We start from the raw sequence: 44,256 nt of genomic DNA on the forward strand, positions 1-44,256 counted from the left end.
CGCGCGAGCCACGCGCGCGCCGATTTGAACGCGGTCGCTTCGCGGCTTCGGCTCGAGGTGCTCGAGGATCGTGTCGAGCGGACCCGGGAAAAGCTCGCCACGCTGTGGAAAATGGCCGAGCTGGTCCATCCCGACCGGCCGCTGTCGAAAGGCTTCGCTCGAGTCACCAGCCGCGCTGGCAAAACCCTGACGCGCGCCTCCGACGCGCTCGCCGAGCGGCTTGTGACCCTGCACTTCGGCGACGGCAAGGTCGACGCACTCGCCGGCGGGGAAGCGCGACAACCCGCTCCGAAACGGGTTGAGCGCGGCCCGTCGCGCGCCTATCTCCCGCCCCAACCCGGCCTGTTCGACGAGCCGGAGGAGTAAGCCGAATGCTGATGAGGGGCGCCGGGAACATGGCCCGGCTGCAGTATCTGCCGAGCACCTTCCGAGTGTTGTCGGACGGCGACCATGTCGTCTGTGCGGTGACCGGCGCCGCGATCCCGCTGCACGAGCTGCGCTACTGGAGCGTCGAGCGGCAGGAGGCCTATGCCGACGCGGCGGCCAGCCTCAGGGCCGAGCAGCGTGCCGGCCCGTCTTCGCGGTAGCCGACTGGCCTAGCCGATCCGCTTGGCCTTGAATCCCGCCTGGCCGTTGACGCTGATCCGGAACACGCCAAGAAGACCGCGGCGAACGACGACCTTGTGCCCGCGCGCGGGTCGAATGCCGAGCGGCGCGTCGTCGGTTTGAGTCCAGGTCGACCCGTCCGCCAGGCGGATCGTCCAGCCGCCGTCGGCATTGTTGGCGACCGCCGTGATGGTGCTCTGGATTTCCTTGACCTCATTCTCATCGCCACCGAACAGCCCGCCGAAGCTCGGCACCGAAAAGCCGAACAGCGAGCGCCTCGCCGCGGTCGCTCGTTCGCGGTCGATGACGACCAGGTCCCTGCGCGCCATGGCCTGGTTGAGGGTTGCGGTCTCGCGATCGAAGCACGCCAGACGTTGCGCCGCATCGGCCACTCCCCGGCAGCCGAGCAGCCGCTGGATCTGCGCTGGAGTCTTTGTCGAGTCCGCCCTGCGCTGCGCCGCTGCCGGCGTCGCCAGCAATGCCGCCGCCGCTGCCGCGAGGATGATTTTCCGTTTCATTTGAAGCGTCTCCCTTGGCCACATTCCTATCGCCGACGGCCCCGCGAGGACAAGTGCACCCTGTTGCAAAATTGAGACAACCGCCCGACAACTTCACGAGCCGACGATCCCGAACATTGCAAGCATCTCGCTGCTTCACCTATCAGGTAGGCAGTAACGGCAATTGGAATTGTCGCGGCACTGCGGCTGTGTCCCAGGCATGGCCCATCTAGGGGAAGAAATTTTATGAAGCTCGATTTCCGCCAGCGCCTGCTCGCAACGACTCTCCTCGTTGGCGCCAGCATGGCTGCCACGCCCGCGTTCGGCCAGGAGGTCCCGCCGCCCGCACCTTGCGACCCCGGTTCGCCCAACTGCCCACCCGAGACGACCGCTCCGCTCGAGGGCACGACCATGGCGACGCAGACCCCGTCGGCCGAGGGCGAGAATGTCGAAACGACCCAGGACATCATCGTCACCGGTTCGCGCATTCCGCAGCCGAACCTGACGGCGGCCAGCCCGGTGACCGTGGTCACCTCGCAGGAAGTCAAGCTTCAGGGCACGACCCGCACCGAGGATCTGATCAACTCGCTGCCGCAGTCGTTCGCCGGCCAGGGCTCGAACATCTCCAACGGCGCCAGCGGCACCGCGACGGTCAACCTCCGAGGTCTCGGCACTTCGCGGACCCTGGTGCTGATCAACGGCCGCCGCCAGCATCCGGGCAGTCCCCAGGACCCGGCGGCCGATCTTAACTTCATTCCCGCCGCGCTCATCAAGCGTGTCGACGTGCTGACCGGCGGCGCTTCGTCGGTGTACGGCGCCGACGCGGTCGCCGGCGTCGTCAACTTCATCATGGACACCGAGTTCCGCGGCCTTCGAATTGATGGCCAGGCCAGCGCGTTCATGCACCAGAATGACGGCAATGATGACATCCTCGCGGCCAACGACGCTCGCGGTTTCCGCTATCCGACTGGCCAGAGCGTCAACGGCGGGGCCCAGGACATCTCGCTCTCGTTCGGCACCGGGTTCGACGACAACCGCGGCCACATCCTGGCCTACGCGACCTACCGCAACCAGAGCCCGGTGCTGCAGTCGACGCGCGACTACTCATTCTGCGCCTTGAACGGCCTTACCGAGTCGCAAATCACAACCACGGGCCGCCGGTTCGGCTGTTCCGGGTCGGCGACTTCGGCGACCGGCAGCTTCTTTAGGATCCAAACCGGCGGCGCTTTCCAGGTGCAGGGCAACCAGTTCGTGCCCGGCATCACGCCGTTCAACTTCAATCCCTACAACTATTTCCAGCGACCGGACGAGCGATACACGCTCGGCGGGTTCGCGGAATATGAGATCAGCGACGTCGCCAAGCCGTACCTGGAAGCGATGTTCATGAACGACAGGACGGACGCCGTGATCGCGCCGTCGGGCAACTTCTTCGCGACCAACACCATCAATTGCGACAACCCGCTGCTGTCGGCACAGCAGCTCTCGGTGATCTGCCAGACGGAAAACTTGGTCGGCTTCGATCCCGGCCGTGCCGACAACCCTGCCACTCCCGTGAATGAGTTCCGTCCGCCTAGCCCGCCCACGGTCTTCACCGACCCGCTCGGCAACACCTTCACCCGGGCAGCCGTCTATACCGCTCGCCGTAACGTCGAAGGCGGCGGTCGACAGGACGACCTCGAGCACACCAGCTACCGAGTGGTCACCGGCCTTCGCGGCGATCTCGACCCGGGCCTCGCGTACAACGTTTACGGCCTGTTCGGTAAAACCAATATGGCCGAGACCTACCGCAACGATTTCTCGATCCGGCGCATCGGCCTTGCGCAGGATGTTGTGACCGATCCGGCCACCGGCCAGCCGGTCTGCCGTTCGGTGCTGATCGCCCGGGCGGATCCCTCGAACCCTGCCGGCGACCCGAACTGCGTCCCGTACAACATCTTTACGACCGGCGGAGTCACTCCGGAAGCGCTTGACTTTCTCCAGACGCCAGGACTTGCGCGCGGCGACGTCCAGTTGAAAACGGCCCAGATCGACTTCACCGTCCTCGGCGGCGAATATGGACTGCAGTCGCCGTGGTCCGATCGCGGCATCAGCGCCAACGTCGGCGGAGGTTATTCCAAGCATTCGCTTCGCTTCGAGACCGACCTTGCTTTCTCGACCGGCGACCTCGCGGGTCAGGGCGGGCCGACCATTGGGGTGAACGGTGACTTTGATGTCCGCGAGCTGTTCGGCGAGATCGAGCTGCCGATCGTCAGCAACAGCTTCATCGAGGAGTTCACGGTCCGCGCCGGCTACCGCAAATCCTGGTATCATGTCGACGACAACCGCTTCTCGACCGACACCTACAAGCTCGAGGCCGAGCTGGCGCCAATCCGGGATGTGCGCCTGCGCGGCAGCTATAACCGCGCGGTTCGGGCTCCCAACGTGATCGAGTTGTTCTCAGCGCAGTCGATCGGCCTTGGCGGCACGGCCGACCCCTGCGCGGGCGACTTCAATCCGGCGACGCCAGCCACCGCACCGACCGCGACGCTGGCGCAGTGCCAACTGACCGGTGTCACCGCTGCCCAATTTGGTAACATCACGGAGAACCCGGCCAACCAGTACCAGTCGCTGTTCGGCGGCAACCCTGACCTCGAGCCGGAAGTGGCGGACTCCTATACGTTCGGCCTGGTGCTTCAGCCGCGCTGGATTCCCGGGTTGGCGTTCACGGTCGACTATTTCGACATCAAGCTTGAAAACGCCATCGGAGTGATCGGTTTCGACACGATCATAACCCAGTGCATCAACACCGGAGACCCGTTCTTCTGCTCGCGGATCAATCGTAATCCGGGCAACGCCTCGCTGTTCATCGGCAATGGGTTTATCACCGACATCAACACCAATACCGGTGGCCTGCAAACCAAGGGCTTCGACTTCCAGGCCTCCTATGCAAGGCAGATCGGGCGGATGGGCAATCTCAACGCCAGCTTCGTCGGCACCTTGCTGCAGGATCTCGACGTCAACCCGACGGCTGACATTGTCTACGACTGCGCAAGCTATTTCGGCACCCAGTGCGGCACTCCCAATCCCAAGTGGCGGCACAAGTTCCGGCTTGGCTTCACGCTTCCCAACGGCATTGGCTTGTCGGGTCAGTGGAGATACTTCTCGGCAGTCCGGAACGATGCTCTTAGCGAAGACGAAACGCTGAGCGCAGGGGCGCCACACCCGGCCAACAACAAGCTGAACAAGCGAAGTTACTTCGACCTTGCGATGCAGGCCCGGATCACCGACCGGTACAATTTCCGGGTCGGCGCCAACAACATCTTCGACAGGGATCCGCCGGTGGCTGGCCAGCAAGTGGTGCCCGCCGGCTTCGGCAACGGCAACACCTTCCCGCAGGTCTACGACGCCCTCGGTCGGTACCTGTTCGCCGGCTTCACCGTCGACTTCTAAGTCGAAGGTCGAACAAGCAAGCGGCGGGCCTCGAAAGAGGTCCGCCGTTTTCTTTTGCGCCACGAGCGGGCAATAACCATCCATGGCCAAGACTGCGCCGACGCTCGAAGACATGGCCGATCAGGCGGCTGCCGCGGGCGATCCGTCGGCCGCGGCTCGCTTGCTCGAGCAGGCCATCGGCGAAAAAGCCGATAATCCTCGGTTGTGGACGAAGCTGTCGGCGATGCGTCGCGCAACCGGCGACACGGCGGGTGCGCTCGAGGCGATCGACCGCGTGCTCGCGCTGAACCCGCTCGACTTCTCCGGGCTGCTCGCGCGCGCCGTGTTGCTCGACCGCGCCGGCGACCCTCGCGCCGGCGAAGCATTCAGCCGCGCGGTCGCGCAAGCCCCAGACGGCGATGAGATCCCCGAAGCGATGGCCGCTGCGCTCGCCCATGCCCGCCTCAAGAGCGAACAGCATCAGTCGCGGACCGAGGAGCGGCTGCTGACCGCGGTGCCGCGCGGCCTTGGCCCCGCCGAGCGGCGCCGGATAGAACGATTCATTTCCAACAGCGCCCGCCGGACCCGGCATTTTCATCAGGAGCCGACGCACTTCCATTATCCGGGCTTGCCGGAACTGGACTTCCACGATGCCGAAGGATTCCCGGCGCTCGCAAAGCTCGAGGGCAGCATTGGAGCCATCCGCGCCGAATTCGATGCTCTGATCGCCGCCGAGGCGGCCGAGATGGTGCCTTATGTCCAATATTCCGAGCAAGTGCCATTGAGGCAGTGGAAGGCGCTCAACTTCAGCCGCGACTGGACCGCGATCCATCTGCTTCAGAACGGCCGCCGGGTCGAAGCAAACGCGCGGCACTGCCCGCGAACGCTCGAGGCGCTTTCAGCCTTGCCGCAGCCGCACGTGCCGGGGGCCTGTCCCAACGCGATGTTCTCGCTGCTCGCGCCACACACGCGCATTCCGCCGCACACCGGGGTCGCCAACACGCGCCTGGTTTGTCACCTCGCACTGATCGTGCCACCGGCATGCGGCTTCCGGGTCGGCGACACGACGGTGCAATGGAAAGAGGGTGAGGCGTTCGTGTTCGACGACACGATCGAGCACGAGGCGTGGAACGACAGCGATCAGCTGCGTGTGGTGCTGATCGCCGATTTGTGGCCGCCGGCGCTGGGCGAGGCCGAGCGCGAGGCGGTCGCGGCGGTCATTGCGGCGGCCGGCGTCAGCTTCGGCGGCGGGATGTAGCCATGTCTAGCACGCTCAAGCCCGCGCCCAATCCCGAGCAGGTGGTCAACGACACCATCGCGGCGCTCAAGACACCGCGTTCGGCCGCAATGCTGCCGGACATCGAGCGCGCGCTTCGCCAGGCACCGAAGGATGCGCGGCTGTGGCACCTCAAGGGCCTGATCCACCGCTCGCAGGACCGGCGCGAGCTGGCGATCCCGGCGCTGCAACGCGCTGCCGAGCTCGCTCCTAACGTGCCGCTGATCGCCCACGGGCTTGCCCGGACTCTCAGCGAAGCCGGGCTGCCGAGCGTCGACGCCTATGCCCGCGCGCTTCAGCTCTCTCCCGGCAATACGACGCTTCTCGCCGGGCTGGTGTCCGCACTGATCGCGGAGCGGCGGATCGCGGACGCCATCGCAGGATTGGAACGAGGGCTGGAGCGCTCGCCGCAATGGACCGAAGGCCACGAGCTGCTTTCCAACCTGCGCTGGCTCGAGGGGGAGCGGGATGGCTTTGCCCGAAGCTTCGACGAGGCGTTGCAGCTGCATCCCGGCGATCTTGCCCTCCGCCGCCAGCAAATCGTGACTTTGCTCCACGCGGAGCTTTACGACGACGTTCTCAGCCGGATCGCCGAGGGACGGCGCACGCTCGGCGACAACATATTGTTCGACGTCAACGAAGCGATCGTCTGGTCCGAAACCGGCGATCCGGAGCGGGCCGGCTCGCTCTTCGAGCGGGTCAAGGATGTTGCCGACGGATCGGCGCAGATCCGGCGGGTTCGGCATCTGCTCCGCTATGGCCGGCCACGCGATGCCGTGGCGGTTATGGAGCCATGGCTCAAGAGCGCCGAGGCGTTCGGCTTTTGGCCCTATGCGGCCACCGCCTGGCGGATGACCGGCGATCCGCGCAGCGAGTGGCTCGAAGGCGACGAGCGCTTCGTCGGCATCTACGACATTGCCGACCGGTTGCCGCCGCTCGACAGGCTCGCCGACACGCTCCGCGCTCTGCACACGACCAAGGGACAGCCGCTGGTGCAATCGGTCCGCGGCGGCACGCAGACCGACGGCCACCTGTTCCAGCTGATCGACCCGACCATCGTCGCTCTGCGCGAGGCGATTCGCGAGACCGTTCGCGAGCATGTTGCGCGCTTGCCCGCCCGCGACCCCGGCCACCCGCTGCTCGCTTCGCCGCGCGAGCCGGTCGCTTTTTCCGGCGCCTGGTCGGTCCGCCTTCAGGCGGGCGGCTTTCATTCCAACCATGTCCATCCGATGGGCTGGATCAGCTCGGCCTTGTATATCGTGCTTCCGCCCGACCTTGGCGAAGGCGAGGCCGGTTGGCTGGCGCTCGGCGAGCCGCGGACCTCCTCCTTTCCGATCGACCTGCCGCCGACCCGGCTCATCGAGCCCAAGCCCGGCCGACTCGCGCTGTTCCCATCGTGGATGTGGCACGGCACCCGCCCGTTCGGTGCCGGCGAGCGTCTGACCGTCGCCTTCGATGTCGCCGTCCCGCAATCAGCCCAACGAACTCCAAGGCCCTGACGAGAATTGCCTGGGATGGTCGAGTCGACTATAAAGGGCTGGATTATCCGGCCCTCGAGCCCTGCGCTGGCATTTATCTTGGAGTTCGTAACATGCTGAAGTCACTGACCATCGCGGCGCTCGTGATCACCGCAGGGTCGCCCGCGCTCGCCCAGACAGCATCCTCGAACGCGGCTCCAGCCACCGCAAAAGCCAAGGACCCGAATCGCAAGATCTGCGAAAAGATCGAAAAAATCGGCTCGCGCCTGAACATCGTCCGGGTCTGTATGACTGCCGCGCAGTGGGAAGAGCAGAAGCGCGAGAATCGCGAGCACTTCGAACGCGTGCAGAGGGTCGTCAACCAGTCGCCTTCCAACTAACGGCTTGCCCAACTGAATGATTTCAGGGTGGCGGCTCGGCTGCCGACGGCCATACTTTACGAAATTCCGAGGAGTTCAAATGCTTAAGCCGCTCGCGATCTTCGTCCTGCTGATGGCCTCGGCTCCGGCGCTCGCCGCGCCGCCGGCATCGTCGGAGGCCAAGGCCAAGGACCCGAAGCGCAAGATCTGCCAACCGGTCGAGGAGACCGGCTCGAGGCTCAGCTCGAAGCGGATCTGCATGACCGCCGAGCAGTGGGCGGCGCAGAACCGCGGTACGCGCGACAGCGCCAAGCGCTCCGAGAAGCCGTCGGCCAACGCCGGCGGCAATTAATCGCCTTCGAGAGCCTCGATGAGCGGCCGCAAGTGCCGCTGATAGTTCCGCCAGCGCCCTGACGATCGCGTGTAGAGCGGCTGGCGCACCTGCCAGACGCTGGCCGTTTTCACCACCCGGTCGCCTGAGTGGAAGTCGAGGCACTCGTCCTCCCATTCCAGGCCGCAGAACGCGAGCAGCCGCTCGACCACCGCCCGCGGCTCAAGGACCAGCGCGTCGTAATCGAGGTCGTGGATGTCATCGCCGTAGAGCGCCTTCCAGTGCGCCATCAGCCGCCGGTACTCGCCATGCCAGTGAGCCGCGTGTTTGAGGTCGAGCGCGTAAGCCATCGTCGGGTCGAGGTGGAGGAAATAAAGCGACAGCAGATTGTCGAGCGGGTCGCGCCGGGTGTGGACGATCTTCGCTTCGGGGAACATCGCCTTGATCAAGCCGATGTGGAGAAAATTGTCGGGGCGTTTGTCGGTGAAGATTGATCCCGGTTCATCGACCGGCACAGCAGCGAGATAGGCGCGGCGCAGTTGCTCGAAGACCGCCGGATCCGATGACAGGAGCGCGTCGGGGTAGGGCCGGATGCGGTCGACCAGCGCCGGAACCAGGTCGAGCTCGCCGCCGGCCGTCACCCGGCTGTGCCCGGCAAGGATTTGCTCGACCAGGGTCGAGCCCGAGCGGAACAGGCCGCAGATGAACAGAGGCGCCCGGCCGGCGCTCGATGGGCGCGGCTGCGCGGGTTCCGGAAAGGCGGCGATCAGCCGGTCGACCAGCTGCTCCTGGGCTCGCGGGTCATAGCCGCGGAACTGTGGGCCGTAGCTGGCGGCGCTGGCGCGATTGGCGGCCGAATAAGCCTCGAAAGCCGAGTCGTGATCGCCCGCCTGGTCGAGCAGCCGGCCGAGAGCGAAACCCAAATCGGCCTTCTCCGCAGGCGCCCTTTGCGGGCTCGCGGCCGCCGCCCGCACTCGCTCGATCAACGGATCATCGGGGCCATCGGGATCGCTGACCTGGGCGAGCCGGGCGAGCGCCAGCGCATTCTCCGGCTGCAGCTCCAGCGCCCGCTGATAGGCGTCGCGAGCCGCCGCTTTGTCGCCGCGGTCCTCGTGCAGATTGCCGAGGTTGAGCAGCCCCGGGACATAGGCCGGGTTGAGCGCCAATGCGGCCTCGAGCTCGCCAAGCGCGTCCCGGGGCCGTCCCAGATGATCCGAAAGGATCACCGCCCGGTTGAGATGCACCTCTTCGGGGTCGTCGACACCGCGATCGAGCGCCTGGCGGTACGAGTCGAGCGCCTCGTCGAACCGCCGCGCCTGCTTTTGCAGCCAGCCCAGATTGTACCAGCTTCCCGGCAGGTCGGGATTGGCGGCCAGCAGCCGTTGGTAGGCGGCGATCGCCTCGCCGACACGGCCCGCCTCGCGCAGCGCGGAGGCTTCCTTCAACAGCGATCGCCATGGGGTCTCGGTCATCGAGCGCTTGTATCGCGGCGCTTGCGCGTCCTGTCGAGCAGCCGCGCCTAGGCCGCTTCGCGCCGTTCGCCGGTGATCGTCAGAACCAGCGCTCCGTCGCCTTCCTCGACCCCCACCGTCGACCCGTCCGGGATCTCGCCCGACAGGATCTTGTCGGCCAGCGCGTCCTGCAAATGCTTTTGAACCGCGCGCTTCAGCGGCCGGGCGCCATAGACCGGGTCGTAGCCGACCCGGCCGAGCCAGGCGCGGGCGCCGTCGGTCAGCTCGAGCTTGATCTTGCGGTCGTCGAGCAGCTGCTGGAGCCGGCCCACCTGGATGTCGACGATCGGCCCCATATGGCCGGCCGACAGCCGGTGGAACAGGATGATCTCGTCGAGCCGGTTGAGGAACTCGGGCCGGAAATGGGCGCGGACCACCTCCATCACCTGCGGCTCGACCTTCGACACCTCCTCGTCCTCGGTCAAAGCGGCGAGATACTGGCTGCCGAGGTTCGAGGTCAGGATGATGATCGTGTTGGTGAAATCGACGGTGCGGCCCTGGCCATCGGTCAGTCGCCCGTCGTCCAGCACCTGCAGCAGCACGTTGAAAACGTCGCCATGGGCTTTCTCGACCTCGTCGAACAGCACCACCTGGTACGGCCGGCGGCGGACAGCCTCGGTCAGGACTCCGCCTTCCTCATAGCCGACATAGCCCGGCGGAGCGCCGATCAGCCGGGCAACCGCGTGCTTTTCCATGAACTCCGACATGTCGATCCGGACCATTGCCCCGGAATCGTCGAACAGGAACTCGGCCAGCGCCTTGGTCAGCTCGGTCTTGCCAACCCCGGTCGGGCCGAGGAACAGGAACGAGCCCAGCGGCCGGTTCGGGTCCTGCAGGCCGGCGCGGGCGCGGCGCACGGCGGACGCCACCGCCTTGACCGCATGTTCCTGCCCGATCACCCGGGCGCTGATCGCGCTCTCCATCTGGAGCAGCTTCTCGCGCTCGCCCTCCATCATCCGCTCGACCGGGATGCCGGTCCACCGGCTGACGACCGCGGCGATGTCCTGGTCGGTGACCTCCTCGCGGAGCATGACCCCGTGAGTCGCCGCCTGGGCCTCGGCCAATTGCTTCTCGAGCTCGGGAATGCGCCCGTACTGAAGCTCTCCGGCCTTGGCGAGATCGCCGTTTCGCTGCGCCTGCTCGAGCTCGAGCCGAGCCTGGTCGAGCTGCTCCTTCAACTTGGCCTCGGCGCTGATCTTGTCCTTCTCCGCCTGCCAGCGCTGGGTGATCTCGGCCGACTGCTGCTCGAGGTTGGCGAGCTCTTCCTCGAGTTTCCCGAGGCGCTCCTTGCTCGCCTTGTCGCTTTCCTTCTTCAGCGCCTCGCGCTCGATCTTCAGCTGGATGATCCGCCGGTCGAGGTTCTCGATCTCCTCGGGCTTGGATTCGACCTCCATCCGGATCCGGCTGGCCGCCTCGTCCATCAGGTCGATCGCCTTGTCGGGCAGGAAGCGGTCGGAAATGTAGCGGTTGGACAGCATCGCCGCGGCGACGATCGCCGCATCGGTGATTCGCACCCCGTGGTGGAGCTCGTATTTCTCCTTGAGGCCGCGCAGGATCGAGATGGTGTCCGGCACCGTCGGCTCGCCGATGAACACCGGCTGGAAGCGCCGCTCCAGCGCCGCGTCCTTCTCGACATGCTTGCGGTATTCGTCGAGCGTCGTCGCGCCGATGCAGTGCAGCTCGCCGCGGGCCAGCGCTGGCTTCAGCAGGTTCGACGCGTCCATCGCGCCCTCGCTCTTTCCGGCGCCGACCAGGGTGTGCATCTCGTCGATGAACAGGATGATCTCGCCGGCGGCCTGCTTGACCTCGTCGAGCACGCCCTTGATTCGCTCCTCGAACTCGCCGCGGTATTTCGCTCCGGCGATCAGCGACCCCATGTCCAGCGCCAGCAGCCGCCGGTCCTTGATCCCGTCGGGGACGTCGCCGTTGGCGATGCGCAACGCGAGGCCTTCGGCGATCGCGGTCTTGCCGACTCCGGGCTCGCCGATCAGCACCGGGTTGTTCTTCGTCCGCCGCGCAAGCACCTGGATGGTGCGGCGAATTTCCTCGTCGCGCCCGATCACCGGGTCGAGCTTGCCGTCACGAGCGGCCTGGGTGAGGTCGCGCGTGTAGCGCTTGAGGGCATCGTAGCGGTCTTCGGACGACTGGGTGTCGGCGCTGCGCCCGCCGCGCAACTTGTCGATCGCCGAATTGAGCGCCTGCGGGGTCACGCCGGCATTGGCCAGCGCCTTGCCGACATCGGTGCCCTTGGCCAGCGCCATCGCCAGCAGGATCCGCTCGACGGTGACGTAGCTGTCGCCCGCCTTTTTCGCGACCTGCTCGGCCTGGTCGAGGATGCGCATCGTGTCGCCGTCGATCCCCGGCGCCGAAGTCGCTCCGCTGCCGGTCACCGCCGGTACCTTGGCGACCAGCTCATCGACCTCGCGCTGCGCCGCCTTGGGGTCGCCGCCGGCGGCCTCGATCAGGCCCGCCGCCATCCCCTGGTCGTCGTCGAGCAGGGCTTTCAGCAGATGCGCGGGAGCGATGCGCTGGTGATGCTCGCGCACCGCGATCGTCTGGGCGGCCTGCAGGAAGCCGCGCGCGCGTTCGGTCAGTTTCTCCAGGTCCATCGCTCACCCCTGTGCTTTGCCGCCGATATGGAGTTGCACATCGGCAACACAAGGGGGAACGCTGCGGCTACCGATTGAACGGCGGCGAGAGCTCCGGGGGCTTCGCCGGGGGCGTCGGCGCGGGGGCCAGCGGATCGGCCACCGGCGCCGGGACCGGCGTCGTCGCAACGATGGGCGGCTGCGGCTGCGGCGGCTGGTAGACCGATGCGACATCGGCCGGGCGGATGATCGACGGGCATGTCGTCGAGCCCGCATCAGCCCCCCAACGCCGGTATTTGGTCGTGTCGACGTGGAACCGGAGGAACGCGTAGAATCCGAGCCCGACCCCGTAGTCGGGCCCGCGCTTCGGGTGCATGTTGCAAAGCGTCCGCATCAGATGCTCGCGCGTGGTCGGCCGAAGCGGCACCAGGTCGATGGCCGAATAATGCTTGTGGGCGCTCTCACGCGCTCCGCCGGCGCAGACGTTGAGAAGCGGGTTGCGGTAGGCGGACACCGGCTCGACCGGCCCGACCGCCGGGATCACGAAGTCGCGCACGTAGCGCAGCGTCTGGACGACGTTGGGCCATTCCTGGACCGGCGGAACCTCGAACGGCTGCGCTCCGCAGCGCTGCCACGACGAGGCGGTGCGCAGCAGCTGCCAGGTCGGCACGATCCCGCCGACGCCATAGGTGACCAGGTAATTGTTGAAGCTGTTGACCGCGTGCGAGCGGCTCGGCGAGGCCAGGAACCAGCTGCGGTAGCCGGGTTCGTCCTGGCCCGCGGTCACATAGGCCGCGGTCGGCTGCCACGCGTATGGCGCCGGCGCGGGGACGGCCATCGGCTGCGCCGAAGCGGCCATCGTCAGTGCAGCGAGCAAGCTCATCAGCGCAGCATAATGGATGGCCGCAGCTTGAAAAGCGATGAACGGCTGCCCACTCTCGCTCGATGCAACAGCCGATCCAGGTCGACCTGCCGCACAAGCTTGGCCGCGAGGAGGCCCGGCGGCGCATCGCCAACAACATCCACAAGCTGAAGGAACATATCCCGGGCGGCGCGTCGCACGTCGAATCGAAATGGACCGGGGATGATCTCGACCTCACCGTCCACGCGATGGGCCAGGCGGTCGAGACCAGGATCGGGGTCGAGGAAACCGTGGTCCGGGTCCAGGTGATGCTGCCGGGCATGCTGGCGCTGTTCGCCGGCCCGATCGAGGCGATGCTGCAGAAGAAGGGCAACGTCCTGCTCGAGGACAAGCGCGACTAAGCGAGAGACCCTCACCCCAACCCTCTCCCGCGCGCGGGAGAGGGAGGAGCGGCGCAGCCGCGGAGGGTGAGGGTTCTTGCCTCCTCCGTCCTTCCCTCTAAGCATCCGACCGAACTGGAGGGCAACGGATGCGGCATTTCGCGGTGGTCGGCTCGGGTCCGGCGGGCTTCTACACCGCCGAGGCATTGGCCAAGGCGTACGGCAATGACGCGAGGATCGACATCATCGACCGCTACCCGGTGCCGTACGGGCTGATCCGCTTCGGAGTCGCGCCCGACCACCAGTCATTGAAGGCCGTCTCCAAGCGCTATGAAAAGGTCGCCGAGACCGACGGTGTCGGCTTCATCGGCAATGTCGCCGTCGGCCGCGACGTGTCGGTCGCCGAGCTGCTCGAGCAATATGACGCGGTGGTCCTCGGCATCGGCGCTCCACACGACCGCAAGCTCGGCATCCCCGGCGAGGATTTGCCCGGAGTGATCGGCTCGGCCGAGTTCGTCGGCTGGTACAACGGCCACCCCGAGTTCGCCGACCTGAACCCGCCGCTCGACGGCTCCCACGCGGCGGTGATCGGCAACGGCAATGTCGCGCTCGACGTCGCCCGGATCCTCGCCAAGACGAGGGCCGAGTTCGAGGGCTCCGACATCGTCGGCCATGCGCTCGAGGCGCTCGACCGATCGGCGATCCGGACCATCACCATCCTCGGCCGCCGAGGCCCGCACCAGATCGCCATGACCCCCAAGGAATTGGGCGAGCTCGGCCACCTCGAGGCGGCGGTGCCGATCATCGACCTCGATGACTTCCCGCCGCTCGAAGCCGACGCTGCGCTCGAGCCCGGGCAGCGCAAGTCGGTGACCATCCTTCGGGAGTTCGGCAACATCCGCTCGAACAAGCCCAAGGCGATGGTGTTCGACTTCTTCGCCAAGCCCCTTTCCATCGAAGGCTCCGGCGGCGCCGAGCAGGTGGTGGTCGAGCGCACGCAGCTCGACGAGAACGGCTCGGCGAGAGGCACCGGCGAGACTTACGAAGTCCCGGGCTCGCTGGTCGTCAGCTGCATCGGCTACTCGACCCCGCCGATGGACGGGGTCCCCTACGACGAGCGCGGCGGCAAATTCCTCAACGAAACCGGCCGAATCTCCGACCGGCTGTATTGCGTCGGCTGGGCGCGGCGCGGCCCGACCGGGACCATCGGCACCAACCGCCCCGACGGCTATGAGGTGGCCGAGGCGATCGCGGCCGCGATGCCGCCGGAAAGCAGCGGCGGCCGGGCCGGCGCCGAAGGCCTCCTGCGCCTGCTGGGCGAGCGAGGCGCCAGGGCCACCGACTTTACCGACTGGCGCCGAATCGAAAAAGCGGAGGAAGCCGCCGCCCGCGCCGGCAGCCCTCGCGAGAAAATGGTCCGGGTCGAGGAGTGGCTCCAGACGCTAGGGCTGTAGGATCCGTCATCCCGGACTTGATCCGGGATCCGCCTGTTTCTGCGCCGAAGTCGGCAGGGCCCGGCTCAAGGCCGGGGTGACGGTCGAGGTTCGCTTGCGTTCGCCACGGCCGCCCTCTATCTACCCGCGGCCTTGGCTCCCGTGCAAAAAGGCGGGTTCCGGTCGGGGAGTAGCTCAGCCTGGTAGAGCACTGTCTTCGGGAGGCAGGGGCCGGAGGTTCGAATCCTCTCTCCCCGACCAATTTTTGTTTCCGGCCGCTCCGCCCCTATCCGCTTGGCGGCGGCGGGGCGGGGGCGGCTGCCGGGCCCCCCGGAGCCGGGCGGTTGCCTTGCTGGCAGGTCTCGGTGAGCTTCCCGACCTCAGCCGAGGGCGGCAGGATCAGCGTTTCCAATCCCTCGACGCGCACTTCCAGCGGCTGGTCGAAGCGCATCAGCGCCGGGATCAGCTGGTCGTTGTACGGTGCTCTCGCCTGAACCTCCGGCTGGTCGTCGGGGCCGGTCGTGGCCGCAAGCCGCCGGACGTCGCCGCCGGTGCGCAGCTGCATCAGGCCAAGATTGGCGCGGGCGACCAGCCCGTGCCTTCGAAACACAAGCCCGCCGCGTCGGTCGCAGCCGATGCTGAACAGCAGCTCGCCGCCCGGAGCGTGGAATGCCACCGACTGGCCTTCGGCGTCGCCGGCCGGCTGCCAGGACCCGCTGGTGGTCCCGTCATTCTTGTCCTCGACGGCATCGACCGGAGCGAGCTCGTTGGAGTCGGAATCGGTGGCCGGGGCCCCGGCATCGGCGCAGGACGCGAGCGCCGCCGCGGCCAGCAAGAGCAGCGGCAATCGCAGCTGCGCTATCGCCCGCGCGGTCACGTCGCAAAGCCCGGGTCGAGGCGGAACGCCTTGCGCTTGAGCGCCGGCCAGGCGAGCAGCTTGGCGGCAAGCGCAATCCCGACGCTGCCCTGCTGCGCGGCGACCTCGGGCGCTCCCTGAGGCGGGTTGTTGACATGCTCGCCGGCGCTCAGCGCCATGATCTGCGCCTGGCACGCGCGCTCGAGGAAATAGAGCCGAACGAAGCATTCGCCGACGCTCGGGCCGAGCGCCAGCGTGCCGTGGTTGCGAAACATCATCGCGTTCTTGTTCCCCAAATCGGCGACGATGCGCTCGCGCTCGTCGAGATCGACCGCCACCCCCTCATAGTCGTGGAACGCCAGGTCGGCACGCACCAGCATCGCCGTCTGGGTCAGCGGCAGCAACCCGTCGCAGTGCGCCGACACCGCCTGTCCGGCGGGCGTGTGCAGGTGCATCACCGCCTGCGCGTCCGCGCGCGCCATGTGGATCGCCGAATGGATGGTGAAGCCGGCCGGATTGGTGATGAACGGGCTCGGCTCGACCGGATTGCCGTCGAGCCCGACCTTGACCAGGCTGGACGCGGTGACCTCCTCGAACATCAGATTGTACGGGTTCAACAGGAAGTGGTGCTCGGGCCCCGGGATCCGCGCCGACAAATGGGTGAAGATCAGATCGTCCCAGCCGTAATAAGCGACCAGCCGATAGGCCGCGGCGAGATCGACGCGGATCGCCCATTCCTCGTCGCTGACCTTGCCCTGGAGCGATGGGATTTCGACCGATTCCAAGGCCGTGGTCGCGCCCATTCCGCGGTTGATATCGTCGACCCGGTTCATTGCGGTGCCTCCTGCCGGTCGGGGTGGGCGGCGGCGAACGCCTCGATGCGGCTGGCGTTCGCGTCGGCTCGAACCAAGGTCGGAAAAGCGTCCAGCGGCACGTCGAAGCGCCGCGCGTTGTACATTTGCGGCACCAGGCAGACGTCGGCAATCGTCGGTGTTTCGCCGAACAGGAACTCGCCGGCCCGCTTGGCGGCCATCGCTTCCAATGCGGCGAAGCCCTCGCTCACCCAGTGCCGGTACCATGTGTCCCGGGCATCCTTGTCGACGCCAAGCGGGCCTTCGAGATATTTGAGCACCCGCAAATTGTTGAGCGGGTGGATGTCGCAGGCGATGGCCATCGCCATCGCCCGGACATGAGCTCCATCAGCCGAATTGGGCGGCAGCAGCGGGGGGTTGGGAAAGCGCTCGGCGAGATAGACGATGATCGCCAGGCTCTGGGTGAGCTTCAACCCGTCGATTTCGAGCATCGGCACCAGGCCTTGCGGATTGAGCGCTCGGTACTCGCCGCCCTTCTGCTCGCCCGCCGCCAAATTGACCCGCCGGCTCTCGTAATCGACGCCCTTCAGGTTGAGCGCGATCCGCACCCGGTAGGCGGCCGACGACCGGTAATAATCGTGGAGGATCGGCTGGCTCATCGCGACCAGACTACCGTTCCGCGAGGAACGGCGCCACCACTTCGGGGGGCACCCGGATCGGACGCCCCGACGCCTTGTCGATGATCGCCCAGAAAGTGCGCGCCTTAACGCAGAGCCGGCCGTCGTTGCCGGTAAATTCCATGTGGCGGTCGAAGCGCGCGCCCTTCGGCGCCTCGCCGACCCAGGTGCGCCCGACCACCCGGTCGCCCTCGACGGCGGCACGCAGATAATCGATCTCGTGGCGCACGATCACCCAGAAATAGGAGTCCTTGTGCGCCGGTGCCGCGACCGCTTCCCAGTGCGCGACCGCGACCTCCTGGATCCACTGCACCCACACCGCATTGTTGACGTGCCCGAGCTCGTCGATGTGCTCCGGCCGAGCCGTGAACGCCATCTCGAACGCCGGACGCGCCACTAACCCTCTCCCGCGTGCGGGAGAGGGCAGGGGGAGGGCTCTCCTTTATTCTCGGCCGCAGCGAGAATCGTCTCCAGCACACCCTCCAAATTCTCGAGAATGTCGTTGTTCCAGAAGCGCAGGACGTTGAACCCGCGCTGCTCCAGGTATTTCGTGCGTTCGCGCTCCATTTCCGCGTCGTGCTGACCGCCATCGAGTTCAATCACGAGTTTCGCGTCGATGCACACGAAGTCAGGAATGTACCAACCGATCGTTGCCTGTCGGCGGAACTTGAAACCTCCGAGTTGCCGGTTGCGCAATGCCCGCCAGATCAGCCGCTCGGCGTTCGTCGAGTCCCGCCTGAGGCGGCGGGCGTGCGGGTTGGTTCTGCCGATCGGAGCAGTAACCCTCACCCCGACCCTCTCCCGCGAGCGGGAGAGGGGGTAACGGCCGCGCTGCTCATGAGCCCTCTCCCGCTTGCGGAGAGGGGGTAACCGCCGCGCTGCTCATGAGCCCTCTCCCGCCTGCGGGAGAGGGTTGGGTGAGGGTTCCTTCTCGCCTTCCTCCTCTCCGCCCACTTGCGTCAGCATGAACGCATAGGCCTCGGCGATCTCCTTGAGGTGGTCCCACCGACCCGACTTGCCGCCGTGGCCGGCACCCATGTTGATCTTCAAAAGCAGCACATTGCCGTCGGTCTTGGTCGCCCGGAGCCTGGCCGCCCACTTGGCCGGCTCCCAATACGTCACGCGCGGATCGTTGAGCCCGCCGGTGATCAGCATCGGCGGATAGTCCTGGGCCTTGACGTTGTCGTACGGCGAGTAGCTGCGGATCAGCTCGAACGCCGCCTTGTCGGTGATCGGGTTGCCCCATTCCGGCCATTCGCCGGGAGTCAGCGGCAGAGTGTCGTCGAGCATCGTGTTGAGGACGTCGACGAACGGCACGTCGGCGACCACCGCGCCCCACAGCGCCGGATCGCTGTTGGCGACCGCGCCCATCAGCTCGCCGCCGGCCGAGCCGCCCTGGATGGCGATGTTGCCGGGGCTGGTGAAGCCGGCCGCGATCAGGCCCTTCGCTGAGTCGACGAAGTCGTTGAAAGTGTTGGTCCGCTTGTCGAGCTTGCCCTGCAGGAACCAGTCGTGGCCGAGATCGTCGCCGCCGCGGATGTGGGCGATCGCGAACGCCCAGCCGCGGTCGAGCAGGCTGATTCGGCTGGTCGAAAAGCTCGGCGGGACCGCATAGCCATAGGCGCCGTACGCGTAGAGCAGCAGCTTGCCGGTGCCATCCTTGCTGAAATCCCTGGGATAGACGACCGACACCGGCACGCGCTGGCCGTCGCGCGCCGCAACCATCAGGCGCTCGGTCCGGTAGAGCGACGGGTCGTAGCCCGACGGGATCTCCTGGACCTTGAGCGTTTCCAGCTCGCCGCTGTGGGGGTGGTAATCGTAGACCGTCTGCGGGGTGACCATCGACGAATAGATGAGGCGGTACGCGTCGGGCGCGAACTCGGGGTTGCCACCGAAGCCGGCGCTGTAGCTCGCCTCCCCGAACGGGATTCGGGTCTCCTCGCCCGAATATTTTCGGAGCACCAGCTGGTCGAGGCCCTCGACCCGCTGCGTGATCGCGAGATGGTCGCGGAACGAAGTCGCGCCGCGCAGATAGACCTGGGCGGAGCCGGCGATCACCGTCGTCCACTCGTTCGGTGCCGCCGGATCGGCCTCGGCGAGGCGGAAATTCACATGCTCGTCGTTGGTGACGATCCACAGTTTCCCGTGCGCCGAATCGACCGAATATTCGCACTTTTCCTTGCGCGGCGAGATCAGGACCGGAGCAGCGGTCGGGTCGGCGGCGGGGACGAAGCGCACCTCGGTGGTCGCGTTGTCGCCGGTGGCGATGAAGATCAGCTCGCGGTCCTGCGAGCGCGACAAATGGACCGAAAAACCGAGCTCCTCGGTCTCCTCGTACAAGGTCACATCCTCGTCGGCGGGACGGCCGAGCCGGTGGAACCGCGCCCGGTAGCTGCGCCAGTTCTCGTTGACCTCGTTGAATACGATGCCCTGGCTGTCGCTCGACCAGACCGGTTGGCCGATGGCGACGTCGGTCACCGTCTCGATGTCCTTGCCCGACGCGATGTCGCGAATTCGCAGCTTGAAGCGCTCCGAGCCATTGTCGTCGACCAGCACCGCCAGCAGCCGGCCGTCGGGGCTCGCTTCGATCGCTCCCAGGCGGAAATATTCCTTGCCCTCGGCCTCGGCCGGCTCGTCGAACAGCAGCTCGTCCGGCCCGCCGGCGAACTTTTTCCGGTACCAGCTGCGATACTGAGCGCCGGGCGAGAACGCCCACCAGTACAGCCATTCCCCGTCGCGGATCGGGACCGAGCTTTCGTCCTCCTTGAGCCGCCCCTTCATCTCCCCGAACAGTGTATCGATCAGCCCCTGGTGGGGCTGCATCGCCTGCTGAAAATAGTCGTTCTCGGCCTGGAGGTAGGCGAGCACCTGCTCGTCGTGGACCTGCGGGTATCCCGGGTCGCGCAGCCAGTGCCACGGGTCCTCGATCGTCTCGCCATGCGCGTCATAACGGTGGGGGCGCTGCTCGGCGCGGGGTGGCTGAATAAGGTCCGTCAAAACAAACTCCGTTCGGGCTGAGCCTGTCGAAGCCCTGCACTTTATTCTAGGGTCCTAGTAAAGAAGGACGGTCCTTCGACAATGGTTGAAACGCATCGTCCCCCAGACGATGCTGGTTTCAATCATCAGGACGAACGGAGTGTGTGAATGTCGAGTTATGCCGACCGCCTGAAAGCCCTTCGCGAGCAATTGAAGGCCGACCGCCTCGACGGCTTCGTCGTGCCGCTGACCGACGAGCATATGAGCGAATATGTCGGCAGCTATGCCCAGCGGCTCGCCTGGCTGACCGGCTTCGAGGGCTCGGCCGGCTCGGCGGTCGTGCTTCCCGAGGAGGCGGCGATCTTCGTCGACGGCCGCTACACGCTGCAGGTCCGTGCACAGGTCAGCGCCAGTGAGTGGAGCTATCAGTCGGTGCCCGAGACCAGCATCACCGACTGGTTGAAGGAGCATGCCCCGGAAGGTGCGCGGATCGGCTACGACCCGTGGCTCCACAGCCGCGACTGGGTGAAGAAAGCCGGCGAGGCGCTTGCCGCCCGCGGCGCAAGCCTGGTGGCCGTCAAGCGCAACCCGATCGACGCGGTGTGGGACGGCCGCCCGGAAGCTTCCAAGGCCCATCTGATCGTCCACTCCGAGCAACATGCGGGCAAGAGCGCGGCCGAGAAGCGCACCGAGATTGCCGACTGGCTGACCAGGCAGGGCGCCGACGCGGCGGTCCTGTCGGCGCTCGATTCGATCGCCTGGGCCTTCAACGTCCGCGGCGCCGACGTCGCCCGGACCCCGGTCGCTCTGGCCTACGCCCTGGTCCACTCGGACGGCACCGCCGACCTGTTCGTCGCGGCTGAAAAGGTCGGCGCCGACGTCCGTCAGCACCTCGGCAATGGCGTGAGGCTGCACGAGCGCTCGCAGTTCGAGCCGGCGCTGGCCCGGCTCGCCGGCAAGACCGTCGCCGTCGACCCCGAGCGAGCGGTCGCGGCGATCTTCGAGGCGCTGGACAAGGCCGGCGCCAGGATCGTCGCCGTCCGCGATCCCACGGTGCTTCCCAAGGCGATCAAGAATCCCGCCGAGATCGCCGGCCACAAGGCCGCCCAGGAGCGCGACGGGGCGGCGATCGCCCGCTTCCTCAAATGGGTCGAGTCGGAGGCCCCGGGCGGCGAGGTCGACGAGCTGACCGCATCGGACCGCCTCGAAGCGCTGCGCAAGGAGAATCCCGAGCTTCGCGACCTGTCGTTCGACACCATCTCGGGCGCCGGCCCGAACGGCGCCATCGTCCACTACCGCTCGAGCGCCAAGACCAACCGCAAGCTCGAGCCCGGCAGCCTCTATCTGGTCGATTCGGGCGGCCAATATGTCGACGGCACCACCGACATCACCCGCACCGTGCCGATCGGCGAGCCGACGCAAGAGATGCGCGACCGCTTCACGCGGGTCCTCAAGGGGCACATCGCCGTCGCCACCGCGCTGTTCCCCAAGGGCACTCGCGGCAGCCAGCTCGACAGCTTCGCCCGCCGCCCGCTGTGGGAGGCGGGGCTCGACTACGCCCACGGCACCGGCCACGGGGTCGGCAGCTTCCTGTCGGTCCACGAAGGGCCGCAACGCATTGCCCCGGTCGGCAGCTCGCAGTCGGGCGGCGACGAGCCGCTGCGCGCCGGGATGATCCTCAGCAACGAGCCCGGCTATTACAAAAGCGGCGAGTACGGCATCCGCATCGAGAATCTGGTGCTGGTCGTCGACAAGCAGGTCGCCGGGGCGGAAAAGGAGATGCTCGGCTTCGAGACCCTGACCCACGCGCCGATCGAGCGGCGGCTGGTCGTCCGCGAGATGCTGAGCGCCGAGGAGCTCGACTGGCTCGACGCCTACCACGCCGGCGTGCTCGAGAAGATCGGCCCGCGGCTCGAAGGCGAAGACCGCGCCTGGCTCGAAGCCGCCTGCGCGCGGCTCTAGCGCACGACCCAAACCCCGTTCGTCCTGAGCGAAGTCGAAGGGCGCACCTCAAGCCTCCGTGCCAGCGCCCTTCGACTGCGCTCCGCTCCGCTCAGGACGAGCAGTCCTTTTCTTCTTTTCCCGGCGCCAGCTCCCGCGCCTGCGCCTTGCGCCGCTGCAAATTCTCCCTGAGCGCGGCCGCCAGCCGCTGGTCGCGGTCCTTTTTCTTGTCGGTCATCGGCCCCATTTTGGCGGCGGCGAGGACGGGCGGCAAGCCGGGTTGACAGGAAAGCGCGCCCACGGTCAAAGGCGCCACCTCCTCGCAGTGCTGCCGTAGCTCAGTGGTAGAGCGCATCCTTGGTAAGGCTGAGGTCGTGAGTTCAATCCTCACCGGCAGCACCACTCTTTTCAATGACTTAGCTCCAATCCCGACTTGCCCACAATGTTCTAGGCAGCATCTAGGCAGCAGCGGCCACCATAAAAATCAGCCTATGCCTAATATATGTTGGTCCAGCTAGCCGGGATTAGAACCGGCGCGTGCAAAGCTAAGGTCTGCTTTGGGTGGAAAGCGGACACTCGGCCTGACGCTTCTAACAATCGTGGAGCATGGCCTTACACAGAAACTCGTCGGCCTGTTCCCGATGCTGGGCGGACGGCTCCCCGCGCACGTATGCCCTCACGATCGACTGTTGGCCACGAAGCACGTTTTCTGCGGCGATGTTCAAGTCCGGTCGGGAAATCAGGAGGGAGAATTCCCCCGGCGAGAAATGCTCTTCCGAGTAGAGGGTTCTCATCTCGTGACTCGAAGCGAAATTCTCAGCACGCCGTTTGATTCCAGCCCCGCCGTAAGGCGGTGTGGCGACGAGAACGGTCATAAACGGAGAGGTTTCGTAAATCACATCCGAGCGGCGTTCGCATGATGCACTTACGGATGCGACGAGGATTGCCATCGTGACCCTGAGAGCAAGAACTCTGGAGCGGCACATGCCGCTAAGCTGAACCATCCGACTAATGTCCGCAATGGGTCGAAAGCGGACGCTGGCCGAATGTCCGGTTTGGGTGGAAAGCGGACATTAGTGGCGCTTCGCCAGTGACGTTTGCAGCGACGAGAAGACGGCGCTCGCCGGACCCAAGGCACATAGCGCAACGACCAAGGTAAGGAGCGGGTCGTCATAAGACCCGTAGGCGGTGTCGAGCGCCTTCAGAGTGACGAGTCCGACTAAGACGACCACGTTCACAGCAATCAGCCAGTTGACCACCAAAGTCTCGGCCTTTCGCGCGCGTATGGCGTTCACGAAGCAGAGCGCGGCCAAGAGACAGCGGCCACCGATCCACCATACACTCAGCCAGACGTCTTCTGGCTCTCGCGCATAATCAGCGATGTTCTCTGGAAGGAAGAGGAGGAATACCAAGGCTGTAAGGACGACCAAGGCTCCGCCGGTCCAGTTAGCTATGCGTACGAAGGCCAGCACCTCCTCAGCTTATAGAGTATGCGAATGTCCGCAATGGGTCGAAAGCGGACATTGGCGCCCGATCCGCATCTCTCGCCGATCAGTAGCTCGGCTCGAGCAGCCCCTCGATCACATGGTGCTGGATCACCTGCTCGAGCTGGTCGGTGACTCGGTAGGTGAGGTGGTCGCGAACGCGCGGCGGAAGGCTGTCGAGATAGCCGCGCGTGACCTGCAGATCGTGGTGGTTGGCGTTGGTGCCGTCGGGCGCGTCGGCGGCGACGACCAGCACGGGCCGAGCCTCGCTGGAGCGGTTGGCGGTGCCGCGGTGGATGGTCAGCGCCGATCGCGCCGAAATGTCGCCGCGCTGCGGCAGTTTCTGCACCGCTCGCGAGATGTAGCGCTCCCAGATGCCCTTGTCGGGGAACATCCCGTCCCGGGCGCCGGCGATGTCGTCCCACTGGGTGCCGAGCGCGATCTCGAACGCACCATGCTCCGGCGTGGTGTCGACGGACGTCAGGTTGAAGGCCAGGCTGTTCAGCCGGCGCCCTTTCAGGGTCGCCTCGGGTGACGGGAAATCCCGGTGCCACGGCTGGTCGGCGGCGCCTGGAAACGGGATGTCGAAGCCGATTTCGACGATCCTGTATTCCGGCCCGAGCACCGCTTCGCAGACGGCGACGAACCACGGGTGGGTGGCGATGTCGACAAAGCCGCGGACGCGCTCGGGCTGGACTTCGACGTACCAGCGCTGCGGGCCGCGCGGCAGAACTCCGCCCGGAACCGCCTTGGCTTCCTCGAACAGGGCGAGGATGTCCTCGTGCATCGAATCCGCCCAGTCGGGCGTGAAGGCGCCTTTCAGCCCGATGATTCCATCGCCGTAGAGACCGCCCATGATGGCGGACACGTCATGATCCTGATCCTCGATCGCGCTCACCCGGACCTCCTCCAATCCGCCAGCGAGAATATCACCTTTGGCTTGCCATGCGAGCGGCGATCCGCTTGGGAGCCGACCGCGATGCGATTTTTTTCGGACAATGCGGCCGCGGCGCACCCGGCGGTGCTCGACGCGATCGCCGCCTCCAATCGCCTCGACACCGCCTACGACGGCGACGAATGGAGCGCGCGGCTAGACAGCGCCTTTTCCGACCTGTTCGAAACGAGGGTGCGGGCGCTGTGGGTGACGACGGGCACGGCGGCCAACTGCCTCGCGCTCGCCGCGCTGTGCCCGCCGCATGGCGGCATCATCTGCCACCGCGACGCGCATATCGAGAACGACGAGGCCGGAGCTCCGGGTTTCTACACCCACGGCGCCAAGCTGATCCTGGTCGACGGGCCCGGCGCCAAGGTCACCCCCGGCTCGGCAAGCGCCGCGATCGCCCGAATCCGAAAGGACGTCCACCAGGTCCAGCCGCGCGCGCTGTCGATCACCAACGCGACCGAATATGGCCTCGCCTTCTCGGCGGACGAGGTCGCGGCGCTCGGCGAGCTGGCCCGCTCCCACGCGCTCGGTTTCCACGTTGACGGAGCGCGCTTCGCCAATGCCGTCGCGACGCTCGGCTGCGCTCCGGCGGATTTGACCTGGCGCTCCGGCGTCGACGCTTTGTCGTTCGGGTTCGTCAAGAACGGCGGCCTCAACGCCGAGGCTCTGATCCTGTTCAAAACCGAGCTTGCCGACGAGGTGCTGGTCCGCCGCAAGCGCGCGGGCCATTTGCTGTCGAAAGGCCGGATGCTTGCCGCGCAGATTCTGGCGATGCTCGAGGGTGACCTGTGGCTGGCCAATGCGCGCTCGGCCAACGCCGCCGCTCAGTCGCTCGCCCAGGCCGACCCCGGCCGCCTCGTCTATCCGGTCGAGGCCAACGAGGTCTTCCTCAAGGTCACGGCCGACGAAGCCGCCGATCTGCGCTCCCAGGGCTTCGATTTCTACGACTGGGGCCACGGACAAATCCGACTGGTCACCAGCTGGGACCAGCACGGCGAGGCGGTCGCCAAGCTCGCCGCGGCCATCGCCGCGCTGTGACGTCCCGCCCCCGGCCCGACCTTTCGGTCGTCGTCCCGTTCATCATCTTCACCGGCATCTGGGGCTCGACCTGGATCGTCATTCGCGACCAGCTCGGCACCGTCCCGCCGCAATGGTCGGTCGCCTACCGCTTCGTCATCGCCGCAACCGCCATGGCGCTGGTCGCCGCCTACAAGGGCGAAAGCCTGCGCCTCGACCGACGCAGCCTGGTCGCGGTCATTTTCCTCGGGTTCACGCAGTTCTGCGTCAACTTCAACGTCGTCTATTTCGCCGAGCGGCACATCACCTCCGGAGTCGTCGCGACGGTGTTCGCGCTGCTGATGATTCCGAGCACTTTGCTCGGCTGGGCGTTCCTCGGCCAGCGCCCGACCGGCCGCTTCGTTCTGAGCTCGCTGGTCGCGATCGCCGGAATCGGCTTGATGTTCGCCCATGAGCTGCGCGAGAATATCGCGCGATCCGAGCAGATCCTCGCCGGCATCGGCCTCACCCTGATTGGAATGGTCGCCGCCTCCGCGGCCAACGTCTTCCAGGCGCGGCCGAGGGTTCGCCGGTTTCCGCTGTTCGCGCTGCTTGCCTGGTCGATGGCCGCCGGCGCGGTGTTCGACCTCGCCTTTGCCGCAGTGACCGCCGGGCCGCCGGTGATCGACACGCGTCCCGGCTATTGGCTCGGCCTCGTCTATTTGGCGCTCGCCGCAACGGTGCTGACCTTCAGCCTCTACTACCCGGTCGTGCGCAGGATCGGACCGGCCAAGGCCGCCTATTCGAGCGTCCTGGTGCCGATCATCGCGATGGGCTTCTCGACCGCGCTCGAAGGCTATCGCTGGACTCCGCTGGCCTCGGCCGGGGCGCTGCTCGCGCTTGGCGGAATGCTCGGCGCGCTCAGCCGCCCGCGCTCGGTTGTGCCGGCCCCCGACGCCGCCTAAGCCCGCGGGCCATGGACGCCCGAACCATTCCCGAAGAGCCGCGCTCGCCGACCCACGTCACCATCCGCCGCGAGGACTATCGGCCGCCCGAGTGGCTGGTGCCGCAAATCGAGCTCGACTTCATCCTCGACCCCGCCGCGACGCGGGTGCGCTCGAAGCTGGCGGTCACCCGCAACGGCGACCACGACCGGCCGCTGCGGCTCGACGGCGACGAGCTCACGCCTCTCACGGTCGCGGTCGATGGCGGCGACGCCCAGTGGTCGATGGACGGGCCGACGCTCGTCATCGAGCTGGCGGGCGACCGCGCCACGGTCGAGACCGAGGTCGAGATCAACCCGACTGCGAACACCAAGCTCACCGGCCTCTACGCGTCGGGCGGCGGGCTCTACACCCAGTGCGAGGCCGAGGGCTTCCGGCGGATCGCCTTCTTTCCCGACCGGCCCGACGTGCTCAGCCGTTACCGAGTGCGGCTGGACGCCGACGCCGCGGCCTTCCCGGTGCTGCTGACCAACGGTAATTGCGTCGAGTCGGGCCAGGGTGAAGTCGGCCGCCACTGGGCGCAGTGGGAGGACCCGTTCCCCAAGCCGTCTTACCTGTTCGCCCTGGTCGCCGGCGACCTCGCCCCCAACTGCGATCGCTTCACCACCCTGTCCGGCCGCGCCGTCGACCTCGCCATCTGGGTGCGCGAGGCCGACCTGCCCAAGACCCGGCACGCGATGGACAGCCTCAAGGCGGCGATGGAGTGGGACGAGCGGGTCTACGGCCGCGAATATGATCTCGACCAGTTCAACATCGTCGCGGTCAGCGATTTCAACATGGGGGCAATGGAGAACAAGGGCCTTAACATCTTCAATTCGCGGTACATTCTGGCTGACAAGGAAACCGCTACTGACTCCGATTTCGACGCCATCGCCGGGGTCGTCGGCCATGAATATTTCCACAATTGGTCGGGCAATCGGGTCACCTGCCGCGACTGGTTCCAATTGTCGTTGAAGGAAGGCTTCACGGTCTTCCGCGACCAGAGCTTCTCGGCCGACATCGGCAGCCCGGCGGTCAAGCGCATCGAGGACATCCGGCTGCTCCGGGCGGTCCAGTTTCCCGAGGACGACGGCCCGCTCGCCCATCCGGTGCGGCCCGACTCCTACCTCGAGATCTCGAACTTCTACACCGCGACCGTCTACAACAAGGGCGCCGAGCTGATCCGGATGTTCCACACGCTGCTGGGCGCCGAGAAATTCCGCGCCGGGACCGACCTCTATTTCGATCGCCATGACGGGCAGGCGGCGACCTGCGACGACTTCGTCCAGGCGCTCCAGGACGCGAGCGGCACGGATCTCGAGCCGTTCAAGATCTGGTACTCGCAGGCCGGCACTCCGAAGGTGAGCGCGCGGCTCGACCATGACGCGCGTACGCGAACCGCGACGCTGCACCTGGCGCAGCGCGTCGACCCGACTCCGGGCCAGCCCGACAAGCAGCCGATGCCGATCCCGCTGAACACCGCGTTGATCGGCGCCGACAGCGGCCGCGAGGTCGCGCCGGAGCGCCTGATCCTGCTCGACAAGGCCGAGCAGAGCATCCGCTTCGACCAAGTCGCCGAGTCGCCCTTGCTGTCGATCAATCGGGGTTTTTCCGCCCCCGTGATCGTCGAGGCGGAGCGCGCGCCCGAGCAGCTCGAGCGGCTCGCCCGGCACGACAGCGACCCGTTCGCGCGCTTCGAGGCGATGCAGGAGCTGATGCTTCGGGCGCTGATCGCCGGTACGCTCGGCGAGCCGGTCGACACCCAGCCGCTGATCCGCGCGGTCTCGAACACGCTTCGGTCGGATGAGCTCGATCCCGCGTTCAAGGCGGAGGTGATCCTGCCGCCCTCGGAAAGCCAAATCGGCGACCGCATGGACCGCGTCGACCCGGACGCCATTCATGAATCGCGCGAGCGGCTTCGAGCGGCGATCGGCTCGCGGCTTCGCGACGATCTGGTCGCAGCCCGCGGGATCCCCGCCGCCGACGATCTCAGCCCGGCGGCCAAGGGCGCCCGCCGGCTCAGCAGCGTCGCGCTGGGGCTGATCGCCGCCGGCGACCCGCGCGAGGGCGCTTCGCTGGCCAAGGAGCAGTTCGATTTGGCCGCCAACATGACCGACCGCCAAGGCGCGCTGGCCATTCTCGTCTCACTCGACCAGCCGGAGCGGCAGGCCGCGCTCGATGCCTTCTATGACCGGTTCAGGGACGACCCGCTGGTGGTCGACAAATGGTTCGCGCTGCAGGCGACCGCGCAGCGCCGCGACACGCTCGATGAAGTCGAGCGCCTGGCCGCGCATCCGGCGTTCACCCTCGCCAACCCCAACCGGCTGCGCGCGCTCGCCGGCAACTTCAGCGCCAACCAGTGGGCGTTCCACCACGGCTCCGGGCGCGGCTACCGATTCCTCGCCGACATGATCCTCGCCGCCGACAAGTTGAACCCGCAGGTCGCCGCTCGGCTGGTGCCGGCGTTCGGGCGCTGGCGGCGCTTCGACGAGGCACGCGCGGCGCTCATGCGCGCCGAGCTCGAGGCGATGGTCGCCGCTCCCGGCCTGTCCAAGGATGTCTACGAACAGGCCTCGAAGAGCCTGGGCTAGCGCCTAGCGGGCGATCCAGCTCGCCGCTTCGAGCGCGACCTGGTTGGCCGCCTGGTTGAGCGCGTAGCCGACGTTGGCCGCGTCGGGGGTGGTCGGCACCCTGGCCTCGAACCGGCGAGTCTCGACGCGCGTCCCGCCGGCTGTCGAAATGGCTCCGTCGAAGCGCACGATGACCGCTTGCTCGGCGGCGTCGTAGCCCATTTTGTGCAGCTCTCCGGCCACCTGCACGCCCGGGTCGAGCGTCGCCTGCCTGGGGTCCAGCACTACCCGGCCGGTGGTCCGCCGCACGGTTTCGGCCAGCAAGGACTGGAACAGGCGGTCGGGCGTATCGACCCACTGCAGGTCCTCGATATAGGCGACTTCCATGTGGCTGACCTGCGCCGGCACCCGCACTGTTCGAAGCTCCTTGCCGATGACCGGAACCGCGATCGTCACCGCCTGGCCGGCGCCGACGGTGCGCGTGAATTCGCCTTGAAGCGCCGCCTGCGGAGTGAGCGTCAGCAGAGTCGGCGGAGTCTTTCCGCCGCCAAGCAAACCGCCAAGCGAGCAGGCGCTGAGCGCGAGCCCGAGAACGGCCGCAACGGCAGTGCGCAACAGCGGCTTCATCAACGCCTCCTCGCCGGCTTGTAGTCGGGCAATTTCTCCGGCCCGAGCGCGCCGCCGATGCCCTCCTGCTCCAGCCGTTCGGAAAAGCCGCGCAGGGTCACCGTCAGCTCGCGCATGTCGCGCACCAGGCGGTTGACCTCCGGAAGCGTCGACTTGGTCAAATTCTGCACTCCCGGGCGCGCGTCCGCGACCATCGCGTCGAGGTTGCTGGCGGCGCGCTCGACCCCGGCGATCGCGCGCCGAAGGTCCTGGGCCGCCGGCCGCCCTTCCTCGTTGACCAGCCGGTTGGTGCTGTCGGCGAGCACTCCGACCCGCTGGGCGGCGATGCCGGCGTTGCGCGCTGCAATCCGCGCATCACCGATTGCGTCGGCGAGGTCGGGGGCCCGCTCGGCGAGGACGTCGGTGGTCCGCTTCATGTTGTCGAGGATGTCGGCGATCGCGTTCTGGTTCTCGTCGCTGAGCAGCTCGGTCAGGCGCTCGGTCAGCCGCTGGATCCGGTCGATCAGCTCGGGAGCGCTGTTGAGCAGTGCGCCGAGTCCGCCCGAGCTCGACGGGATCACTGGGCAGCCCTGCGGTCCCGGCTGGCTGAGCGGCCGGCCGCCCTTGACCGCGCCGGTCAGCTGGATTTCGCTGACTCCGGTGAAGCCCACTCCCTTGATCTCCGCGGTCGTGCCCTGGAGAACCGGCGTCTGGTCGTCGACGTTGATCCTCACCCAGACGAACTCCGGACGGTCGGGAAGCAGCGAGATGCTCTCGATCGTGCCGACCGGGACGCCCGAGAAGCTGACCGTCGAGCCCTTGTTGAGCCCTCCAACCGCCTGCGCGAAGTAAATGTCGAAGCAGCGCGTCGTCTTCGTCGACAGGCCCGCCAGCCAGACGGTGAACAGCAAAAGCCCCGCGAGCATCGCGAGGACCACTGCACCGACCAGCACGTGATTGGACCGCGTTTCCATCAGGCCTCGACGGCTTCCTTATAGTTGCCGGCCGCAGCGCGACCGCGTGGGCCATTAAAATATTCTTGAATCCAAGGATGTTCCAATGACAATAGTTCCGGAATCGTTCCAACCGCCACAACTTTTTGGTCGGCGATCACCGCGACCCGGTCGCAGATCGTGTGCAGCGTGTCGAGGTCGTGGGTGATCAGGAACACGGTGAGCTCGAGCTTTTCCTTGAGCGCCAGGATCAGCTCGTCGAAGGCGGCGGCGCCGATCGGGTCGAGGCCGGCGGTCGGCTCGTCGAGGAACAAAAGCTCCGGGTCGAGCGCCAGCGCCCGGGCGAGCCCGGCGCGCTTGCGCATCCCGCCCGACAGTTCGGCCGGAAATTTGGGCCCGGCGTCGGCCGGAAGCCCGCTCATCGCGATCTTGTAGGACGCGATCTCGTCGAGCAGCGGCGGCTTCAGATACGGGAAATATTCGTGGATCGGCACCTCGACATTCTCGGCCACGGTCAGGGTCGAGAACAAGGCCCCGTTCTGGAACAGAATCCCCCACCGCCGGCGGATGTTCTTGGCCTCGTCCTCGCTTCGGCCGACCATATTCTCGCCGAGCACTTCGATGTCGCCCTCGTCGGGCGTTTGCAGGCCGATGATCGATCGCATCAGCACCGACTTGCCGGTGCCCGATCCGCCGACGACCCCCAGGATCTCGCCGCGCCGGACGTCGAGCTCCAGGCCGTCGTGGACAAGCTCGTCGCCGAAGCTGTTGCGCAGGCCGCGAACGGTGATGATCGGTTTCTCGCTCATTTCCAGCCGATCGAGCTGAAGAACACGGCGAACATCGCGTCGAGCACGATGACGAGGAAGATCGACTGGACCACCGCCGTGGTGGTTCGCATCCCGACTTCTTCGCTGTTGCCCTGGACCAGCATGCCCTGGAAGCAGCCGGCCAGGCCGATGATGAAGCCGAACACCGGCGCCTTGATGAGTCCGATCCACAAGTCGGTGATCGGCACGACTTCCTGCAGGCGCTGGATATAGGTCGTCGGGGGAATTCCAAGCTGCAGCCAGACGAAGATGCCGCCGCCAAGCAGCGACATCATCATCGCCCAGAACGCGAGCAACGGCATCATGATGGTGCTGGCAATCAGCCTCGGGATGACCAGCGCCTCGATCGGCGACACGCCGATGGTGCGCATCGCGTCGATTTCCTCGGTGATTTTCATCGTCCCGATCTGGGCGGCGAAGGCCGATCCCGAGCGGCCGGCGACCATGATCGCGGTCATCAGAGTGCCCAGCTCGCGGACGGTGATCCGGCCGATCAAATTGATGGTGAAGACTTCGGCGCCGAACTGCTCGAGCTGCACCGCGCCCTGCTGGCCGACGACGATCCCGATCAGGAAGCTCATCAGGCCGATGATCCCCAGCGCCCGGATCCCGACCACGTCGAAGCGCTGGACGACGGCGTTCACTCGGAAACGCCTGGGATGGGCGACCAGGTTGGCGAACGCGACCAGGGTCGAGCCGAAGAAAGCGAGCAGCCCGACCAGCGTCCGGCCGAGCTCAAGGATCCATTGGCCGAGCTCGTCGAGGACATAGAAAAACCCGCTGGCGCCCTCGGGGTGGACCTTGACCGGCTTGTCGGCCTCTGCGACCTGCTCGAGCAGGCTCTGTTCCTCCGGGGTGGCGCCGACCACTTTCGCGCCGCGGTCGCGGACCGTTCGATAGACCAGCCAGGCTCCGACGGTGTCCATTTTCTCGACCTTCGACAGGTCGATGGTCAGCGGATCGCTCAGCGATTCGATCTCGCGAGCGGTCGTGGCGGCGCGGGTAATGGTCAGCGCGCCGGCAATTCGATAGGTCTCGCCGGCACCCTCGCGTGCCCCCCGGGATTCCGCGGCGGTTTGATCGTCATCGGCCATCAGGCCTAGATTAGTGCGCGAAATCCTTCACATGGGCAAGTATTGCGCCGCCGCGGCCCAGTCCGGCCGGGCCGCCACTTTCCTGCCGCCATTGTCGCCTCTAAGCCGCTCGGTCATGTCGAGCGACGCGCCCCTGTTGTTTGTCCCCGTCGGGTCGAACTCGGCGCGACTGTTCGGGCTCGACGCCAAGGCCCGCGCCTGCCGCCTCGCCGCCAATGCCGGCTTCGAGTGCGCGGACTCGCCGCCGGGCGGGCGCGAAGCTCTCCTGGCGAGCCTCGATTATGCGTGGGACCCGGCCTGGCTGACGGAGATGGCCAACCGCCCGGCAACCGTGCTGACTCTGGGCGGCAAGCCGGTGCTCGCCCATGTTCCCGCCGACGCTTCCGCGGCTGCGCTCGCGCAAGCCCTCGTCAAGGGCGACATGACCGCGCTGGCGGGCCTCGAAAGGGTCGAGGCGGAAACGGTCGAGCTCAGCTACCGCAAGCTGCGCAAGCGCGACCGCCCGTTCGTCATGCCGCTCGATCCCGCCGATCCGGAGCCGGTCGAGCGCGCCGCCTATGACGCCAGCTACAAGGGCGTGACCGACGCGCTGACGCTCTATCTGTGGCGTCGCCCCGCTTTCTATTTGACCCGCTGGGCGGCCGAGGCGGGCCTCACTCCCAACATGGTGACCGCGGCCGGCTTCGTCCTTTGCGTGCTCGCCTTCTGGTTGTTCTGGGAGGGGCATTACTGGCTCGGGATCGCCGCCGGCTTCGTCTTCATGGTCCTTGACACGGTCGACGGGAAGCTCGCCCGCTGCACCGGCACCTCGTCGGAATGGGGCAATCTGTTCGATCACGGAATCGACCTCGTCCACCCGCCATTCTGGTGGTGGGCGTGGCTTCACGGGCTCGAAGCCTACGGTCGTCCGCTGGAGCCGATCTACGAAACCATGCTGCTGTGGGTGATCATCGGCGGCTATGTCGCCCAGCGGCTGATCGAGGGTATTTTCCTGCGCCGCCACGGCATGCATATCCACGTCTGGCGGCCGATCGACAGCCAGTTCCGGCTGGTCACCGCGCGGCGCAACCCGAACATGGTGATCCTGTTCGCCGCCTTGCTGTTCGGCCGCCCCGACATCGGCATCGAGCTGGTCGCCCTGTGGACCCTCGTCTCCCTGATCTTCCACGCGGTCCGGATGGCGCAGGCCACGGTCCGGGCCGAGCAGGGCCGGGAGGTGGTGTCGTGGCTGGCATGAGGTTCGCGCTGGCATGAGCGGCCTTACCGCGATCGTGCTCGCCGGCTCGCGCCCGGGCAGGGACGCGTTCGCGGAAGAGCACGGCACCGACCTCAAGGCGCTGATCCTGGTCGGCGGCGAGGCGATGGTCCGACGCCCCGTCGCCGCCTTGCTGTCGAGCGACCGGATCGCCGCGGTCCGGGTGCTCGCTCAGCAGGCGCCGCGGATTGCGCAGGTTCTGCCTTCCGACCCACGGCTGACGGTGGACGCTTCGGGCGCGACCATCGCCGAGACCCTGGAGCGGGTGTGCAGCGATCCCTCCACCCGATGGCCGGTGCTGCTGACGACCGCCGACCACGCATTGCTCGACGCGGCCATGATCGACGACTTCTGCAATCGCTCGGCGGACGCCGACATCGCCATCGCCGTGGTCGAGCGCCAGTCCTTGCTCAAGCGCCTGCCGGCGACCCGCCGCACCTGGATCCGCTTCCGGGGAGGGGCCTACAGCGGCGCCAACCTGTTCCTGCTGGGCTCGCCGAGCGTCGCTCCAGCGATTGCACTGTGGCGGTCGGTCGAGCAGGACCGCAAGAAGGGCTGGCGATTGCTGTGGGCGATGGGCCCGGCGCTGTTCCTGGGAAGCGTGCTTCGGCTGCTGACGCTTCAAGAGGCGCTGCGGCGGATCGGTCGCAAGCTCCGCCTCGACGTGCGGGCGGTCGAAATGGCCAACCCGCTCGCCGCGGTCGACGTCGACAAGCCCGGCGACCACGCGCTGGTCGAGGCGATCCTCGCGGGCCGCGCATGAACAGACATCAATGAGCGACCTGGCGATCTACGACCTCGACCGGACGCTCACCCGCCGGGCGACCTACACGCCGTTCCTGCTCCACTGCGCGCTCCGCCGGGCGCCGTGGCGGCTGCTGCTCCTGCCGTTCGTGCTCGCCTCGATGCTGCTTTACGTGGCGAGGATCATCGACCGCGGGCGCCTGAAGGAAATCAACCACCAGCTGCTGCTCGGCCGCTGGATCCACCCCAGCGACCTCAAGCCGCTGGTCGACAGCTTCGCCGATGCGACCGTCGCTCACAACGTCCGTCCCGGCGCTCGAACGGCCATCGTGCGCGACAGGATGGAGGGCCGCCGCCTGATTCTCGCGACCGCCTCCTACCGCCTCTACGCGAACGCAATCGCCGACCGCCTCGGCTTCGACGACGTCATCGGCACCGGCTCGGTGATCGGGCTCGACGAGCGCATTCGCTCGCGGATCGAGGGCGAGAATGCCTACGGCGAAGCCAAGCTTCGGATGATCGCCGAATGGGTCGAGAAGTCCGGCCTGACCGGCCGCCACGGCCACGTCCGCTTCTATTCCGATCATGCGTCGGACGCGCCGACGTTCGAGTGGGTCGACGAGCCGGTCGCCGTCAACCCCCACGCGCGCTTGCGGCGCCTCGCGAGGACCCGCGGCTGGGCGATCGAGGACTGGGGTTAGCTAGCCGCCCGCCGGTCCTTCCTTCGAGCGCGCATGCGCAGTGCGAAAATGCTCCCGCCGATGACGGCAGCGACGCCGATCTTCTTCGCCAGCCCGGTCTTGTTGTGCTTCCACTCCGCCGGGACGCCCATTTCCTTGGGGATGTTGGGCACCTTGCCGCGCGCCAAATCGTCGACGAGCCCTTCGACCATGTTCACCCCGTCGGCACCCAGCAGGATCATCCAATGGGGCCCATCAGTGAGTCGGCGGTCAAACCGCCTGCAGAGCGTTCTCGAAGTCGGCGATCAGGTCGTCGGCGTCCTCGACCCCGATCGAGATTCGCACCAGATTGTCGGTGATGCCAAGCGTCTGCTTGCGTTCGTCGGGGACCGATAGATGGGTCATCGCCGCGGGCGCGCTAGCCAAGGTCTCGGTACCCCCCAGGCTGACCGCCAAATGGGCAATGGTCAGCGCGTCGAGGAACGCGAACGCCTCCTTCTCGCCGCCCTTCAGATAGAGCGAGAAGGTCGACCCGGCGCCGGTGCAGTGACGGTTGTAGATGTCCGCCTGCCGCGAGCCTTCGTCGAGGAAGCCGAGATAGACGACGCTTTCCACCTTGGGATGGTCGCGCAGGAACGCGCACACTTTGGCCGCATTGTCGCCGGCGCGCACCATTCGCAATTCGAGCGTCTCGAGGCTCCGAAGCAGCATCCACGCGGTGTTCGGGTCGCAGATCGTGCCGATGGTGTTGCGCATCATCCGCACCTGGTCGATCAGCGCCTGCCGCCCGACCAGCCCGCCGGCGACGAGGTCGCTGTGCCCGCCGGCATATTTGGTCAGGCTGTAGATCGTCAGGTCGGCGCCCTGCTTCAGCGGGTGCGCCCACAGCGGGCCCAAGAACGTGTTGTCGATCGCGATCGGCGGGCGCTCGCCCGCTCCAAACGCGGCGTTGCGCGCCGCCGCGACCGCCTCGACGTCGACCAGCACGTTGGTCGGGTTGGCCGGGCTTTCGAGATAGATCAGCGATACCCGGCCCTTGGCCTTGGCCTGCGCGATCACCTCGTCGATCTCCTCGCGGGTCGCGCCGGCCGGGAAGTCGAGCCACGACACTCCGAACCGGCCGAGGATCTTGGCGATCAGAGTCTCGGTCGCCGCGTACAGGGGCCCCGAGTGAACCACCACGTCGCCAGGCTGGACGAAGGTCAGCAACAGGGTCGCGATCGCCGCCATCCCGCTCGAGAAGGACAAGGCGTCGTCGGCCTGCTCCCAGATGCTCAGGCGATCCTCGAGGATTTCCTGGTTGGGCCCGTTGAAGCGCGAATAGACCAGCCCCTCGGCACCGCCCGGCCGCTTGCCCGTGACTCCTTCGAAGAAGCGCTTCCCGGCGGCGGCGTTCTCGAACACGAAGGTCGAGGTCAGGAACACCGGCGGCTTCAGCGAGCCCTCGCTCAGCGCCGGGTCGAAACCGTAGCCCATCATCAGCGTCGATGGGCTGAGCTTGTGATTGCCGATGCTGGTCGGCGAAGGCTTGGGCTTGCGCCTCGGGCTCGCGCCGCTCAGTTCCGATTCGTCTGTGCCGGATTCTTCGTGGGCCATGCTCGGCCTCTAGCCCATCAGCGCCGCGATCAGCCAGACAATCCCGACCATCAGCGGCACTCCGGCAAGATCGATCAGCAGCCCCGCCTTGAGCATTCGCGGCAAGGCGATATGGCCGGTCGCCCAGGCGATCGCGTTGGGCCCGGTCCCCGACGGCAGCATGAAGCCCCAGCTCGCCGCCCACGCCGCCGGCAGGGCGAGCAGGATCGGGTCGATGCCGGTCGCGGCGATGATCCCGGCGACCACCGGGATGATCCCGCTGGCGGCGGCGACGTTCGAGGCGAACTCGGTGATGACGATGACAATCGCCACCAGCACCACCGCGACCACCAGCGGGTGGACCGACCGCAGCGGCTGCAGGGCGACCCCGAGCCAGTCGCCGAGCCCCGACTCGCCCATCCCGGCGGCCAGCGCGAGGCCGCCGCCGAACAGCATGATCACCCCCCACGGCGCGCGGTTCGCTTCCTCCCAGTTGAGGATCCCCCGCCCGGTGCCGTCGGGGATGACGAACAACAGCAGCGCGCCGGCGATCGCGATCGTCCCGTCGGTCAGCGAATTGGCCGGCAGGAACGGGGTGAGCAACGGAATCGCGACCCAGCCCGCGACCACCGCGGCGATCAGCGGCACCAGCCGCTTTTCGGCGATGCTCCATTGCCCGGCGGTGCCGATCCCGGCCAGCGCCTGCGCCGGGTTGAAGTCGGTGACCTGGACCCGCTGGACCTTCATCAGGATCCACCAGCTGATCGGGATCGCCAGCAGCACCAGCGGGATTCCGTACATCGCCCACATCAGGAAGCTGATGTGCAGTCCGGTCGCCCGCTCGATGATCCCGGCGGCGATCGCGTTGGTCGGCGAACCGACCAGGGTCCCCAATCCGCCGATCGACGCGGCGAACGCGATGCCCATCGCCAGCGCCCCGGCGAACCCTTCCGTGTGTCCCGGCTTGATCTGCGCAGCCGCGAGAACGGCGAGCGCGATCGGAATCATGATCAGCGTCGTCGCGGTGTTGGACACGATCATCGAGATGATCGCGGTGGCCATCATGAACGCCAGCAGCATCGCCGCCGGAGTGCTCCCGCCGCGCTTGACGATGGCCAGCGCCAGCCGGCGGTGAAGCGCCGTGCGCTCGATCGCCAAAGCGATGATCGCCCCGCCGAGCACCAGGAACAGGATCGGCGAATAATAAGACGCCGCGGTCTCGTTGGCGTCCATGATCCCGAACATCGGGAACAGCAGGAACGGCAGCAGCGCGGTGGCGGTCAGCGGCAGGGCCTGGGTCATCCACCAGGTCGCCATCAGCACCACCAGCGCGGTCGTTCGCCACGCGGCCAGCGGCATGCCGGCGGGAGCCGGCAGCGCCAGCAGCACGATGAACGCGAGCAGCCCGCCCCAGAGCCCCCAGCGAGCGGTCGCGTTGCCCTCGCTCATCCGGCGACCCCGATCATCGATACCTGCCGGCCGTAATCGGGCTCGCCGCGGTGGGTCGACCGCCGGTAGCTGAAAAAGCGGTCGGCGTCGGTGTAGGTGTCGAGCCCGAGCGCCTCGACGCTGCCGATGCCCGCGGCGGTCAGTCGGTCGACGACATAGCCTTCCAGGTCGAACCTTGGGCCGGCGGCGAAGAATCGCTCATTGTCCGGGCTTTGCGCCAGGAATCGCGCTTGGAACGCCTCGTCGACTTCGTAGGACTCGCGCCCGATGCACGGTCCGACCGCCGCGGCGATTCGCTCGCGCCGGGCGCCCAGTTCCACCATCGCTTCGATGACCGAATCGGTGACGCCCGCGAGCGCTCCGCGCCACCCGGCATGCGCGGCCCCGACCACTCCCGAGTCCGGATCGGCGAGCAGCACCGGCGCGCAGTCGGCGGTCAGGATTCCGAGCAGCAGGCCGGGCCGATCGCTGATTATCGCGTCGGCGCGCGGCCGCTCGTCCAGCGGCCAGGAGTGCTCGGCCTTGACCGCCGTGGCGCCGTGGACCTGATGGACGGTCGCCAGCTCGGCGCCCGGCAGCACGGCGGCGATCGCCCGGGAGCGGTTCTCGGCGATCGCGGCGCGATCGTCGTCGCTGCCGTAGCCGACGTTGAGTCCGGCCAGCTCGCCGGTCGAGACGCCGCCGCGACGCCCGAGGAAGCCGTGCGCGACGCCAGCCAGGTTGGCGGCCCGGATCACCTCGACGCTCACGGCTCGAACCCCGCCGGCGCCGGCCACGGGCGCGAGTGCACCGCCATCACCTTGAACAGCCGCCCCATGGCGTCGGGATCGCACAGCCGTTTGCGCGCCGTGGCGAACTCGTCCGCGCGCTCCGGGTGAGCTTTCGCGAGGGCCTCAACCCGAGCGGCGATCCCAAGCCGCTCGAGCCACTCGCGCTGGCTCACGACCCGGGTTGCTTCGACCCCGCCGGCTGACGCAGCCCTGGCCAACGCCTCGAAATCGACGTGCGCGGTCAGATCCTGCTCCCCCGGATCGGCGAGCACGTCGGCGTAGCGGTGCCCGCGCACCGCCTGCAGCGTATCGCCCTTGCCCGAACGCGCGTGGCCGTAGTCAATGATCAAAGCGACGCCGCCTCGCACGTCGAGCTGAGCGCCGATTTCCCACGCCATCGCATCGCGGGCCGGCGAATCCTCGCGGACCGCGCCATTGACTGTGAACGCGAGGCGATCGTTCTCGATGGTCACCCGCCGCTCTTCGTCGCCGACCCATTGCCGCACCGGCAGGGCATCGAAAAACTCATTGGCGACCAGCAAAAGCGGCCGATCTTCAGGTATCGTAACAAGTTCCAAATGCCATTCGGCGTCAGGGTGCAGCTGCCACTGCAAGTCGCGCAACAAAGGGCTGGTTTCGATGAAATGCACTTCACCGGCGAACCCCGCTGTTCGCATTACCCGCAGCGCATCCGCCGCGAGCGTCCCGCGCCCCGGCCCGAGCTCCACGTACAGCGCGTCCGCCGGTGCTCCCGCCCGAAGCCAGCAATCGGCGAGCGCCGCTCCGAGCATTTCGCCGAACATCTGGCTGATCTCCGGCGCGGTGGTGAAGTCGCCGGCCGCTCCGAGCGGGTCCCGGGTCGCGTAATAATGCGCATTGCTGAGCGCCATGTAGCGCTCGACGGTGACCGGGCCGCCCGCGCGGATCATCGTGAAAAGCTCGTCGCGAAACTCGCTCAGGCGACGCTCGCCGAGCCCAGGGTCGGCTCGACCCGAACCCGTCGCCTGGCCGCGGTCATCATCAGGTAAAGGCCGCCGACGATCATCGGCAGCGACAGCCACTGGCCCATCTGCAGGCCGGTCGCGGCGGCGAACTCGACCAGCTGCTCGTCGGGCTCGCGGACGAACTCGATGGCGAAGCGGAAGACGCCGTAGAACAGGATGAACGCTCCGACGAGCTTGCCTGGCTGATAGCGCGCCTCGGTCTTCCAGAACATCCACCACAGGATGGCAAACAGGACCAGCCCCTCGAGACCGGCTTCATAGAGCTGGGTCGGATGGCGCGGCGGCCCGAGGATCATCTCGCCATTGGCGGCCATCTCGGGAAATCGAACCGCCCAGGGGACGTTCGTCTCCGCGCCCCACAGCTCATGGTTCACGAAATTGGCGAGGCGGCCGAAAAACAGCCCGAACGGAACGCAGCAGGCGACATAGTCGTGGATCCGCAACCACGGCAGCTTCTCCTTGCGCGCCAGGTAAAGGATTCCGAGCGTCGTTCCGATGACCCCGCCGTGGAACGACATGCCGCCGTCCCACAGCTTCAATATGTCGACCGGATTCTGGAGATAGTAGCTGAGATTGTAGAACAGCACGTAGCCCAGCCGGCCGCCGAGAATGATCCCGAGCGCGGCATAGAAAACAAGGTCGTCGGCATGGCGCCGGGCCATCGGCGCGCCCGGCTCCTTGAGCAGCCTGAGCATGTACCAATAGCCGATGAAAATCCCGGCGAGGTAGGCGAGGCTGTACCAGCGCAGCTCGAACAGCCCGAGGTCGAGCGCGACCGGCGACAGATGAAGATCGGTCCAGGCGATTGCATCGGAAGCGGTATTGGCGGGTTGCAAGGACTTCCCCCTTGAGGTTCAGCGCCTCATAAGATGGCCGCCCGCAAAGGGCAAAGGAGCCGAGACGAAAATGCCGAGCGAACTCGACCGCAGGTTCGACTCCGTCCTCGCGGCGGTGATCGGCCCGGGAGGGCGCCTGGTGATCGAGCGCGACTCCGGGGGGCGGGCCATCGTCGGCAATTTCCCGGCGACCCTGCCGGGCCTGTTCCGTGCCTTTTGCGAGCTCTACTCCGACGGCCGCGACGCGCTGGTCGCGAGCGACGAGCGGCTCGCCTTCCCTGACCTCGACCGAGTGTCGGAAAGGCTGGCCCTGGCGCTCGCCGGCCGCGGCATCGCCAAGGGAGACCGGGTCGGAATCGCGATGCGCAACTGCCCCAGCTGGGTCGTCGCCTACATGGCGATCCTGAAGGCGGGCGGGGTGGCGACCCTGCTCAACGGCTGGTGGCAAAGCCACGAGCTCGCGCACGCTCTCAAGCTCGTCGAGCCCAAGCTGGTCATTGCCGACGAGCCGCGAGCCAGGCGAATCGAAGCGGTCGGGGGCGATTACGAGCTGCTCACTCTGGCTGTCGATCAGCCGCTGGAAATGGCGCTCGCGCCGCTGCTGGAAGGCTCGAGCCCGGCCGATACCCTGCCCGAGATTGCGCCCGAGGACGATGCGACTATCCTGTTCACCTCCGGATCGACCGGCGAGGCCAAGGGCGCCTTGTCGACCCATCGCGCGGTGACCACCGGCGCCTACACTTACGCCAGCGGACTGATGACCCTGCTCGGCCTTCTGACCGAGGAGGGACGGGCCCCGGAAACCCCGCCGCGCACCCTGCTCAGCGTGCCCTTGTTCCACGTCACCGGGGAAGTGCCGGTGATGCTCAACAGCTTCGTTGTCGGTCGCTGCATGGTGGTGATGCCCAAATGGGACGCGGGCGAGGCGCTCAAGCTGATCGAAAAGGAGAATATCACTTATTTCGTCGGGGTTCCGACCATGAGCCTCGAGCTGATGAACCACCCCGACCGTCACAAATTTGATGTGTCGTCATTGAAGGACATCACCGCCGGCGGCGCTCCGCGGCCGGTCAGCCATGTCGAGCGGCTGAAGGACGAGTTTCCCGAAGCGCAACCGGCGCTCGGCTACGGCCTGACCGAGACGAACGCGGTCGGCTGCATCAATTTCTGGGGCAGCTACGCGGCCAAGCCGGCATCGACGGGCCGTCCGGCCAAGCCGTTCGTCGAGGTCGCGATCCTCGGCGCCGGCGACGCCCATCTGCCACCCGGGGAGCGAGGCGAGATCGCGATCCGCTCGGCCGCGAACATCAAATGCTATTGGCGCAATCCCTCGGCCACCAATTCGCTGTTCACCGGCGACGGTTATGTCCGCACCGGCGACATCGGCTATCTCGACGAGGACAATTACCTGTTCATCGTCGATCGCAAGAAGGACATCATCATCCGCGGCGGCGAGAATATTTCCGCCGCCGAGGTAGAGGCCGCCTGTTACGATTGCCCGGACGTCGCCGAAGTCTCGGTGTTCGGGGCTCCCGACGAGCGGCTTGGCGAGGTGCCGATGGCGATTGTCGTTCCAAAGGACAGCAGCGGACTGGACGAGGCCCGCTTGCGCTCCTTCCTCGAGCAGCGGCTGGCTGCTTTCAAGGTGCCGGCGCGGATGATTTTCTCCGACGAGGCCCTGCCGCGCCTCGGCACCGGCAAGATCGACCGGGTCGTACTGAAGGCGCAATACGGCCGTTGAGGCAGGCGCCGGCAGCAATCGACCGCCGGACGCTTCTCATCGGCGGCGGCGCCGGAATCGGCCTGATCGTCGCTTACCTCGCCTGGCCGCGCGGGTCCGCCTCTAGCCTCGCCGAGCGCAAGGGCGAGCAGGCGTTCGGCCACTACCTCAAGATCGGCCGCGACGGCCGGGTGACGGTCGCGGTGCCGCAGGTCGAAACCGGGCAGGGCGTGTGGACCGCGCTTCCGCAGATCGTCGCCGACGAACTGGGTGCCGCCTGGGAGACGGTCGCGGTCGAGCCGGCGCCGCTCGCCCCGGCCTACGCCAACCCGCTCGCCGCCGAGGAGGGCTGGCTCGACGGCATCGGCCGGCTGCGCCGCTTCAGCCTCGAGCCGATGCGGATCACCGCCGGCTCGACCTCGGTCCGGGCGTTCGACCAGCCGCTGCGCGAGGCCGGAGCGACCGCCCGGGCGATGCTGATTGCCGCCGCGGCGGAGCGCTGGGACGTCGACACCGAGGAATGCGACACCGTCGACGGCTTCGTCCTCCACCGGGCGAAAACCTTCGCCTTCGCCGAGCTCGCCGAGGAAGCGGCCGCCCGCAACCCGCCGTCCAGCCCGCGCCGTCGCTCGAGCGGCGCCCGCCTGAGCGGAAAGCCGCTGCCGCGCCTCGACCTTCCCGCCAAGAGCGACGGCAGCTTCCGCTTCGCGGCCGACGTCCGGCTGCCCGACATGCTGTTCGCCTCCGCCCGCCTCGCACCACCCGGCGGCCGCCTCACCGCCTTCGCGCGCAAGGGCGCCGGCGCCCATCCCGTCATCGTCCGAAACCAGTGGCTGGCGATCGCCGCCGACAGCTGGTGGGCGGCCGAGCAGGCGATCAAATCCGCAAACCCGCGTTTCTCCGCGCCGCCAAGCCCGCCGCGCGATCGCCTCCGGGGCCTATTCGCCAACCTCCTGGACAGCGGCGAGTCCGACAGCTGGTTCAGCCGCGGCGACTATGATTCGGCGGTCGAGGGATCGCGGCCGCTGGCGGCCAGTTACTGGGTCGCTCCGGCGCAGCATTTGGGGCTCGAGCCGCTGACCGCCACCGCCCGTTTTCGCGACGGCCGGCTCGAGGTGTGGGCGCCGACCCAGGCGCCCGATTTCGCCCGCGCCGCGGCCGCCGATGCGGCCGGGATCGCCGCCGCCGACGTGACTTTCTACCCGATGCCGGTCGGCGAGCCTGGCGGGCGCTCGCTCGAGGCCGACTTGATCCCGATGGCGGTCGAGCTGGCCCGCGAGCTGGAGCGCCCGGTCCAGCTCAGCCTGTCGCCGAGCAGCAGCCAGAACCACGACCGAGTCGCGCCCGCCGCCCTGGCGCGGATGACCGCGCTTCCGGGGGCCGGCGGGATCACCGCGGCGTGGAAGATGCGCGTCGCCACCAGCGACGGACTCGGAGCGGCGATCGGCCGCCTGGCCGGAGCCGGTGAACCAGAATCACTCGGCCAGACCGCGCTCGACGGCGCGATCCCGCCTTACGCGATCGCCGATCTCAGCATCGAAGCGGTCCCCGTGAATGCGCCGTTCGCGGTCGGCTACATGCGCGGCCACCCGCAGCGGCCGATGGCCTTCTTCATCGAAAGCTTCATCGACGAGCTCGCGCACGCGGCGGGGCTCGAGCCGCTGGCGTTCCGGATGGCGATGCTTGGGCCCAGCCCGAGGCTCGCCCGCTGCATCCAGTCGGCGGCGGCGGCGGGCGGCTGGGACGGCGGCGCGCGCGGCAGCACGCTCGGCC

At 67.2% G+C, this 44,256-nt stretch carries 41 protein-coding genes, 2 tRNA genes and 1 pseudogene; 20 read left to right on the forward strand and 24 right to left on the reverse strand.

The features are described 5' to 3' along the window. Both H0T81_RS08495 and H0T81_RS08500 read left to right on the forward strand, forming a co-directional pair. Window positions 1-366 (forward strand): annotated as a pseudogene (locus tag H0T81_RS08495) (exodeoxyribonuclease VII large subunit); the annotation flags it as partial. A 5-nt stretch (window positions 367-371) separates the two neighbouring features. Then, window positions 372-587 (forward strand): DUF2093 domain-containing protein, encoded by a 216-nt coding sequence (locus H0T81_RS08500; RefSeq protein ID WP_294011808.1) that lies wholly within the window; start codon window positions 372-374, stop codon window positions 585-587. A gap of 9 nt (window positions 588-596) precedes the next feature. Here H0T81_RS08500 and H0T81_RS08505 read toward each other — a convergent pair whose 3' ends face one another. Continuing rightward, window positions 597-1,124 carry a hypothetical protein gene (locus tag H0T81_RS08505; RefSeq protein WP_294011810.1) on the reverse strand — a complete coding sequence of 176 codons (528 nt, stop codon included), beginning with the start codon at window positions 1,122-1,124 and terminating at the stop codon, window positions 597-599. A 225-nt stretch (window positions 1,125-1,349) separates the two neighbouring features. On the opposite strand from H0T81_RS08505, the gene H0T81_RS08510 reads away from it, so the two are divergent. From H0T81_RS08510 to H0T81_RS08530, 5 genes are all read left to right on the forward strand, one after another. Beyond that, complete coding sequence (locus H0T81_RS08510) at window positions 1,350-4,532, forward strand: TonB-dependent receptor (RefSeq protein WP_294011812.1); 3,183 nt, start codon at window positions 1,350-1,352, stop codon at window positions 4,530-4,532. Window positions 4,533-4,614: 82 nt separating this feature from the next. Continuing rightward, the gene (locus tag H0T81_RS08515; RefSeq protein ID WP_294011814.1) at window positions 4,615-5,769 is read left to right on the forward strand and encodes an aspartyl/asparaginyl beta-hydroxylase domain-containing protein; all 1,155 of its coding nucleotides are present in this window, start codon (window positions 4,615-4,617) and stop codon (window positions 5,767-5,769) included. A gap of 2 nt (window positions 5,770-5,771) precedes the next feature. Beyond that, window positions 5,772-7,286, forward strand: coding sequence for a putative 2OG-Fe(II) oxygenase (locus tag H0T81_RS08520; protein WP_294011816.1), 1,515 nt, complete (start codon window positions 5,772-5,774; stop codon window positions 7,284-7,286). A 92-nt stretch (window positions 7,287-7,378) separates the two neighbouring features. Then, the gene (locus H0T81_RS08525) at window positions 7,379-7,645 is read left to right on the forward strand and encodes a hypothetical protein (RefSeq protein ID WP_294011818.1); all 267 of its coding nucleotides are present in this window, start codon (window positions 7,379-7,381) and stop codon (window positions 7,643-7,645) included. Between the two features lie 79 nt (window positions 7,646-7,724). Further along, window positions 7,725-7,976, forward strand: a complete 252-nt coding sequence (locus tag H0T81_RS08530) for a hypothetical protein (RefSeq protein ID WP_294011820.1) — start codon at window positions 7,725-7,727, stop codon at window positions 7,974-7,976. Here the strand turns inward: H0T81_RS08530 and H0T81_RS08535 are convergent. From H0T81_RS08535 to H0T81_RS08545, 3 genes are all read right to left on the reverse strand, one after another. After that, window positions 7,973-9,427: a tetratricopeptide repeat-containing sulfotransferase family protein gene (locus tag H0T81_RS08535; RefSeq protein WP_294011822.1), complete on the reverse strand. Its 1,455-nt coding sequence runs from the start codon at window positions 9,425-9,427 to the stop codon at window positions 7,973-7,975. The two genes, H0T81_RS08530 and H0T81_RS08535, sit on opposite strands and share 4 nt — an antisense overlap. A 47-nt stretch (window positions 9,428-9,474) precedes the next feature. Further along, window positions 9,475-12,075, reverse strand: a complete 2,601-nt coding sequence (gene clpB, locus H0T81_RS08540; protein ID WP_294011824.1) for an ATP-dependent chaperone ClpB — start codon at window positions 12,073-12,075, stop codon at window positions 9,475-9,477. 67 nt (window positions 12,076-12,142) lie between these two features. Further along, window positions 12,143-12,937, reverse strand: a complete 795-nt coding sequence (locus H0T81_RS08545; protein WP_294011826.1) for a hypothetical protein — start codon at window positions 12,935-12,937, stop codon at window positions 12,143-12,145. 62 nt (window positions 12,938-12,999) lie between these two features. Between H0T81_RS08545 and H0T81_RS08550 the strand changes: the two genes are divergently transcribed. The 3 genes from H0T81_RS08550 to H0T81_RS08560 all read left to right on the forward strand — a co-directional run bounded on the left by H0T81_RS08550 (window position 13,000) and on the right by H0T81_RS08560 (window position 14,990). Next, window positions 13,000-13,317, forward strand: coding sequence for a polyhydroxyalkanoic acid system family protein (locus H0T81_RS08550; protein ID WP_294011828.1), 318 nt, complete (start codon window positions 13,000-13,002; stop codon window positions 13,315-13,317). Between the two features lie 128 nt (window positions 13,318-13,445). Further along, window positions 13,446-14,750: an FAD-dependent oxidoreductase gene (locus H0T81_RS08555; protein ID WP_294011830.1), complete on the forward strand. Its 1,305-nt coding sequence runs from the start codon at window positions 13,446-13,448 to the stop codon at window positions 14,748-14,750. A gap of 163 nt (window positions 14,751-14,913) precedes the next feature. Then, window positions 14,914-14,990, forward strand: a tRNA-Pro gene (locus H0T81_RS08560). Between the two features lie 25 nt (window positions 14,991-15,015). Here the strand turns inward: H0T81_RS08560 and H0T81_RS08565 are convergent. From H0T81_RS08565 to H0T81_RS08590, 6 genes are all read right to left on the reverse strand, one after another. Then, window positions 15,016-15,576, reverse strand: a complete 561-nt coding sequence (locus H0T81_RS08565) for a hypothetical protein (RefSeq protein ID WP_294011832.1) — start codon at window positions 15,574-15,576, stop codon at window positions 15,016-15,018. Window positions 15,577-15,602: 26 nt separating this feature from the next. Beyond that, window positions 15,603-16,388 carry a class II aldolase/adducin family protein gene (locus H0T81_RS08570; protein WP_294011874.1) on the reverse strand — a complete coding sequence of 262 codons (786 nt, stop codon included), beginning with the start codon at window positions 16,386-16,388 and terminating at the stop codon, window positions 15,603-15,605. Between the two features lie 26 nt (window positions 16,389-16,414). Beyond that, entirely contained in the window at window positions 16,415-17,056 is a 642-nt protein-coding gene (gene maiA, locus H0T81_RS08575; RefSeq protein ID WP_294011834.1) for a maleylacetoacetate isomerase, read from the reverse strand. Between the two features lie 10 nt (window positions 17,057-17,066). Next, window positions 17,067-17,450: a thioesterase family protein gene (locus H0T81_RS08580; protein WP_294011875.1), complete on the reverse strand. Its 384-nt coding sequence runs from the start codon at window positions 17,448-17,450 to the stop codon at window positions 17,067-17,069. Between the two features lie 20 nt (window positions 17,451-17,470). Beyond that, entirely contained in the window at window positions 17,471-17,863 is a 393-nt protein-coding gene (locus H0T81_RS08585; protein WP_294011836.1) for an endonuclease domain-containing protein, read from the reverse strand. Between the two features lie 93 nt (window positions 17,864-17,956). Next, window positions 17,957-20,071 carry a S9 family peptidase gene (locus tag H0T81_RS08590; RefSeq protein ID WP_294011838.1) on the reverse strand — a complete coding sequence of 705 codons (2,115 nt, stop codon included), beginning with the start codon at window positions 20,069-20,071 and terminating at the stop codon, window positions 17,957-17,959. A gap of 147 nt (window positions 20,072-20,218) precedes the next feature. On the opposite strand from H0T81_RS08590, the gene H0T81_RS08595 reads away from it, so the two are divergent. Beyond that, the gene (locus H0T81_RS08595) at window positions 20,219-22,012 is read left to right on the forward strand and encodes an aminopeptidase P family protein (protein WP_294011840.1); all 1,794 of its coding nucleotides are present in this window, start codon (window positions 20,219-20,221) and stop codon (window positions 22,010-22,012) included. A gap of 91 nt (window positions 22,013-22,103) precedes the next feature. Here H0T81_RS08595 and H0T81_RS08600 read toward each other — a convergent pair whose 3' ends face one another. Next, the gene (locus tag H0T81_RS08600) at window positions 22,104-22,229 is read right to left on the reverse strand and encodes a hypothetical protein (RefSeq protein ID WP_294011842.1); all 126 of its coding nucleotides are present in this window, start codon (window positions 22,227-22,229) and stop codon (window positions 22,104-22,106) included. Between the two features lie 89 nt (window positions 22,230-22,318). On the opposite strand from H0T81_RS08600, the gene H0T81_RS08605 reads away from it, so the two are divergent. Further along, window positions 22,319-22,393: transfer RNA gene (locus H0T81_RS08605), tRNA-Thr, on the forward strand. Between the two features lie 188 nt (window positions 22,394-22,581). Here the strand turns inward: H0T81_RS08605 and H0T81_RS08610 are convergent. From H0T81_RS08610 to H0T81_RS08620, 3 genes are all read right to left on the reverse strand, one after another. Beyond that, window positions 22,582-22,941 (reverse strand): hypothetical protein, encoded by a 360-nt coding sequence (locus H0T81_RS08610; protein WP_294011843.1) that lies wholly within the window; start codon window positions 22,939-22,941, stop codon window positions 22,582-22,584. A 123-nt stretch (window positions 22,942-23,064) separates the two neighbouring features. After that, complete coding sequence (locus H0T81_RS08615; RefSeq protein WP_294011847.1) at window positions 23,065-23,463, reverse strand: hypothetical protein; 399 nt, start codon at window positions 23,461-23,463, stop codon at window positions 23,065-23,067. 79 nt (window positions 23,464-23,542) lie between these two features. Then, window positions 23,543-24,373 carry a phytanoyl-CoA dioxygenase family protein gene (locus H0T81_RS08620; RefSeq protein ID WP_294011848.1) on the reverse strand — a complete coding sequence of 277 codons (831 nt, stop codon included), beginning with the start codon at window positions 24,371-24,373 and terminating at the stop codon, window positions 23,543-23,545. 81 nt (window positions 24,374-24,454) lie between these two features. Here H0T81_RS08620 and H0T81_RS08625 point away from each other — a divergent pair, with 81 nt between their 5' ends. Genes H0T81_RS08625 through pepN form a run of 3 tightly spaced genes read left to right on the forward strand, consistent with a single transcriptional unit; the run spans window position 24,455 to window position 28,988 of the window. Continuing rightward, a complete protein-coding gene (locus tag H0T81_RS08625) occupies window positions 24,455-25,456 on the forward strand; it encodes a beta-eliminating lyase-related protein (protein ID WP_294011849.1) in 1,002 nt (333 codons plus the stop codon). Beyond that, on the forward strand, window positions 25,453-26,379 hold the full coding sequence (locus H0T81_RS08630) for a DMT family transporter (RefSeq protein WP_294011850.1): 927 nt from the start codon (window positions 25,453-25,455) through the stop codon (window positions 26,377-26,379). The genes H0T81_RS08625 and H0T81_RS08630 overlap by 4 nt, the downstream gene beginning before the upstream one ends. 11 nt (window positions 26,380-26,390) lie before the next feature. Next, on the forward strand, window positions 26,391-28,988 hold the full coding sequence (gene pepN / locus H0T81_RS08635) for an aminopeptidase N (protein ID WP_294011851.1): 2,598 nt from the start codon (window positions 26,391-26,393) through the stop codon (window positions 28,986-28,988). A gap of 3 nt (window positions 28,989-28,991) precedes the next feature. Here pepN and H0T81_RS08640 read toward each other — a convergent pair whose 3' ends face one another. From H0T81_RS08640 to H0T81_RS08655, 4 genes are read right to left on the reverse strand one after another with little or no spacing between them, the layout of a single operon-like run. Further along, window positions 28,992-29,594: an ABC-type transport auxiliary lipoprotein family protein gene (locus H0T81_RS08640; protein ID WP_294011852.1), complete on the reverse strand. Its 603-nt coding sequence runs from the start codon at window positions 29,592-29,594 to the stop codon at window positions 28,992-28,994. Next, window positions 29,594-30,547 (reverse strand): MlaD family protein, encoded by a 954-nt coding sequence (locus H0T81_RS08645; RefSeq protein ID WP_294011853.1) that lies wholly within the window; start codon window positions 30,545-30,547, stop codon window positions 29,594-29,596. Before H0T81_RS08645 ends, H0T81_RS08640 begins: the two co-directional genes overlap by 1 nt. Then, complete coding sequence (locus tag H0T81_RS08650; RefSeq protein ID WP_294011854.1) at window positions 30,547-31,335, reverse strand: ABC transporter ATP-binding protein; 789 nt, start codon at window positions 31,333-31,335, stop codon at window positions 30,547-30,549. Before H0T81_RS08650 ends, H0T81_RS08645 begins: the two co-directional genes overlap by 1 nt. Then, window positions 31,332-32,450, reverse strand: a complete 1,119-nt coding sequence (locus tag H0T81_RS08655) for an ABC transporter permease (protein ID WP_294011855.1) — start codon at window positions 32,448-32,450, stop codon at window positions 31,332-31,334. The genes H0T81_RS08650 and H0T81_RS08655 overlap by 4 nt, the downstream gene beginning before the upstream one ends. Before the next feature lie 13 nt (window positions 32,451-32,463). Here H0T81_RS08655 and H0T81_RS08660 point away from each other — a divergent pair, with 13 nt between their 5' ends. The 3 genes from H0T81_RS08660 to H0T81_RS08670 are packed head-to-tail and all read left to right on the forward strand — an operon-like array spanning window position 32,464 to window position 35,150. Next, the gene (locus H0T81_RS08660) at window positions 32,464-33,687 is read left to right on the forward strand and encodes a CDP-alcohol phosphatidyltransferase family protein (RefSeq protein WP_294011856.1); all 1,224 of its coding nucleotides are present in this window, start codon (window positions 32,464-32,466) and stop codon (window positions 33,685-33,687) included. 13 nt (window positions 33,688-33,700) lie between these two features. After that, the gene (locus H0T81_RS08665) at window positions 33,701-34,468 is read left to right on the forward strand and encodes an NTP transferase domain-containing protein (protein ID WP_294011857.1); all 768 of its coding nucleotides are present in this window, start codon (window positions 33,701-33,703) and stop codon (window positions 34,466-34,468) included. A gap of 10 nt (window positions 34,469-34,478) precedes the next feature. Beyond that, window positions 34,479-35,150, forward strand: a complete 672-nt coding sequence (locus tag H0T81_RS08670) for an HAD-IB family hydrolase (RefSeq protein ID WP_294011858.1) — start codon at window positions 34,479-34,481, stop codon at window positions 35,148-35,150. Here H0T81_RS08670 and H0T81_RS08675 read toward each other — a convergent pair. The 6 genes from H0T81_RS08675 to lgt are packed head-to-tail and all read right to left on the reverse strand — an operon-like array spanning window position 35,147 to window position 40,763. Next, window positions 35,147-35,371, reverse strand: a complete 225-nt coding sequence (locus H0T81_RS08675; RefSeq protein WP_294011859.1) for a hypothetical protein — start codon at window positions 35,369-35,371, stop codon at window positions 35,147-35,149. The genes H0T81_RS08670 and H0T81_RS08675 overlap by 4 nt on opposite strands. A 28-nt stretch (window positions 35,372-35,399) precedes the next feature. Further along, window positions 35,400-36,725 carry a cystathionine gamma-synthase family protein gene (locus H0T81_RS08680; protein WP_294011860.1) on the reverse strand — a complete coding sequence of 442 codons (1,326 nt, stop codon included), beginning with the start codon at window positions 36,723-36,725 and terminating at the stop codon, window positions 35,400-35,402. Window positions 36,726-36,734: 9 nt separating this feature from the next. Continuing rightward, a complete protein-coding gene (locus H0T81_RS08685) occupies window positions 36,735-38,153 on the reverse strand; it encodes a DASS family sodium-coupled anion symporter (protein ID WP_294011862.1) in 1,419 nt (472 codons plus the stop codon). Continuing rightward, window positions 38,150-38,902 carry a peptidoglycan editing factor PgeF gene (gene pgeF, locus H0T81_RS08690; protein ID WP_294011864.1) on the reverse strand — a complete coding sequence of 251 codons (753 nt, stop codon included), beginning with the start codon at window positions 38,900-38,902 and terminating at the stop codon, window positions 38,150-38,152. The genes H0T81_RS08685 and pgeF overlap by 4 nt, the downstream gene beginning before the upstream one ends. Further along, window positions 38,899-39,852 (reverse strand): SAM-dependent methyltransferase, encoded by a 954-nt coding sequence (locus H0T81_RS08695; RefSeq protein ID WP_294011866.1) that lies wholly within the window; start codon window positions 39,850-39,852, stop codon window positions 38,899-38,901. The genes pgeF and H0T81_RS08695 overlap by 4 nt, the downstream gene beginning before the upstream one ends. A 26-nt stretch (window positions 39,853-39,878) precedes the next feature. Continuing rightward, on the reverse strand, window positions 39,879-40,763 hold the full coding sequence (gene lgt / locus H0T81_RS08700; RefSeq protein WP_294011868.1) for a prolipoprotein diacylglyceryl transferase: 885 nt from the start codon (window positions 40,761-40,763) through the stop codon (window positions 39,879-39,881). Window positions 40,764-40,833: 70 nt separating this feature from the next. Between lgt and H0T81_RS08705 the strand changes: the two genes are divergently transcribed. Then, window positions 40,834-42,504 (forward strand): class I adenylate-forming enzyme family protein, encoded by a 1,671-nt coding sequence (locus H0T81_RS08705; protein ID WP_294011870.1) that lies wholly within the window; start codon window positions 40,834-40,836, stop codon window positions 42,502-42,504. Beyond that, window positions 42,501-44,256: molybdopterin cofactor-binding domain-containing protein (locus H0T81_RS08710; protein WP_294011872.1), on the forward strand; the 1,756-nt coding region annotated here is incomplete at its 3' end. The genes H0T81_RS08705 and H0T81_RS08710, both read left to right, overlap by 4 nt.

This window comes from Sphingomonas sp. (assembly GCF_013812825.1).
In the GTDB taxonomy this organism is placed as follows: Bacteria; Pseudomonadota; Alphaproteobacteria; order Sphingomonadales; family Sphingomonadaceae; genus Sphingomicrobium.

What these genes read in the sequence shown, in the direction of transcription:
- H0T81_RS08500 (WP_294011808.1), top strand. Translation starts at nt 372, where the DNA reads ATGCTGATGAGGGGCGCCGGGAACATGGCCCGGCTGCAGTATCTGCCG.
- H0T81_RS08505 (WP_294011810.1), bottom strand. Translation starts at nt 1,124, where the DNA reads ATGAAACGGAAAATCATCCTCGCGGCAGCGGCGGCGGCATTGCTGGCG.
- H0T81_RS08510 (WP_294011812.1), top strand. Translation starts at nt 1,350, where the DNA reads ATGAAGCTCGATTTCCGCCAGCGCCTGCTCGCAACGACTCTCCTCGTT.
- H0T81_RS08515 (WP_294011814.1), top strand. Translation starts at nt 4,615, where the DNA reads ATGGCCAAGACTGCGCCGACGCTCGAAGACATGGCCGATCAGGCGGCT.
- H0T81_RS08520 (WP_294011816.1), top strand. Translation starts at nt 5,772, where the DNA reads ATGTCTAGCACGCTCAAGCCCGCGCCCAATCCCGAGCAGGTGGTCAAC.
- H0T81_RS08525 (WP_294011818.1), top strand. Translation starts at nt 7,379, where the DNA reads ATGCTGAAGTCACTGACCATCGCGGCGCTCGTGATCACCGCAGGGTCG.
- H0T81_RS08530 (WP_294011820.1), top strand. Translation starts at nt 7,725, where the DNA reads ATGCTTAAGCCGCTCGCGATCTTCGTCCTGCTGATGGCCTCGGCTCCG.
- H0T81_RS08535 (WP_294011822.1), bottom strand. Translation starts at nt 9,427, where the DNA reads ATGACCGAGACCCCATGGCGATCGCTGTTGAAGGAAGCCTCCGCGCTG.
- clpB (WP_294011824.1), bottom strand. Translation starts at nt 12,075, where the DNA reads ATGGACCTGGAGAAACTGACCGAACGCGCGCGCGGCTTCCTGCAGGCC.
- H0T81_RS08545 (WP_294011826.1), bottom strand. Translation starts at nt 12,937, where the DNA reads ATGAGCTTGCTCGCTGCACTGACGATGGCCGCTTCGGCGCAGCCGATG.
- H0T81_RS08550 (WP_294011828.1), top strand. Translation starts at nt 13,000, where the DNA reads ATGCAACAGCCGATCCAGGTCGACCTGCCGCACAAGCTTGGCCGCGAG.
- H0T81_RS08555 (WP_294011830.1), top strand. Translation starts at nt 13,446, where the DNA reads ATGCGGCATTTCGCGGTGGTCGGCTCGGGTCCGGCGGGCTTCTACACC.
- H0T81_RS08570 (WP_294011874.1), bottom strand. Translation starts at nt 16,388, where the DNA reads ATGGGCGCGACCACGGCCTTGGAATCGGTCGAAATCCCATCGCTCCAG.
- maiA (WP_294011834.1), bottom strand. Translation starts at nt 17,056, where the DNA reads ATGAGCCAGCCGATCCTCCACGATTATTACCGGTCGTCGGCCGCCTAC.
- H0T81_RS08580 (WP_294011875.1), bottom strand. Translation starts at nt 17,450, where the DNA reads ATGGCGTTCACGGCTCGGCCGGAGCACATCGACGAGCTCGGGCACGTC.
- H0T81_RS08595 (WP_294011840.1), top strand. Translation starts at nt 20,219, where the DNA reads ATGTCGAGTTATGCCGACCGCCTGAAAGCCCTTCGCGAGCAATTGAAG.
- H0T81_RS08600 (WP_294011842.1), bottom strand. Translation starts at nt 22,229, where the DNA reads ATGACCGACAAGAAAAAGGACCGCGACCAGCGGCTGGCGGCCGCGCTC.
- H0T81_RS08610 (WP_294011843.1), bottom strand. Translation starts at nt 22,941, where the DNA reads ATGGCAATCCTCGTCGCATCCGTAAGTGCATCATGCGAACGCCGCTCG.
- H0T81_RS08625 (WP_294011849.1), top strand. Translation starts at nt 24,455, where the DNA reads ATGCGATTTTTTTCGGACAATGCGGCCGCGGCGCACCCGGCGGTGCTC.
- pepN (WP_294011851.1), top strand. Translation starts at nt 26,391, where the DNA reads ATGGACGCCCGAACCATTCCCGAAGAGCCGCGCTCGCCGACCCACGTC.
- H0T81_RS08640 (WP_294011852.1), bottom strand. Translation starts at nt 29,594, where the DNA reads ATGAAGCCGCTGTTGCGCACTGCCGTTGCGGCCGTTCTCGGGCTCGCG.
- H0T81_RS08645 (WP_294011853.1), bottom strand. Translation starts at nt 30,547, where the DNA reads ATGGAAACGCGGTCCAATCACGTGCTGGTCGGTGCAGTGGTCCTCGCG.
- H0T81_RS08650 (WP_294011854.1), bottom strand. Translation starts at nt 31,335, where the DNA reads ATGAGCGAGAAACCGATCATCACCGTTCGCGGCCTGCGCAACAGCTTC.
- H0T81_RS08655 (WP_294011855.1), bottom strand. Translation starts at nt 32,450, where the DNA reads ATGGCCGATGACGATCAAACCGCCGCGGAATCCCGGGGGGCACGCGAG.
- H0T81_RS08665 (WP_294011857.1), top strand. Translation starts at nt 33,701, where the DNA reads ATGAGCGGCCTTACCGCGATCGTGCTCGCCGGCTCGCGCCCGGGCAGG.
- H0T81_RS08670 (WP_294011858.1), top strand. Translation starts at nt 34,479, where the DNA reads ATGAGCGACCTGGCGATCTACGACCTCGACCGGACGCTCACCCGCCGG.
- H0T81_RS08675 (WP_294011859.1), bottom strand. Translation starts at nt 35,371, where the DNA reads ATGATCCTGCTGGGTGCCGACGGGGTGAACATGGTCGAAGGGCTCGTC.
- H0T81_RS08680 (WP_294011860.1), bottom strand. Translation starts at nt 36,725, where the DNA reads ATGGCCCACGAAGAATCCGGCACAGACGAATCGGAACTGAGCGGCGCG.
- H0T81_RS08685 (WP_294011862.1), bottom strand. Translation starts at nt 38,153, where the DNA reads ATGAGCGAGGGCAACGCGACCGCTCGCTGGGGGCTCTGGGGCGGGCTG.
- H0T81_RS08695 (WP_294011866.1), bottom strand. Translation starts at nt 39,852, where the DNA reads ATGATCCGCGCGGGCGGCCCGGTCACCGTCGAGCGCTACATGGCGCTC.
- H0T81_RS08705 (WP_294011870.1), top strand. Translation starts at nt 40,834, where the DNA reads ATGCCGAGCGAACTCGACCGCAGGTTCGACTCCGTCCTCGCGGCGGTG.